Source organism: Flavisphingomonas formosensis (assembly GCF_009755815.1).
GTDB lineage: Bacteria > Pseudomonadota > Alphaproteobacteria > Sphingomonadales > Sphingomonadaceae > Flavisphingomonas > Flavisphingomonas formosensis.
Map to the genome: position 1 here is coordinate 1 of NZ_WRPK01000009.1, position 56,940 is coordinate 56,940.

The 56,940-nt window shown below is 65.7% G+C and carries 51 protein-coding genes and 2 pseudogenes (1 of these 53 only partly in view); 19 read left to right on the plus strand and 34 right to left on the minus strand.

Annotation, left to right across the window (positions count from 1 at the left end; all coding sequences use genetic code 11):
• Positions 1-122: 122 nt before the first annotated feature.
• Both GQY20_RS22095 and GQY20_RS22100 read left to right on the plus strand, forming a co-directional pair.
• A pseudogene (locus GQY20_RS22095) lies at positions 123-1,055 on the plus strand (IS481 family transposase); the annotation flags it as partial.
• 39 nt (positions 1,056-1,094) lie between these two features.
• Positions 1,095-1,403 (plus strand): hypothetical protein, encoded by a 309-nt coding sequence (locus tag GQY20_RS22100; protein WP_157219334.1) that lies wholly within the window; start codon positions 1,095-1,097, stop codon positions 1,401-1,403.
• A gap of 445 nt (positions 1,404-1,848) precedes the next feature.
• On the opposite strand, the gene GQY20_RS22105 is transcribed toward GQY20_RS22100, so the two are convergent.
• Together GQY20_RS22105 and GQY20_RS22110 are read right to left on the minus strand one after the other, a co-directional pair.
• On the minus strand, positions 1,849-2,157 hold the full coding sequence (locus GQY20_RS22105; RefSeq protein ID WP_157219335.1) for a HigA family addiction module antitoxin: 309 nt from the start codon (positions 2,155-2,157) through the stop codon (positions 1,849-1,851).
• Positions 2,158-2,181: 24 nt separating this feature from the next.
• A complete protein-coding gene (locus GQY20_RS22110) occupies positions 2,182-2,457 on the minus strand; it encodes a type II toxin-antitoxin system RelE/ParE family toxin (RefSeq protein WP_157219336.1) in 276 nt (91 codons plus the stop codon).
• A 791-nt stretch (positions 2,458-3,248) separates the two neighbouring features.
• Here GQY20_RS22110 and GQY20_RS22115 point away from each other — a divergent pair.
• A pseudogene (locus tag GQY20_RS22115) lies at positions 3,249-3,449 on the plus strand (DUF736 family protein); the annotation flags it as partial.
• A 331-nt stretch (positions 3,450-3,780) separates the two neighbouring features.
• Here GQY20_RS22115 and GQY20_RS22120 read toward each other — a convergent pair.
• A complete protein-coding gene (locus GQY20_RS22120) occupies positions 3,781-4,788 on the minus strand; it encodes an IS110 family RNA-guided transposase (RefSeq protein ID WP_157219338.1) in 1,008 nt (335 codons plus the stop codon).
• A 90-nt stretch (positions 4,789-4,878) separates the two neighbouring features.
• Here GQY20_RS22120 and GQY20_RS22125 point away from each other — a divergent pair, with 90 nt between their 5' ends.
• The 4 genes from GQY20_RS22125 to GQY20_RS22140 are packed head-to-tail and all read left to right on the plus strand — an operon-like array spanning position 4,879 to position 6,777.
• Complete coding sequence (locus tag GQY20_RS22125) at positions 4,879-6,102, plus strand: IS256 family transposase (protein ID WP_157219339.1); 1,224 nt, start codon at positions 4,879-4,881, stop codon at positions 6,100-6,102.
• 11 nt (positions 6,103-6,113) lie between these two features.
• Positions 6,114-6,341: a TrbI/VirB10 family protein gene (locus GQY20_RS22130; RefSeq protein WP_332836106.1), complete on the plus strand. Its 228-nt coding sequence runs from the start codon at positions 6,114-6,116 to the stop codon at positions 6,339-6,341.
• 9 nt (positions 6,342-6,350) lie between these two features.
• Complete coding sequence (locus tag GQY20_RS22135; protein ID WP_157219340.1) at positions 6,351-6,587, plus strand: DUF2274 domain-containing protein; 237 nt, start codon at positions 6,351-6,353, stop codon at positions 6,585-6,587.
• Entirely contained in the window at positions 6,577-6,777 is a 201-nt protein-coding gene (locus GQY20_RS22140) for a helix-turn-helix domain-containing protein (RefSeq protein WP_157219341.1), read from the plus strand. The genes GQY20_RS22135 and GQY20_RS22140 overlap by 11 nt, the downstream gene beginning before the upstream one ends.
• Before the next feature lie 66 nt (positions 6,778-6,843).
• Here GQY20_RS22140 and GQY20_RS32955 read toward each other — a convergent pair whose 3' ends face one another.
• The 18 genes from GQY20_RS32955 to GQY20_RS22220 all read right to left on the minus strand — a co-directional run bounded on the left by GQY20_RS32955 (position 6,844) and on the right by GQY20_RS22220 (position 26,976).
• Positions 6,844-7,236, minus strand: a complete 393-nt coding sequence (locus GQY20_RS32955; protein ID WP_332836107.1) for a tyrosine-type recombinase/integrase — start codon at positions 7,234-7,236, stop codon at positions 6,844-6,846.
• Between the two features lie 9 nt (positions 7,237-7,245).
• A complete protein-coding gene (locus GQY20_RS32960) occupies positions 7,246-7,749 on the minus strand; it encodes a tyrosine-type recombinase/integrase (RefSeq protein ID WP_408641135.1) in 504 nt (167 codons plus the stop codon).
• A gap of 231 nt (positions 7,750-7,980) precedes the next feature.
• Positions 7,981-8,109 (minus strand): hypothetical protein, encoded by a 129-nt coding sequence (locus GQY20_RS32855; protein ID WP_269769773.1) that lies wholly within the window; start codon positions 8,107-8,109, stop codon positions 7,981-7,983.
• A gap of 264 nt (positions 8,110-8,373) precedes the next feature.
• On the minus strand, positions 8,374-9,543 hold the full coding sequence (locus GQY20_RS22150) for an acyl-CoA dehydrogenase family protein (protein WP_157219342.1): 1,170 nt from the start codon (positions 9,541-9,543) through the stop codon (positions 8,374-8,376).
• A 378-nt stretch (positions 9,544-9,921) separates the two neighbouring features.
• Positions 9,922-10,680 (minus strand): tyrosine-protein phosphatase, encoded by a 759-nt coding sequence (locus tag GQY20_RS22155; RefSeq protein WP_157219343.1) that lies wholly within the window; start codon positions 10,678-10,680, stop codon positions 9,922-9,924.
• A gap of 46 nt (positions 10,681-10,726) precedes the next feature.
• A complete protein-coding gene (locus GQY20_RS22160) occupies positions 10,727-12,838 on the minus strand; it encodes a PQQ-dependent dehydrogenase, methanol/ethanol family (protein ID WP_157219344.1) in 2,112 nt (703 codons plus the stop codon).
• A 178-nt stretch (positions 12,839-13,016) separates the two neighbouring features.
• Positions 13,017-14,174, minus strand: a complete 1,158-nt coding sequence (locus tag GQY20_RS22165; RefSeq protein ID WP_232476193.1) for an NADH:flavin oxidoreductase — start codon at positions 14,172-14,174, stop codon at positions 13,017-13,019.
• Between the two features lie 168 nt (positions 14,175-14,342).
• Positions 14,343-14,849 (minus strand): hypothetical protein, encoded by a 507-nt coding sequence (locus tag GQY20_RS22170; RefSeq protein WP_157219346.1) that lies wholly within the window; start codon positions 14,847-14,849, stop codon positions 14,343-14,345.
• Positions 14,846-15,910, minus strand: coding sequence for a phosphotransferase family protein (locus tag GQY20_RS22175; protein WP_157219347.1), 1,065 nt, complete (start codon positions 15,908-15,910; stop codon positions 14,846-14,848). The genes GQY20_RS22170 and GQY20_RS22175 overlap by 4 nt, the downstream gene beginning before the upstream one ends.
• Positions 15,911-15,971: 61 nt before the next feature.
• A complete protein-coding gene (locus GQY20_RS22180; protein WP_198351122.1) occupies positions 15,972-17,204 on the minus strand; it encodes a hypothetical protein in 1,233 nt (410 codons plus the stop codon).
• Positions 17,205-17,229: 25 nt separating this feature from the next.
• The gene (locus tag GQY20_RS22185) at positions 17,230-19,506 is read right to left on the minus strand and encodes a TonB-dependent receptor (RefSeq protein WP_157219348.1); all 2,277 of its coding nucleotides are present in this window, start codon (positions 19,504-19,506) and stop codon (positions 17,230-17,232) included.
• A gap of 230 nt (positions 19,507-19,736) precedes the next feature.
• The gene (locus GQY20_RS22190; protein ID WP_157219349.1) at positions 19,737-21,092 is read right to left on the minus strand and encodes a spinster family MFS transporter; all 1,356 of its coding nucleotides are present in this window, start codon (positions 21,090-21,092) and stop codon (positions 19,737-19,739) included.
• Entirely contained in the window at positions 21,082-21,318 is a 237-nt protein-coding gene (locus GQY20_RS22195) for a hypothetical protein (protein ID WP_157219350.1), read from the minus strand. Before GQY20_RS22195 ends, GQY20_RS22190 begins: the two co-directional genes overlap by 11 nt.
• Positions 21,315-22,709 (minus strand): FAD-binding oxidoreductase, encoded by a 1,395-nt coding sequence (locus GQY20_RS22200; RefSeq protein WP_157219351.1) that lies wholly within the window; start codon positions 22,707-22,709, stop codon positions 21,315-21,317. Before GQY20_RS22200 ends, GQY20_RS22195 begins: the two co-directional genes overlap by 4 nt.
• Complete coding sequence (gene gloA / locus GQY20_RS22205; protein ID WP_232476194.1) at positions 22,709-23,182, minus strand: lactoylglutathione lyase; 474 nt, start codon at positions 23,180-23,182, stop codon at positions 22,709-22,711. Before gloA ends, GQY20_RS22200 begins: the two co-directional genes overlap by 1 nt.
• A 111-nt stretch (positions 23,183-23,293) precedes the next feature.
• The gene (locus tag GQY20_RS22210; protein WP_157219352.1) at positions 23,294-24,319 is read right to left on the minus strand and encodes a helix-turn-helix transcriptional regulator; all 1,026 of its coding nucleotides are present in this window, start codon (positions 24,317-24,319) and stop codon (positions 23,294-23,296) included.
• A 510-nt stretch (positions 24,320-24,829) separates the two neighbouring features.
• On the minus strand, positions 24,830-25,813 hold the full coding sequence (locus GQY20_RS22215) for an acyl-CoA dehydrogenase family protein (protein ID WP_157219353.1): 984 nt from the start codon (positions 25,811-25,813) through the stop codon (positions 24,830-24,832).
• A gap of 5 nt (positions 25,814-25,818) precedes the next feature.
• On the minus strand, positions 25,819-26,976 hold the full coding sequence (locus GQY20_RS22220) for an acyl-CoA dehydrogenase family protein (protein ID WP_157219354.1): 1,158 nt from the start codon (positions 26,974-26,976) through the stop codon (positions 25,819-25,821).
• A gap of 268 nt (positions 26,977-27,244) precedes the next feature.
• On the opposite strand from GQY20_RS22220, the gene GQY20_RS22225 reads away from it, so the two are divergent.
• Entirely contained in the window at positions 27,245-28,051 is an 807-nt protein-coding gene (locus GQY20_RS22225) for an IclR family transcriptional regulator (protein ID WP_157219355.1), read from the plus strand.
• Complete coding sequence (locus GQY20_RS22230; RefSeq protein ID WP_157219356.1) at positions 28,048-28,491, plus strand: nuclear transport factor 2 family protein; 444 nt, start codon at positions 28,048-28,050, stop codon at positions 28,489-28,491. The genes GQY20_RS22225 and GQY20_RS22230 overlap by 4 nt, the downstream gene beginning before the upstream one ends.
• 162 nt (positions 28,492-28,653) lie before the next feature.
• On the opposite strand, the gene GQY20_RS22235 is transcribed toward GQY20_RS22230, so the two are convergent.
• Together GQY20_RS22235 and GQY20_RS22240 are read right to left on the minus strand one after the other, a co-directional pair.
• Complete coding sequence (locus GQY20_RS22235) at positions 28,654-29,745, minus strand: CaiB/BaiF CoA transferase family protein (RefSeq protein WP_157219357.1); 1,092 nt, start codon at positions 29,743-29,745, stop codon at positions 28,654-28,656.
• 26 nt (positions 29,746-29,771) lie between these two features.
• On the minus strand, positions 29,772-30,563 hold the full coding sequence (locus GQY20_RS22240; protein ID WP_157219358.1) for an enoyl-CoA hydratase-related protein: 792 nt from the start codon (positions 30,561-30,563) through the stop codon (positions 29,772-29,774).
• A 234-nt stretch (positions 30,564-30,797) separates the two neighbouring features.
• Between GQY20_RS22240 and GQY20_RS22245 the strand changes: the two genes are divergently transcribed.
• Positions 30,798-34,277, plus strand: a complete 3,480-nt coding sequence (locus tag GQY20_RS22245) for an indolepyruvate ferredoxin oxidoreductase family protein (protein ID WP_157219359.1) — start codon at positions 30,798-30,800, stop codon at positions 34,275-34,277.
• Between the two features lie 284 nt (positions 34,278-34,561).
• Here the strand turns inward: GQY20_RS22245 and GQY20_RS22250 are convergent, their stop codons facing one another.
• Complete coding sequence (locus tag GQY20_RS22250; protein WP_232476195.1) at positions 34,562-35,299, minus strand: nitroreductase; 738 nt, start codon at positions 35,297-35,299, stop codon at positions 34,562-34,564.
• 159 nt (positions 35,300-35,458) lie between these two features.
• Between GQY20_RS22250 and GQY20_RS22255 the strand changes: the two genes are divergently transcribed.
• The 5 genes from GQY20_RS22255 to GQY20_RS22275 are packed head-to-tail and all read left to right on the plus strand — an operon-like array spanning position 35,459 to position 40,777.
• Complete coding sequence (locus GQY20_RS22255) at positions 35,459-36,694, plus strand: MFS transporter (RefSeq protein ID WP_157219360.1); 1,236 nt, start codon at positions 35,459-35,461, stop codon at positions 36,692-36,694.
• Between the two features lie 27 nt (positions 36,695-36,721).
• Positions 36,722-38,134, plus strand: a complete 1,413-nt coding sequence (locus GQY20_RS22260; protein WP_157219361.1) for a phosphotransferase family protein — start codon at positions 36,722-36,724, stop codon at positions 38,132-38,134.
• Positions 38,135-38,141: 7 nt separating this feature from the next.
• Positions 38,142-39,155 carry a DUF7064 domain-containing protein gene (locus tag GQY20_RS22265; protein ID WP_157219362.1) on the plus strand — a complete coding sequence of 338 codons (1,014 nt, stop codon included), beginning with the start codon at positions 38,142-38,144 and terminating at the stop codon, positions 39,153-39,155.
• 10 nt (positions 39,156-39,165) lie between these two features.
• The gene (locus GQY20_RS22270; RefSeq protein ID WP_198351123.1) at positions 39,166-39,597 is read left to right on the plus strand and encodes a Zn-ribbon domain-containing OB-fold protein; all 432 of its coding nucleotides are present in this window, start codon (positions 39,166-39,168) and stop codon (positions 39,595-39,597) included.
• Positions 39,598-39,607: 10 nt separating this feature from the next.
• Positions 39,608-40,777: a lipid-transfer protein gene (locus tag GQY20_RS22275; protein ID WP_157219364.1), complete on the plus strand. Its 1,170-nt coding sequence runs from the start codon at positions 39,608-39,610 to the stop codon at positions 40,775-40,777.
• A gap of 177 nt (positions 40,778-40,954) precedes the next feature.
• On the opposite strand, the gene GQY20_RS22280 is transcribed toward GQY20_RS22275, so the two are convergent.
• Entirely contained in the window at positions 40,955-41,761 is an 807-nt protein-coding gene (locus GQY20_RS22280) for an enoyl-CoA hydratase/isomerase family protein (RefSeq protein ID WP_157219365.1), read from the minus strand.
• Positions 41,762-41,864: 103 nt separating this feature from the next.
• On the opposite strand from GQY20_RS22280, the gene GQY20_RS22285 reads away from it, so the two are divergent.
• From GQY20_RS22285 to GQY20_RS22295, 3 genes are all read left to right on the plus strand, one after another.
• Positions 41,865-42,959 carry a phosphotransferase family protein gene (locus tag GQY20_RS22285; protein ID WP_232476196.1) on the plus strand — a complete coding sequence of 365 codons (1,095 nt, stop codon included), beginning with the start codon at positions 41,865-41,867 and terminating at the stop codon, positions 42,957-42,959.
• A gap of 18 nt (positions 42,960-42,977) precedes the next feature.
• A complete protein-coding gene (locus GQY20_RS22290) occupies positions 42,978-44,204 on the plus strand; it encodes an acyl-CoA dehydrogenase family protein (protein WP_157219366.1) in 1,227 nt (408 codons plus the stop codon).
• Positions 44,205-44,344: 140 nt separating this feature from the next.
• Positions 44,345-46,777, plus strand: a complete 2,433-nt coding sequence (locus tag GQY20_RS22295) for a TonB-dependent receptor (protein ID WP_157219367.1) — start codon at positions 44,345-44,347, stop codon at positions 46,775-46,777.
• Positions 46,778-46,916: 139 nt separating this feature from the next.
• On the opposite strand, the gene GQY20_RS22300 is transcribed toward GQY20_RS22295, so the two are convergent.
• The 5 genes from GQY20_RS22300 to GQY20_RS22320 are packed head-to-tail and all read right to left on the minus strand — an operon-like array spanning position 46,917 to position 52,426.
• Positions 46,917-47,663, minus strand: coding sequence for an SDR family NAD(P)-dependent oxidoreductase (locus GQY20_RS22300; RefSeq protein ID WP_157219368.1), 747 nt, complete (start codon positions 47,661-47,663; stop codon positions 46,917-46,919).
• On the minus strand, positions 47,663-48,763 hold the full coding sequence (locus GQY20_RS22305; protein ID WP_157219369.1) for a Gfo/Idh/MocA family protein: 1,101 nt from the start codon (positions 48,761-48,763) through the stop codon (positions 47,663-47,665). The genes GQY20_RS22300 and GQY20_RS22305 overlap by 1 nt, the downstream gene beginning before the upstream one ends.
• Positions 48,764-48,773: 10 nt before the next feature.
• The gene (locus GQY20_RS22310; protein ID WP_232476197.1) at positions 48,774-49,562 is read right to left on the minus strand and encodes an SDR family NAD(P)-dependent oxidoreductase; all 789 of its coding nucleotides are present in this window, start codon (positions 49,560-49,562) and stop codon (positions 48,774-48,776) included.
• 13 nt (positions 49,563-49,575) lie between these two features.
• Positions 49,576-51,552, minus strand: coding sequence for an oxidoreductase (locus GQY20_RS22315; RefSeq protein ID WP_157219370.1), 1,977 nt, complete (start codon positions 51,550-51,552; stop codon positions 49,576-49,578).
• Between the two features lie 25 nt (positions 51,553-51,577).
• Entirely contained in the window at positions 51,578-52,426 is an 849-nt protein-coding gene (locus GQY20_RS22320) for an enoyl-CoA hydratase/isomerase family protein (protein ID WP_157219371.1), read from the minus strand.
• A gap of 90 nt (positions 52,427-52,516) precedes the next feature.
• Here GQY20_RS22320 and GQY20_RS22325 point away from each other — a divergent pair, with 90 nt between their 5' ends.
• A complete protein-coding gene (locus tag GQY20_RS22325; RefSeq protein WP_157219372.1) occupies positions 52,517-53,287 on the plus strand; it encodes an SDR family NAD(P)-dependent oxidoreductase in 771 nt (256 codons plus the stop codon).
• Positions 53,288-53,461: 174 nt separating this feature from the next.
• Here the strand turns inward: GQY20_RS22325 and GQY20_RS22330 are convergent, their stop codons facing one another.
• The 4 genes from GQY20_RS22330 to GQY20_RS22345 all read right to left on the minus strand — a co-directional run.
• The gene (locus tag GQY20_RS22330) at positions 53,462-55,192 is read right to left on the minus strand and encodes an FAD-dependent oxidoreductase (RefSeq protein WP_157219373.1); all 1,731 of its coding nucleotides are present in this window, start codon (positions 55,190-55,192) and stop codon (positions 53,462-53,464) included.
• 145 nt (positions 55,193-55,337) lie between these two features.
• Positions 55,338-56,099 (minus strand): SDR family NAD(P)-dependent oxidoreductase, encoded by a 762-nt coding sequence (locus tag GQY20_RS22335; RefSeq protein WP_157219374.1) that lies wholly within the window; start codon positions 56,097-56,099, stop codon positions 55,338-55,340.
• Between the two features lie 4 nt (positions 56,100-56,103).
• Positions 56,104-56,619: a nuclear transport factor 2 family protein gene (locus GQY20_RS22340; RefSeq protein ID WP_157219375.1), complete on the minus strand. Its 516-nt coding sequence runs from the start codon at positions 56,617-56,619 to the stop codon at positions 56,104-56,106.
• 30 nt (positions 56,620-56,649) lie between these two features.
• A protein-coding gene (locus GQY20_RS22345) for an LLM class F420-dependent oxidoreductase (RefSeq protein ID WP_157219376.1) crosses the window boundary here: on the minus strand, positions 56,650-56,940 show its end. 606 nt of this gene lie beyond the right edge of the window; 291 of the gene's 897 nt are visible here — the last part of the coding sequence; the start codon falls outside the window, past its right edge — the gene reads right to left on this strand; it ends in the stop codon at positions 56,650-56,652.

The window sequence follows — 56,940 nt, forward strand, 5'->3', positions numbered from 1 at the left end:
CCTATCCGAAGATCACCGATGACCACCCGCGAAGCTGACCGGCCGCTACAGCGCCTGCGATGAGCGCGCGACCGGTTAGCTTCGCTACCGTCGAGCTACACCATCACCGGGGACACGACCCCACAGAACCGGCCAATGTCGTGGCCAAGCGCTATGGCATCAGCGACGAGACAGTCCGCAAGTGGCGCAAGCGTGGCGAGCAGGCGGTCCTGGATCGCTCAAGCCGACCCCGCCGTCTTGCGTGGGCGAGGAGCGAGGAAGAACGCGCGATCATCTGCGCCGTACGCAGGGCGACCGGCTTCGCCCTGGATGATCTCGCCTTTGTCCTCCGGCACTTCCTGCCACGCCTCAATCGCGACAGCATCTACCGGGTACTCAAGGCTGAAGGGCTCAATCGACAGCCGCCCAAACCCACGGTGCAGCCCCGCAAAGGGCAAGGTCGCTTCAACGACTATGATCTGGGCTTCGTCCACATCGACGTGAAGCATCTGCCCAAATTGCGGACGGTCGACGGTGAGACTCGCAAGCGCTTACTCTATGTCGCCATCGATCGCTGCTCCCGGTTCGTCCATTTGGACGTTTATGACGCCGAGAATGCCACCAACGCGATGGCCTTCCTCAAGGCCGCCAGCAAGGCTTTCCCCTTCCGCATCACCCATGTGCTGACGGACAGGGGATCCTGCTTCGCCGCTGAGGATTTTGAACACGCCTGCGCGAAGATCAAAGTCATTCACCGCATGACGCGGCCCTATACGCCTCAAACAAATGGCATGGTCGAACGCTTCAACGGCCGCATCGCCAGTGAGGTACTCGGCATCAATGTCGCCGGCCATGCTGACCTTGAAATCCTGCTGACTGGCTTCAACCGCGCTTACAACCAACGAAGGCAGCGTGCGCTTCAGGGCAGTTCACCATCTCAGAAGGTAGAGGAGCGGATCGGGCTCATCCCCTCTCTCGCCAATCCTCTTTACAAGCCGATCGCATCAGACGATCTCATGATCCAAATCGACGACGTGCTCTATTACGCCAATGATGTGTCGCAACCAGACAAATAGATCGCTTCACTATCCTGGATTTGGATACAGCGACGCAAGTTGCATCGTAAGACGATATATGCGTCGTACCGCATTTATACTGTATTGCTGATCGTTCGTACTCCGGTAATCCTGATCGTCCGCTTTTTGGACCGGCGAGATCATATGCAAATATGGATGCCCTCCGATAAAAATCTCCAAGAATGGACGCTGGCGGAGCTTTATGCCGCGCTGGACCTGATTGATGATCTGATCGGTCCACAGGCAATGAGCATTGCTGGAGAAATTGACCGTCGCGCTCGTCCGAAAAGCCGTCGCAGCTTATCGTCGAAGCTCACCTCCCGTCCGTGGCATCCAGATTGGACCTAACGGGGATTGCGGACCCGATTAGGTTAGGGAATTACAGGCGGAACTGATGACCGCGGCTGAGCCCGGATCGCTTGTTCCGAAGAGTATAGCCGGCGTCTAGCTGAGCTAGATCGGCGGCTCTCTCGAGAGATCGAGATTCGCAAAACGATTCAGCTATCGCCGGAGGATCTGGAGCTGCTGGTGCTAACCGGCGCGCATGAGGTATTCTCAAGACCGGTGACCGAAGACCTGCGTCAGCGAGCGCTGCAACGGATGGCTGAGAAGGACCGGAACGCCGATTCCGGCTCGTAACGGCGTCCACAATGCCAAGCTGGATACGAAAGAGCGTAGCGGCATGAATTATAGAGCAGCCCTGCTCATCCCACGTGTTGAGTATGCCAAGGCCAGCGCCGAGCACAGCAATTGCGAGAGTTACGTAGGCCATCCAGCCACCAGGGTCAGCCATCTATGCCGCCTCAAGGTGCGGGATCTTCTCCAACTCGTCCGCCATCTCGGCAGCATCAATCCGGAGGTCATGAGCCTGCTGCATGCGCAGCCACAGTTCCGGGGTGGTGCCGAACATCTTTGCGAGGCGAAGCGCCATCTGCGAGGTAATGGGCTTCCTCTCGCCGAGGATGTCATAGAGGTGCTGGCGCGACACGCCGAGCAGCCGAGCAATCTCGGCCTTGGGCTTGCCGACTGCGGGCAGGATGTCCTCACGCAGAATTTCGCCCGGGTGCGTCGGTGGCAGTCCGGCCGTCATGGGGTTGATCATGTTAGTCTCCTCGGCGGGTTTGGTTTAGTGGTAGTCTTCTAGGTCAACGTCGATCGCGTCCATGTCGTCCCACGCGAAGGTGAGGCGCCAGTTTCCCGTGACTCTGCATGACCATCGCTTCGGGTCCGTAGCGAGACCGTGGAAGTGATAGCCCGGCAGGTTCATGTCCTCCGGGATCGGGGCTGCATCGAGGGCGGCGAGCATGCGCCGCAACCGGTCCACGTTTTGGATAGGCAGCTTCGATGCGTCGCCCTTCTCGGCGAACAGCCTTAGCGGCTTGGAGCGATAGGAACGGATCATGTGTAAGCATATGGCTTACATCGTGCAAAATGTCAACACATTGCTTACACTTAAAGCGCTGTCGGGGTGTCAGCCTCAACCCAGCCCGCAACGGGCAGCATCTTTGCTGGATTGCTATCAACAAGATGAGAGCGTTCACTATGTATTCGGCCCCGCACTCAAAGCACGAGGTTCTGACGGTCTCCCGTAGGGGGCCTGGGCGGATCACGCCTATGCCCTCGTCGAGGAGATCCGGCGCCGCATAAAGCACGAGCATAGATTTCTTGAGTAGTGCTTGCAGGCCGTGCGCCACAGCAGACCCGTTTCGATCTCGCCGGACGAATGGACGGCTCCGTGATGTCGCGCGGCTGTCTTCGCGGCGGCGAGGGAGGAGAGGCGCAAGGCGGCTGCCCGCTTGCGCGGGCACCGTTGCTCTATCTCCGCGCCGCTTGGGCGGCGCTCCGACCGAGCTTCGGCTCCGCCGAATCTCGTCTCTGTGGGTGACGATCAACTGCCGGAAGAAAAGCACAGTGAGACCGGCCCGCATTCGTCGCCATGATTGTCGTTGCGCGGAGCAAGGGTTGTTTGGTCGATCGCAAGATCAGCGGTGAATGTCCGCGTCGAAGGGCAGTGGGCGGAGCGGTGCACCTGGGTTTTGCGAAGAGGTAGAGCGCCGGGCTCTGCTGGTCGGCGGTGGCGGGAAATCCCTCTGGCGCAGCGTGGACGGGCAGGGCGGGACATAGAGGAGAGACGGTTTTTGGCGGGTGTCGCTTCGGGATTGGCCGGAGCGATGAACGTCAAAGGACTGTGTCATGAACATTGGTGAATTCAAGCTGAGCAACGGCCGTCTGCTGGGTTCGATCGCAACCCGTACGATCGACCTTCCCCGTCTGGGCCTGCGTCCGGTCGAGAGCGCCAATGACAAGGCGCCGCTCTACGAGATCGTCGCGCTCAACGTCGGCAATCGCTGGGTCCAGGTCGGCGCGCTGTGGGAAGCGGTCGTCAAGAATACCACGGGAGCGCCGAGATCGCCTGGGGCTGAGGGTGTCAGATAATTTGTGTAAGAGGGTTTGCGGGTCCCATTGTTGATAGGAAGGGATCTGTAATTTGGAGAAGCTCGGCGGTTGTCCCTTGAGGGTTTCAAGGATCTGTCCGCACTCGCCGGCCCGGAGGTCGGTGGTGCTGTATCGGGTCTCACAAGGCCGGACGTTGCATTGACTCGAAGCGGGCTTGGAAGCCCATCCGGTAACCTTCGCAGATCGTCCGTCCCTGCGTTCCCTCGCGGGACACCGCCATCAGGTCAGCTCGAGAGCATCACCGCTGGCATCTGGATACTATCTCATCTCAGGCCTCGAACAAGGTCCCGTCGCGCAGCATAGCGTGCATGATGACGGCGAGGCGACGGGCGAGTGCGACGCGGGCCTTTCGCAGGCCGCGCCGCTTGGCGATCTTTAGCGCCCAGCTCTTCAGCGCGAAGGTCTGGCGCGTACGTGTCAGAATGGAGTTGGCCGCCTCGTAGAGGAGCTTTCGCACCGTGCTGTCGCCCTGCTTGGTAATGCGACCGGTCCAGTCGAGCTCGCCAGACTGATGCCGACGCGGAACGAGGCCGAAGTAGGCGCCCGCCGTTCGTGATCGCTTGAACCGATTGGCATCATCAACGGCGGCAGCAAACGCGGCCGAAGTCTGCACTCCCACACCCGGGATGCTCATCAGGGTCTGGCAAGCGGGAGAGACAACACTGATCGTCTTGAGCTGGCGATCCAGCTGCCGGATCTCATCAACCAAGCGTTCGCGTGCGCGGAGTAGCGACGCCACCGCCTCGCCAAGGCCGGGGATCGAGGCGGTCACTCGCATCCGCGCGAGGAACCTCTCGCCCTGGCCAACCCCGAGCCTGATACCGAAGGTGGCGCAGAGCCCGCGGATCGTGTTGTCAAGCCGGACGCGCGCTTCGACCAAATGTCCGCGTGCAGTGATCACCGACCGGACGCCATGCGCCGCCGGCGATTTGACGTGCACCTCCTTATAGAAGCCGGTGCGCGCCAGCTGGGCAAGCCCAGCGGCATCGTGCAGATCGGTCTTGTTGGCCTTCATCGCCTTCAGGCTCTGGTGAGCCTGGCGGGCATCGATGCAGACGATGGCGACGCCCAATTCGCGCAGGCCCAACGCGATTGACGGCGTCATCCGACCTGTCTCGATCACTGCGCGATCAACAGGTCCATAGCGTTCCAACGCAGCGGCGATCGCTTCTGGCGTGCTGTCCACGCAAGCCGCGCCAAGCTTGCATCCATCGGCGTCGACGACGCAGATGTGCGATGTTTCCATCGACAGATCGATTCCGGCATAGTGCTTCATGGCTGCTTCCTTCCTTCAGGTCCGACAACCAGAAGGTGCGCCGCTCAGCCGGCCTGAGGAAGCAGCCACAAATTACACGATGACTCGAAGATGACACGAGAGATCAAGCCCGAGCTGTTGGACGAGTTGCTATCCGGACTGTCGAAGCCGGATGATCTGCTGGGCGACGATGGGCTGTTCCGTCAGCTGAAGAAGGCGCTGATGGAGCGCGCACTTGGCGGCGAGCTGACGCATCACCTAGGCTACGAGAAGGGCGATCCCGGTGGCCGGGGGAGCGGGAACAGCCGCAATGGCCATTCGAGCAAGACGGTACTGACGGAGGAAGGCGAGATCGACCTGTCGATCCCGCGCGATCGGGCGGGCACGTTCGAGCCGCAGCTGGTGCCGAAGGGGGTGACGCGGCTGGACGGTTTCGATGCGAAGATCATCAGCCTGTACGCGCGTGGTCTGACGGTGCGCGAGATCCAGGGTCATCTGAAGGAGATATACGGGACGGAGGTCTCGCCGGACCTGATCAGCCGGGTGACCGACGCGGTGCTCGAGGAGGTCAGGGAGTGGCAGTCGCGGCCGCTGGACACCTGCTATCCGATCGTCTTCTTCGACGCGTTGCGCGTGAAGATCCGGGACGAGGGACTGGTCCGCAACAAGGCGGTCTATGTCGCGCTGGCGCTGGACATGGAGGGTCACAAGCACGTCCTCGGGCTGTGGATCGAGCAGAGCGAGGGCGCGAAGTTCTGGCTGAAGGTGATGAACGACCTGAAGACGCGCGGCCTGGCCGATATCCTGATCGCCGTGGTCGACGGGCTCAGAGGCTTCCCCGAGGCGATCGGTGCGACTTTCCCGGAGACGACTGTCCAGACGTGCATCGTCCACCTGATCCGCAACTCGCTGGCGTTCGTGTCGTGGAAAGATCGCAAGCAGATCATGCCCGATCTGAAGGCGATCTACCGCGCCGAAAGCGCCGAGGCGGCGCTCGACCGGCTGGCCGATTTGGAGGCCGCCTGGGGCACCCGCTATCCGGCGATCGGCGACGGCTGGCGCCGCGCCTGGGAGCATGTGATCCCGCTGTTCGCCTTCCCGCCGGACATCCGCAAGATGATCTACACGACGAATGCGCTCGAGAGCCTCAACCGGTCGCTCCGCAAGATCATCAAGACCCGCGGCAGCTTTCCGAACGACGAGGCGGCGATGAAGCTGCTCTATCTGGCGATCCAGAACGCCGGCATCCATTGGCGAAGGCCGATTGAATGGACCGCTGCCATGGGGCAGTTTGCAATCCTGTTCGGCGACCGCTTCGCGCTCTCAGCTCGCTGAGAGCGCGATCAATGACCCGCCAACACACTTACACAGAATTTCGGACACTCCCCGCGCTTTCCGGGCAGAGCGACCTCGTCCAGGCGATCCGTCTCTCCACCCAGGACACTATCTCGCGCGCGGGCGACCAGATCACCTCGCGCAACCTCGCCGTGCAGCCGACGATCACCATCCGGCCCGGCGCGCGCGTGCTGCTCACCGTCCACAAGGATCTCATCCTCGCGCCGTGGCGCGGATAGGAGGCATTTATGCCCGACCTCAAATTGCCTCGCCTGCCGAAGCGGACGCCGGTCAAGCTGACGATCCATCTCCCGCCCGATCTTCATCAGACATTGGAGGACTATGCTGCGGCCTATGCCGAGGCATATAGACAAAGGGAAGCGGTGGCTGAGCTGATCCCGGCCATCGTCGCATCCTTCCTCGCATCGGATCGGGCCTTCTCGGCCGTCCGCAAGGGAAAGGGAGCTGGCCGCCATGGCAGCTGAGCACGACCGCGCTCAATCGCCCGAACCGGTCACGGTGCGGATTCCCGAGGCGATGCGTATGCTCGGACTGGGCCGTTCCAAGCTCTATGAGCTGATCGGTGACGGTCAGATTGCCACGATCAAGGTCGGCCGATCCAGGCTGGTAGTGATGCGCAGCATCCACGACTTTGTAGAGCAGCAGACCCCCTGAAGCCTCAAGGTGCTTGGGGGCCGCTTCGTCGCTTCGATGTTCGCGCGCGCGGGAAGCGCTCGACGGTCAGTCCGCGGAAGTCGCTTGTTTGAGCGCCTCCAGATGGTCGGACCACCACTGGGCCATTTCGACGCGTTCTTGCCAATGGGCTCCACGATGATAGGCGGCTCGGACCTTGTCGCCCATCCCGTGCGCGAGCGCCCTCTCGATAGCGTCCGATGACCATTTGCCCGATCCATTGAGGAGGGTGCTCGCCATTGCACGAAAGCCGTGGGCGGTCATCTCTTGGCTTGAGTAGCCGAGCCGCCTCAGCGCCGCGTTCAGCGTGTTTTCCGACAGCGGGCGGCGGCGCGTCCTCAGGGATGGGAACACAAATCCGTTTGGACCGGTGATAGCCCGTGCTTCTCGCAGGATCGCGACCGACTGGCGCGACAGCGGCACGTGATGTTCCTTGCCCATTTTCATTTTTCATGCCGGGATCGTCCAAAGGCCAGTTTCGATGTCGATTTCGGCCCATGTTGCGTGGCGAAGTTCTCCGGGACGGACGAAGACGTGCGGCGCCAGAAGCAACGCAAGTCGCGTCATGCCCTGGCCTTCATAGCCGTCGATGGCACGGAGCAGACTACCGACGCGCGTGGCATCCGTAATGGCGCCATAATGCGTGACACGAGGCGAGGAGAGCGCTCCCTTGAGATCGCGGGTAGGGTCGGAGGTAAGACGGGCTGTTGCGACCGCGTAACGGAAAACCGCGCTGGCAAGCTGCAATGTGCGCCGAGCGCTCTCGAGATTGCCCGCGCTCTCGATCTTTCGGACCGCGGCGAGCACATCCGCAGGCGTAATGTCCGCGATCGGCATGCTACCGAGCGGGCGAGTGAGCTGGCCGAGAAGATATTCCGAGCGTTTCGCAGTTGCCGGTGCCCATGCCTTGGTGCCGTCCCGTTTGCGTTTCGCGCAATATTCTGCAGCGATAATGGCAAAGCTGTTCGCCGCTGCCGAGCGGGAACGGTAGCGGGAATCGAAGTAAGGTTACTATCCATCTTTTATAATTGGATTTTTATCCCCTATATTTCGAGAGTGGCCCCAAGATGGCCCCATACCCGAATAAGCTTGTCATTAGTCTACGCATATCCAAGAATGTCCGAGGTGTTTGAACCCCCTACGAACGAAGCACCCGTCTGTAGTCTCATATGGACCTGCCATGCTTCAGCTGTGCGGCACATCCTCCATCACTGTGGCGGCATAGGCACCCGCTTCCATATTGGGGGCAGCCGCGAGCTTGATAGCCTCATCGAGGCTGCCGAACTGGGCAGGATGCACGTGCCTCGTCGGCACATCGAACGGCCGCGGAGGTGCCGAGCCCGATCAGTATGACCCTGCGGCGAAGCCGGACGAGTTCGGCGAGCCCACCATCCAATCCGTTCAAAACCCATGCCTTCGCATAGGCGGGGGCTGGCCCAGAATGCTGCGAGATGGATCGTACGTAGCCGCGGATTCGCCCGTATGCTGGGCGTGGCGTCGCGATTGGCGCGAATACCATGCGGATCGGTGTCTGGATCATAGTCCAGAGCAACGGAGGAAGAATACGGGACGCCTCCCTCAGTCCCCGGCGATCAGCTCCGCCCCCAGCATCGTCGTCGCGATTGTCGGATCATTGCCGATATGCGCGCGCGCGGCGCTGAGATCGAGCCAAGCACGCGCGACCGGGGAGTCGAGCTCGATGGCGCGCGCGCCCTGCAGCAGCATCAGCGCATCGACCTTGGCCGCGAGATTGCGCAGCGCCGCGGTGAGCTGAGACCGACAAAGCCAAGCCTCGCGCAGCGGAACGATCGTGTCGGCCGAGACGTGGCGCTGGAGCATCGTGATATGCCGATCGTACATCGCCTCGACCGTGTCGATCTCCGCAAGCAGCCGCGCGGCCGCCTGCTGCGCGGCCGGATCCTCCTTTGCCACCTTGCCCGACAGTGGCGAGACACGCGCCCGGGTGACGTCGAGAAAGCTGGCAAGCGCGCCGCGCGCAGCGCCCACCGCCCAGTTGGAGATAGAGCTGGCGAACAGATAGAGCCAGGGCATGCGATAGAGCGGCGAACCCGGGCGATCCTCGCTTCGCCGGTTCTGGATGCCGGGATCGAGCGTGAAGCTGCGGTGGACGGGGACGAAGATGTCCTGGGCGACGATGTCGTTGCTGCCCGTGCCGCGCAGGCCGAAGGTGTGCCAGACGTCGCGTATCTCGAAATCCTCGCGCGGCACCAGGAAGAGGGTGAGGCCGGGCGGGCTGGCCGGCGACGAGAGCTTCGCGCCGAGCATCGTCCAGCGCGCATGGCTGCTGCCGCTGGAGAAGCTCCAACGCCCGCTCAACCGATAGCCGCCTTCGGCCGGCACCGCGGAGCCCACCGGCGCGAAGGAGGAGCAGACCAGCGCCCGCGGATCCTCGCCCCACACATCGGCCTGCGCGCGCTCGTCGAATAGCGCCAGGACGAAGGCCTGGACGCAGAGCACGCCATAGACCCACGCCGTCGACCCGCAGACCTCGGCGATGCGGTTCTGCAGCGCGTAGAAGCAGCGAGGATCGGCCTCGAAGCCACCCCAGCGGCGCGGCTGGAACAGGCGGATCAGATCGGCCCGGCGTAGTGCCTCGATCGTTGCGGCCGGAAGATCGCGTTGCGCATATGCATCCGGGATGAGGCGCGCAACCGTGGGGAGGATGGGGGACAGTCGTTCTGCAAGGTCGATGGAACTGCTCGGCGGCTTGTCTTCGGTCATCAACATGGCGTCGTCCCGTGCCTCCGATCGCTGAGGGCACGATAGCATCGGTGGGCGGCAATGCCCGTGCCCCGGCGGGAAAGCGTGGATGTCTCGGGTGGTAAGGCTGGGGTGAGCCAGCTGGCGCGCGCCGCCCTCATCCTCGCCGCCCAAGGACGAACAGAACGCCCTACCGTCCCCGCCACAGCGGCTTGCGCTTCTCCAGGAATGCGCTTGCATCCTCGGTTGCAAAGACCTCGTCGGCGACGCGGACCTCGATCGCGAAAGCCTGGGCCACTGAGTCAGCCTTGAAGCCAGGAGCCATCAAAGGCGTTGCGGCGCTCGTAGCGATCGAGCGTGATCAGGACGATATGGTCCTGCTTCTCATAATGGACGGCCATGGCGTCACTGCTCCAGCAGGCGATCGCGCAGACGCTCGCGGCCCGCGGCGTCGAGGCCGGTCGCGTCGAGATAGGCGTCGAGCGAGCCGGCGCGATCCTCGATCTCGTCGAGGAAGGCGGTGAGATAGGAGGGGCGGACATCGAGCAGATGCTCGGCGAGCGGCAGCGGGAGCGCCCAGCCATGATGCGTGCGCACCGTCTCGACCAAGGCCGGGGCCATCGCCATCAGGCCTGGCTCGCGGCTGGAGCGCATGAAGTCCGCGATGATGGCGTCGCGCGGCACCCCCAGCGCATGCTGGATCAGCGCCACGACCATGCCGGTCCGGTCCTTGCCGGCAGTGCAGTGGACCAGCACGCGCCCGTCTGCGTCGGGCAGGCGCGTCAGGAGGCGCCTGAGCAGCGGCTGATAATGCGGGTCGAAGGGTAGCTCGCGATAGAGCTGCTCGTAAAGGCGGTCGCTGATCGCCTCGTTGAGCGTGCCGGCGCGCAGCGGTGCCATGTGCGGTGCCTCCAGATCGGGGCCGCCGTCATGGACGAGGACGTTCACCGCATGGTCGGCGGGCCAGGGCGAGGGCTCCTGATCGCGCTCGCCGCGGTAGCGCAGGTCGCCGATCAATGCGAAGGAGAAGCCGAGCAGCCGATCGAGTTCGGCCGGGCTGGCGCGGTGCGGCGCGCCCGAGCGGTAGAGCCGGTCGTGGCGGACGCGGCCGCCGAAACGGGACGGCATGCCCCCGAAGTCGCGGAAGTTCACGATGTCCTGCACTGCGGGCTCTCCTTTCTCAGAAGCGGTGTGGCCGGCCGTGCGCCGATCATCGGCTGGTGCACAAGGCCGCTGCGCGGGCGCGGACGAACTGGCGCAGGCCGGCCAATTCCGCGTCGCTCAGCTCGCCGAAGCGCGGCATGCCGTTCTCGACGAGCGCACCGTCGCGCACGATCGCCGCGAACGCTTCGGCCGAGTGCGGCACGTCCGAGCTGCGCAGGTCGGGCGCGGTGCCGCCAGCCTGGGCATCGATGCCGTGACAAGCTACGCAGCGCAGGTTGAACAGTGCGCCGCCGCGCGTCGCCAGCGCAGGATCGGGGCGATAGTCCGGATCGGCCGGCGCGGCGAGCGGCGGCGTCTCGGGCGGCGGGGGCAAGGCGGCGGTGCCGCCGATGCGAAAGCTGAGGATGCGCTTCATCTGGGTGCGCGCATCGATCCGGACGCCGCCCAGCGCGCGGGCGTCGACGCCCGCTGTCGTGCCCATGCCGACGAGCACGGTGACATATTGGACGCCGCCGGCGCGATAGGTGATCGGCGCCGCGACGACCGCGGCCTGCGCGGCGAACTGCCAGAGTCGGCGGCCACTGTCCGCCGCATAGGCGCTGAGCCGGCCGTCGATCTCTCCCTGGAAGACGAGATTGCCGCCGGTGGCGAGGATGCCGCCGTTGAAGCCGCCGAGAGTGGGAACCGACCAGGCTTTGCGTTGCGTGACTGGATCCCAAGCGAGCAGCGCACTTGTGTTCTGGAGCGGATCCTTCAGCGCAAGGTCGAACGTTTCGCCGAGGCCGGGCGCATTGTGGTCGGGCCGCTTCCAGTTCTTCAGGTCGACATTGCGATCGGAGTAGATCGCGCCGGCTTCCAGCTTGGGAATATAGACGAGGCCGGTCTTCGGGCTGAACGCGCTCGGCATCCAGCTGTGGGCGCCGCGCTCGCTCGGCCAGAGCTCGAAGCTCTTCCCGTCGGGGAAGCGCGCGCCCGGCGTCTCGATCGGCCGGCCGGTGGCAAGGTCGATGCGGCTCGCCCAGGTGACCTTGGCGATCTTCTCGGCCGAGATCAGCTTTCCGTCGGTACGGTCGATCACATAGAGGAAGCCGTTCTTCGGCGCCTGGATCAGCACCTTGCGCATCCGACCGGCGATGCGGAGGTCGGCGAGATGCATGTCCATCGCCGCGTTGAAATCCCAGGTCTCGCCGGGATTGACCTGATAATGCCATCTGTAGCGCCCGGTCTTCGCGTCGAGCGCAACGATCGAGCAGAGGAAGAGATTGTCGCCGCCGCCGGGGCTGCGAATCTTCTGGTTCCACGGCGCGCCATTGCCGGTGCCGACGAAGACGGTGTCGGTTTCGGCATCATAGGCGAAGGCGTTCCACGCGGTGCCGCCGCCGCCATGCTCCCACCAGCGGCCGGTCCAGGTCTTGGCGGCCATCGCCTGTGCCTCGTCCTCGAAGCCGTCCGCCGGGTTGCCGGGCACGATGTAGAAGCGCCAGAGCTGCTTGCCCGTCGCGGCGTCATAGGTGGTGACATAGCCGCGCGTGTCGGCGCTGTCGGCGCCGCCCTGGCCGATGATCACCTTGCCGTCGAAGACGCGCGGCGCGCCGGTGATGAAGCGGCCGTCGCCCGGCAGGGTGGTCTGCGCGCTCCAGATCTCGGTGCCGGTCTTCGCATCGAGCGCGACGAGGCGGCCGTCCTGAGTTCCGGTGTAAAGTTTCCCGTCCCACCAGGCGATGCCGCGTATCCCCCAGGCTACGCGCAGCTTGTCGCCGGCGACATCGGCGACGCGCGTGTCATGCTCCCAGAGCAGCTTGCCAGTGGCGGCATCGAGCGCGCGGACCACGCTGAGCCCGCTCGAGACGTACAGCACGCCGTCCACCGCGACGGGAATGGATGCGGGGTTGCCGGGACCGAGGTCATAGGACCAGGCGAGCGAGAGCCGCGCGACATTGCCGGCGTTGATCGCGTCGAGCGGGTTGTAATGCTGCTCGCCATAGGTGCGGCCATAGCCGGGCCAGTCGGTGCCGTCGGATGTGTCGCGAAGCTGCGCGTCGGGGGCAGGAGGGGAGGCGGGCCCAGGCTGCTGGGAAAGCGCTAAGCCGCCGAGTAGGATCGCCGAGGTGACGGCGAGGCGCGCCAGGCCCCCTATTCTTGAGCCGCGCGGTCGCATCGTTCTTTCTCCACGCATCCCCGCCCATCCGGTCCTCTTGTCTGCGGCGATCCTGCGTGCGGGGCACGGGCGTGATCAACCGACGTCGTGGTAGGCGTGCCGCTCACTATTATGCGGAGCGACCACGATGCTGCGGCATTTCTCTCCTCGCGCGAGCGGGAAAGGAACCGCGAAGCCATCACGCCAGCGTGGCCAGCGCCGCGGGTGAATAGGGCAGCAGCGCGTCCTCCGCCCCGGCGCGAATCTTGGCGGGCCAGTCGGGATCGACGATCAGCGCGCGGCCGACCGCGACAAGATCGAAATCGCCACGGTCGAGCAGGGTCAGCAGCTGTGCGAGATTGGGCTCGGTGGCGCTCGGCTCACCGCGCAGTGTGACCAGCATCTCCTGCTGGAGCGTCACCGAGCCGACCGTGATTGTCGGCGTGCCGGACAGCTTCTTCACCCATCCCGCAAGGTTCAGGTCGGTGCCGAACTCGCCCTCCCAGAAGCGACGCTGCGAGCAGTGGAAGATGTCGACTCCGGCATCGACCAGCGGCGCGAGGAAGCGTTCGAGATCGGCGGGCGTCTCGGCCAGCTTGGCTGCATAATCGTGCATCTTCCATTGCGAGATGCGCAGCACGATCGGAAAGCCGGGTGCGGTCGCGGCGCGGATGCCGCGCACGATGTCCGCCGCGAAACGGGTGCGCGCCGCGAGATCCCCGCCATAATGATCCTCGCGCAAATTGGTCGCGTGCCAGAAGAACTGGTCGAACAGATAGCCATGCGCGGCGTGGAGCTCGACCCCGTCGAAGCCCAGCCGATAGGCGGAAGCAGCGGCCTCCACATAGGCGGCGCCGACCGCCTCGATCTCCTCGATCGTCGCCGGCCTGTCCAGCGGCCGTGGCATCACGCCGAGCGCGCCGACCATGCCCGAAGGGCCGACCTGCCGGTCCACGCCGCTGTCGGTGTCGGTGAAGAGTCCTTCCAGCTCGGTCTTGGCGGTCTGGCCGATGTGCCAGAGCTGCGGCATGATCTTGCCGCCTGCGGCATGGACCTCGTCCACCACGCGCTGCCAGCCGGCGAGCGCGTCCATGCCGTAGAAGCGCGGCACGTCGGGCTCGTTCGAAGCGCTGGGATGCGGGATCCAGGTGCCTTCGGTGATGATCAGGCCGACGCCGCCTTCCGCGCGCCGCCGATAATAGGCCGCGACGTCTGCGCCGGGCACGCCGCCCGGCGAGAGGCAGCGGGTCATCGGCGCCATGACGATGCGGTTGGGCAGGGAAAGGCCGCCGGCTTCGAACGGCCGGAACAGCGTCTCGGCCATGCGAGCGAGGTCGGCGCGGGTTGGCTTGGCCACGTCTTGAGCTCCTGCAGTCGGGGCGACCGGCATCTGCCTTAGGTCGCGGTCCCGGCACGACAAATATCCCGACGCAATCGCCTTCTAGCCTGCAGCCGCACTTCTTTCCTTGCAGCAGCCGTCTTTGACGCGGTCTCTTAACCCCCGTTCCGGGGAAGAACAGAAAGACTAGCGTCTTGGCCCGCGGCCGAAGAAAGCGGGGCCGACGAGTTCGCCCTCCGCCTCGATCTCACGGACGATATGGGCGCGGATCTGCGCGCGGATTGCCTGATAGGCCGGATCATCGCCGCGTTCGGCGCGTAGTCCTTGCAGGCGTGCCAAAGCAAGGTGCAGCGCCTCGCGCAACGCTCTTGCCTCAAGGGTCAGATCATCGAGCGAGGCTGTGGCGTCGCACGTCGGAGCGGTCTCGAGCGCGGCAGTCACCACGGCCGCGGCCTCGCTATCCCCGGCAGAACGGTGATACTCCGCCATCTGGCCGAGCAGCCTCCGCAACGCCGCATCGTCCGCGATCAGCATCGCGCCCTCCCGCTCGATCCGCACGCGGACGAAGTTGAGCAGATGGCGGACCGTAGCGAGCGCGCTGCGCCCGTTCACATCGCCGAGCGAGGGCTCGACCTTCGAGACCAGGGTCGCGTCGATCACGCGCAGTAAGTCGGTCGCGGAAACGGTGATCATAAAGGTGCCTCGATCGTCTCATGGAGCTCTGCCAGCGCGGAGGCGGGCGGAGGATCGGACAGCCCCATCGCAGCGATCAGGCCGCGGCGGCAGATATAGCCGACCTCGGTGCCGGTCCACGCCTGACGGATCTCGGCAAGGCCGGGATGGGTGCGCGTCGCCGTGCCCGCCTTCTCGCTCATCGCGATCAGCCGCATCGAGCGCAGCACGCCGTAGAAGCGCACCGCCTCGATCGTCACGGCGATGCCGCTGACCGATCGATAATGGTCCAGCGCCTGCGCCATGCCCCAGATCTTGCGGCCGTCGCGCTCCAATTCGGGCGCGAGATATTGCATGAAGGCGAAATCGGCCGCGGGATCGCCGATCGAGGCTTCCTCCCAGTCGCTCATCGCGACCAGCGTCGTGCCCTTGAAGACCTCCTCGCCGAAACCGTTAGTGCCCTTGCACAGCGAGATGCGGGGGGCGACCGGCGCGTGATCGTGCAGCCATTCGGCGACCTCGAGCATCACCGGCATGCCGCTGCCGCGCACCGCCTCGAACTGTTTCATCGTGAGGTCGATATAATGATGTGCGCAGTCCGCCTCGTCGCGCGGCGCGGACAGGCGGCGATCGAAGCCGAGGCCCTTCCAGTCGACCTGATGGACGAGGGCGAGCTTGGCGATATGCTCCTTCGAGATAGCGATGCGCAGATCGTCGTATCTGGGGTCCGGATCGAGGAAGCCGGGGATGTTCCAGCTCCCCTCCACCTTGCGCCGGACATAGAAGGGCGTGTCGGTCCAGGCCGGATCCTCTTCCCAGAACAGCGCCTTGGCGACGGGGACATCGGTATGGCCCAGCCGCTCATACATGAAATATTCCTGGTCGAGCGAGGTCGGCTCGATACTGCCAGCAGCGAGGTCGGTGCGGAAGACCAGCGTCTCTGCGGTGCCCCGGTGTTCGACGTCGACGAACCAGGTCTGGCGCGACGTTCCGCGCGAGAAACGCTCCACCGCGGTGATCGCCAGGGGCTCGCCGAGCTTATGAGTGAGGTAGCGCTGAAGATGGTCGGGGCTGAAATCCATCGCGGTCTCGTTTCATGTCTTGCGTTTAAGACCCTCCCCTTCAGAGGAGGGGCTTATGGTCTCACCCGAACCCATAGGGTCGGTAGGCTCCGTTGATGAACAGCTCGATCTGCCCCGACCCGGTGCTGATGCTGCCGTCGGGTGCATAGGTGGTAATCCTCGAGAGATATTCGACGCCGTAGATCTTGCCCGAATAGACCGCGCCCTGCTTCATGCTGTCGGGCTGGTTCTTGCCGGCCTCGCCATAGGGCGTGAAATCGAAGGGCTGCTCGCGGAAGTCGAAATGATCCCATTCGGTCGCGAGCTCCTCGGAGCCGTGATAGGTGTGGAAGCTGCCGCCATCCTTCCAGCTGCCCGGCGTATAGCCCATGGTCTGCGTCACCCAGGGCGGCGCGGCGGTCTCGAACGTCTGTTTCCATTCGCGCCCTTCGGCATCCGTGAGCAAGAGGGTGGCCGTCTTGAGCACCTTGGAGGGGCTGCCGTCGGGCAGCGTCTCGAACGTCATCTCATGCCGGCCGGCGACGAGATCGACGGTCTCCTCGCTCCAGCCCCTAAACAGCTTGCCGGCAAACGGCGTGCCGAACACGTCGTTGAACTTGCGCTGCTCGCCCTCCGCATCCTCATGGAGATGATAGAAGCCGGACCAGTCGCCGGTCTTGAACACCGCCCAGAAGCGCAGCGCACGCTGGGGGCCGCTGTCCTCGCGGGGCGGCAGCCATTTGGGATCGGGCGCGACGGGAGGACGCTCGACATAGAGGCCCCAGCTATGGTCGCGCACCGCGACCCAGCCGGGCTGGCCGACGTCCCAGCGCCGGCCGGGCCATTCGAGCCAACCCTCCGGCACGCCGGGCTGCGAGTAGCGGCGCTGGTCGGTCGTCCGGCGGCCGCGATTGGTGGCGGTGTGATGCTCTTCGAGGAAGGCGGGGGAGGTGCCCTTCCACAGGAAATCGAAGGCGATGCCGCTGTCATTCTCCTCCAGCACGAGGCGGATGACCTTCAAGGGCTCGATCACTTCCATCCGGAACGGGCCGACCCGGATGGTGAAATCGCGCCGCCAGCAGCGGCTGAAGCGGAAGGTGCGTTGCACGCCTGCGACGTTGATCAGCGCATAGCCGCCGATCATGTCGGTGTTGGGATTGATCCGGAAGCCGGTGCAGAACATCACCTGCTCATCCGGGTTCATGATGCCGAAATAATAGCCCTCGTCCCAATTGAGGTCGGTCGACGGGACATGGCTGAACGGCTGCGGCACCTGGTGACAGGGGAATTCGTCATAGGGCGTCAGGATGTCCATGGTGGCTCCTTGCGGGTCAGCGAGATCAGTAGGAGAAGCTCGCCCGCACGCCATAGGTGCGGGGCCGTGCCGGCGCGGTGTAGGCGCCGAACGGCGCGGAGGTCTGGCGGCCTAGTGAGTAGCGCTCGTTGAACAGATTATCGACGTAGAAGCCGAGCCGGTAATGATCGTCGCCCGGCCCGATGCTGCCGCTCAGATTGGCGACGGTATAGGCCGGCTCACGATCGAGCCGCAGCGGGCCGCCGGCGCCGGGGACATGGTCGAACTTCGCCGAATAGCGGACCACGCCCGACAGGTCGGCGCGCCAGTCGTTCCACACTGGCAGCCTCATGGTGAAGCCGGCGAAGCCGGTCCATTTCGGCGCGCGATTGAGCGGGAAGCCCGACAGATCCTCGACGACGCTGCCGAGGCCGACAGCGTTGGGACTGCCGACCGGCACGGGGTTGCCCGCCGCGTCGACCGGGCCTGCCAGCGAGGCATTCTCGAACTTGCGGTAGCGCGCGCGCAGATAGCTGCCGCCGCCGAAGATCTGCAGCCAGGGTGTCGCCTGGAACGATGAGTCGAGCTCCACGCCCTTGCCGCGCGCGGCGGCAGCGTTGCGGATCACGCCGCCGCCCGAGCGCACGACGTCGACGATCGTCACCTGGATGTTGCTGTAGCGATAGTAGAAGGCGGCCAGATTGACGCGAAGCTTTCGATCGGGAGAGACGAATTTCGCGCCGACCTCGTAATTCTTGATGTTCTCGGGAAGCACCGGATCCAGCGTGGTGAAGGCCGGCGCGGTGAAGCCGCCCGCCTTGAAGCCTTCGCTGTAGCTTGCATAGAGGTTGAGGATGTCGGCGTCATAGGCGATGACGAAGCGCGGCGTGAAGCTGCGGAAGGATGAATCCGCGCCGAAATTGAGCACGCCCGAGCCACCGGCGAAGACGAGGTTGCCGGCGACGTTGGTTCGCCCGTCCAGCTTCTTGTGATCATAGGTATAGCGGCCGCCGGCGGTGAGCTTCAGGCGGCGGATCGGCGATACGCTGAGCTCGGCGAAGGCGGAGACGGAGGTAGTCTTCACCCCATTGAAGGCGGTCGGCAGTATGCCGGGGATGACGGTGCGGAAAGCCGCGCCGTCGGCGATCAGGCTGTAATAGCCGTCGTCATAGAGATAGGAGGCACCCATCAATATGTCCCACCAGCTTCCCGACTGGGTGGAGACGGTGAGATCCTGCGAATAGGTCTTGCCGCCCGTCGGCGCGGTATAGGCGAAGAAGTCGCCGCGCGAATAATCCTGGTCGGACCGGGCTACCTCCTTCTGGTTGCGATAATTGGTGACGCTCTCGACATTCACCATGCCGGAATTATACTTGATTCGTAGATTCGCGCTCGTCGCCTTGACGGTCGGCTGGCCGATGAAATCGAGATCGGTCTGGAAATAGCCGAGCGAGCTGCCGCCGCGCGCTCCGGGCACGACCGCGCAGGCGAGGCAATAGGGTGCGTCGAGCACCTGATGCTCGGGCAGGATCGGCGTTCGGACATTGCTATGCTCGACGGTGAGGACGGCGGTGAGATCGTCGGCCGGCTGCCATTTCAGCTTGCCGCGCACGTCCCACGACCGCGTCTTACCGATCTTGCTGTCGGTCGCGACGTTATAGACATAGGCACCGTCGCGCTTGTAGCGGCCCGCGAAGCGCGCCGAAAGCGTGTCGGTCAGCGGCACGTTCACGACCAGGTCGGTGAGGACATGGTTGAATCGGCCATATTCGGCCGTACCCTGGATCTTGAACTTGTCCGTCGGATCGGCGGTGTTGATCAGGATCGCGCCGCCGGTGGCGTTGCGGCCGTAGAGCGTGCCCTGCGGACCTTTCAGGACCTGGACGCTCCCGACGTCGAGCAGATCGAAGATCACGCCTGAGGCGCGCTCGAGATATGCGCCGTCGACATAGGTGGCGACTGCGTTCTCGAGGCCGGCAGTGGTGAAGTTCGATCCCACGCCGCGAATGAAGAGCTGGGCAAAGCCATAGCCGGTATTGAAGGTCAGGTTCGGCGTGACCGACTGGATATTCTCGATCGTCCGGAGGTTGAGCTGCTGCACTTGCTGCGGGCCGACCGCGGTGATCGCGATCGGCACCTTCTGAGCGCTTTCCGAGCGGCGCTGCGCGGTGACGACGATCTCGCCCGTGTCGCGCACGGGCGCGTTCGCGACGTCGGGTGACGGCGCTGCGGGGGTGCCCTGCGCGGCAGCGATGCCGGGTGTGGCGATCAGGCCGGCGGTGGCAAGCCAGCGGATGAGGTGACGGTTGGTCCGCGTCGACATGGAATTCTCCCCTTCGCTCCGGCCTTCTCTTTGATCTTGGCGCTGGCCGGCGCACGCCAGGTTTGCATGAGGCGGTGTCGCGGCACCCTGCGGCGCGCGAAGCCCTGCTGCTTTAGGCGCAGCCGGGGCGCCTCGACATGTCCGTGGCGGCTAGGGTTCTTTAATGGCGCGGAAGGATTTGGGGTGTTGTGTGATCACCAGTCCAAGCCCCTCCCCGGAAGGGGAAGGGCTTATGCCTTCGATGAATCGATGTCCCCGTCACGGCCAACCGCCTTGCCGGCAAGCCAGAAGAGCAGTGCTGACACCGGCAGCAGCGGGCAGAGCGAGAGCATCCCTGCGGTGATCCCCGCTGCTGCCGCTTCGTGGCAGCCGCTATCGGCCATGTCCTTGCAGAGAGCGGCGAAGCGGGCGGGCGCTGCCCCATCGAAGCTGTTCGCCGCCACATAGTCGCTCACCGATCCGATGATCGGCGGGCCGAGGCCGAGTCCGATGAGGTTGATGATGAGGAAGAGTACCGCCGCCGCCGTCGCCCGCATGCGCGGACCTGCGATGGCGTGGACCTGTGCGAAGGTGGGGGCGATATAGGTGTAGAGGCAGGCGGTGCCGAGCATCAGCAGCGCCGTCGCGAGCCACAATTGCCCGACCAGGAAGCCGGCGGTGAAACAGGGCGCCGCGATGGCCATCGTCACGGCCGGCATCCAGCCATAATGACGCCGGTCACGCTGGGCGAAATGATCCGCGGCGAAGCCGCCGAACAGGGTGCCGGCCCCGGCCGCCGCGCCGTTGATCAGGCCGGATATCAGCCCGACCTCGCCGAGATCGAGGCGATGGACACGGATCAGGAAGGGCGCCACGAAGGCGGCGGCACCGTAGCCGACCAGCACCACCAGTGCCGCGCCGCCCGCGAACCGGCGGAACACCGCGCTTGCGCCCAGCGTGCGGAGCACCGTCCAGACATCTGGTGGATCGGGATCGGCTGGCGCCTCGTCGAATCGCCCGCGCGGCACATTGGGGATCAGCCGCAGCACGGCGAGGACGAGCAGGAAGCCCGCCGGGCCAAGGATCAGGAAAGCCGCGCGCCAGCCCCATTGCGCCGCGAGCCAGCCGGACAGCGCCGCGCCCAGGAAGGCGCCGACCGGCACACCGAAGGTGTAGACCGAGATGGCGCGCCCGCGGCGCGACGGCGGGAACAGGTCAGCGATCAGCGAATGGGACGCGGGATTTCCGCCGGCCTCGCCGATGCTGACGCCGATCCGGGCGACGAGGAGCTGCGCATAGCTTTGGCAAAGGCCGCAGACCATCGTCATCAGCGACCAGAAGAAGAGGCATAGCGCGATCAGGCGGGATCGGCTGTAGCGCTCGGCAAGCCGCGCAATCGGCAGGCTCATCAGCGCATAGAGCACCGCGAACACCGGCCCGCTCAGAAGGCCAAGCTGCCAGTCGGACAGCGCCAGCTCGCGCTTGATCGGTTCCTGCAGCACGCCAAGCGCGGTGCGGTCGATATAGCTCATCATATAGGTGAGCAGCAGGACGAAGAGCGCGGCGTTCGCCTGCCGTGCGGTGATCGACGTGGCCCTAGTCTCCATCGCGGCCGTCGATCCGATCCAGCGAGGCCAGCACCTGCTTGCCGAGCGCGGTCGGCACCATCAGGAAATCGCCTGCGCTGGTCGAGAGGCCGGCATCGAGGATCGCATAATAGGCCCACCACAATTCGTCGGGCATATGCCCGCGGTCGCGTGCGGGCAGCGAACGGAGCGCGGCCCGCTCGCCCGCGGTGAGCGCAACGGCGATGGCGGCCGGATCGGCGGTCAAAACAGCACCTCATGGTTGAGCAACGCGGAAGGATCGAGCGCGGAGCGGACGCGCCGCATCACGTCCAGGGCGCCGGGAGAGACATGCTCGGGCAGGAATTCGCGCTTGAACCGGCCTACGCCATGCTCCGCGCTCAGCGCGCCGCCATGCTCCTTGACCACCGCATAGACGCAGCGCTCGACCTCCGTCTCGCGGGTGAACGTATCGGGGCCGACATGCACGCCGACATGGAGGTTGTTGTCGCCGAGATGGCCGAAGGTCACGGTCCGGACCGTCTCGAAGCGCGACGTCAGCGCGGCACGCGCGGCTTCGACGAAACTCTCGGCGGCACGCTCTTCGATCGAGACGTCGAAGGAGACGAAGGAGCCCAGCGTGCGCACCAGCACCTCGGAGGCTTCGCGCACGCGCCACAGCTCGGCGATCTGCTGGCCGGAACCGGCGACCACCGCGTCGGCGATCAGCCCGGCGTCATGCGCTTCGCCGAGAAACGCGTCGAATTGTACCCGATCGACCTCCTCGGCGTGGCCCATCACCTCGACAAGGACATAATATGGATGAGCGGGGGGCAGCGGATCGCGGCCCGTGCCGCTAGTGGCGACCAGACGGTAATAGTCGCTCCACATCACCTCGAAGGCGGAGAGCGTGGCAAGGCGCCGCGCGCGCCCGAGGAGATCGAGCACCGATGCAAAATCGGGCAGCGCAAGCAGGGCCGCCGATTGGCTGGACGGTGCCGGCACCAACTTCAGCACCGCGCGGGTGACGACGCCGAGCGTGCCTTCCGATCCGATGAAGAGCTGTTTCACGTCATAGCCGCTATTGTTCTTCACCAGCCGGTTCATCGCCGAGACGATCGTCCCGTCCGCGAGCACCGCCTCCAGCCCCAGCACATTGGCGCGGGTCATTCCCCAGCGCACGACGCGGTTGCCGCCGGCATTGGTAGCGATGGTGCCGCCAATGGTGGCGCTGCCCTTCGCGCCCAGGTCGATCGGATAGAGCAGCCCATCGGCAGCCACCGCATCCTGCACCGCCTCCAGCGTGGCGCCAGCCTGCACGACGACGCTCATGCCGATCGCGTCGATCTCCTCGATCTGTGCGAAGCGCTCGAGCGAGAGGATGATCTCGTCGAGCCCGGCATAAGCGCCGCCGGCAACGCCGGTGCGGCCACCATGCGTCACCACCCGCTGGCCGCGTGCATGGCAGAAGGCGAGCACGCGCGACACCTCTCCGGTGGAGGCTGGCCGGACGATCACACCGCCTTCCGGTGGCACGTCGCGGAACGGATCGCAGGAGCGGGTGGCGACATCCGCGCCGAGCAGCAGGCCGCGCTGCCCGACGATCCCCCGCAGGCCGGCAACGAGATCGTCCGTGACCGGGCGGGCGGCAGCTGCCATCAGCGGTGTTCCGTGTCCCGCCGGATCTGAATCAGCTCGATCGCATAGCCATCCGGATCCTTGACGAAGGCGAGCTCGGGCGCACCGGCCATCATCGTCTTGGGCGCGGTCACCGGCTCGCCGCCGTGGTCGCCTAGCCGCGCATACATAGCGGCCACGTCCGGCACGCCGATCGCGATATGGCCATAGCCGGAGCCGTGCGTATAGGGCGTCTCGGTGTCCCAATTATAGGTGAGCTCGATCGCCGCAGGGCCGTCGCGATAGCCGGCGAAGGAGAGGAACAGGATCGAGAAGCGCCCCTGCTCGAAATCATAACGATCGAGCAAGGTCATGCCGAGCCCGTCGCAATAGAAGCGCAGGGATTTCTCTACATCGCGCACACGCAGCATGCTGTGCAGCAGGCGCGGCCGATCGGCCGTCTCGCCCCACACCCAGAGCGGATCGATCTTGTCGGTTTCGGCGGCAGTCGCCACGGCAGGCCTCTCAGAGATGAACGCGCCCGCGAGTGTAGTCGCGGGCGCGCTCGAGGAGTTTACCGGTTCCGCATCGCCGTTTGACCGACGCCGCAAAGCGCCGCCCGGCGATCAGGCGGCAATACGCCGATCCTGATCCTGCCAGCTGCCGTCGCTCGCCTCCATCGCCGCATCGCCTTCGAGATGCGCGGCGCGATATTCGCGCGGCGGGCAGCCATAGGTGGACTTGAACATGCGGCTGAAATGCGCCGCGCTCTTGAAGCCGGACATATAGGCGATCTCATGGATCGGATAATCGCGAGTGCTCGGCGCCACCAGCCAGTCGCGGGCCTTCGGCAGCCGGTTCTTCCAGAGCAGCTCCGAGAAGGAGGTGTTGTTTGCCTTCAGCAGATAGCAGAGATAGCGCGGAGAGATGCCACAGCTCGACGCGACCTTATCATAGCACAGGTCCGGATCGGTCAGGTTCATGAGGATATAGTTCTCGATATCCTGGAGCCTGCGGTCGACGACGCGCTGGCGGCGAGGCATGTCGATGTTGCGGGCGCGCAGATTGTCCGCGATCGCCTCCAGCAGGCTTTCTACCATCGGCTTGCAGGCCTGGCGGCTCAGCCGCTCGCCATTCTCGACGAGCAACTCGAGCAGGCGGTGGACCACCTTGCCCTCGGGGGTGTCGAGGCTGAATGCATCGGTGAACTTGTCCGCCTCCTGGAGATGCGCCAGGAACAGGTCCGGCGGCACGATCGCCTGATAGGATTCGTGCAGTCCGTCGCCCTCCGGATGGAGCGAGGCGGAGAAGGGCACGTTGGAATCGAGGATGCCGGCTTCGCCCGCGCGGATCACGCAGACGCCCTGGGTGCGCACGATCTTCAGCGAGCCCTGACGAACGAACCAGATAACGCGGAAGCCGACGCGGTTGTTGCGGATATGTTGCGACGTGCGACGGTAGGAAAGCGTCGTACGCGATGTGAGATGGGTAAGCGAAATCGGATAGTGCAGTGCCTTCTCGAACAAGAGGTCGGACATGTCTCCGCCTGCCATGTCGAGGTCGCCGTCATAGAATTCGCGACGGGAGATATCGGCCCATGCGTTGCGCGCATTTTGCGCCGCTCTGCCGAAGTTCGAAAACAAGCGTTCCATCGCTTCCTCTCCTCATCCGGCGACTTGTCCTGCCCCGGGTCTGTTTCTCAACGACGCGATTGACGGCCGATGGCCATTTCATATCTGCTGTTGCATTGCAGCAGGAGACAAGAGCGGAAGCGTCAATATTCCACTTTTGCCCCGGCTCAGGCCATGAGCAGACAAGAACCGCGTTGACAGGAATGATTATTCACACAGGGGAATGGTCCGTCAAGAGGCGCAACGGGGCTAGGATCGAAGGAGATTGCGCGGCGTGTCATCAAAGGCACAGGCCGATTCCGCAGCGGAACGATTTCCCCGCATTTTTCCGTCAGTAGTCGTCGTTTCCGATCCGTAACCTTGCGCAAGTCGGAACTCGTAAAAATCGCGAGCCGCAATTTTCGTAGCGGCGCAGCCGCGGCCTTTGGCTAGCCCGATGCCGAATCAAAACTGCATTCCGGTACCGAGACGGCCGACTCGTTCGGTCGGGCCGGGTGCCCGGGACGGTATGGCTCGACGGGTGCGGTGGGTTCAGCCGTGCTGCAGTGCGCGAATGAAGTCGACGCTCGTGCCGCCGGCTTGCGCCAGCCTCGCCCGACCGAGCGCCTTTGCCCAGGGCTGCGCGCCGCCGAAGGCGAGCAGACCGCGCTTCAGCCGCCGGGTGAATAGCGACAGATCATGCTCTGCCGTGATACCGATCGCGCCGAACGCGGCATGGCCTGCCGCGCATACGATCGACGCGCCGGCATCGATCACCGGCTTGGCCACGGCGACATCGAGAGCGGCCGGGCCGGGCAGAGGCCGGGCGAGGACGCCTTGTGCCGCGACGCTGGCCATCGCCACGCGCTCGGCCATCACGCTGATCTGCTGCTGGATCGCCTGGAACTTGCCGAGCGGGCGGCCGAATTGCTGGCGTTCATTGACATAGGCGATGCTCATGTCGAGCACGCCCGCCATCGCCCCCGCCATCGCCGCGACGGTCAGCGCGGCTGCCCAATACAGGAGACTATCCTCGGCTAGCTCGAAGCTGGCGATGGGGGCCGATCCGGTGTCGAGCGCGGCGGTGACGAAACCGAAGCCGTCTCGCCCCCCGGCCACTACCCGTCGCAGGGTTGCGCGGCCCGCCTGCTGCACCAGCGCCAGATCGGCGCCGCCACGGATCGGCGGCACGATCGACCGCGCACGGCCCTCCCGATCGAGCGGCCAGAGCAGCACCGGGCCGGCATCCTCCAGCCTGTGGCCTGCGCCTGCCGCGATCGCCCGCGCAGCCATCGTCTCGCCGAACGGGAGGGGCAGCAGATGCCGGCCCGCGGCGATCAGCAGCGGTGCCATTTCGGCAGGCGACAGCCCCGCGCCCCCATGTTCTTCGGAGACGAGCGCATCGACGAAGCCCGAATCGCGCAGCGCCGCCCAGATGGCGGGCGCGCCGTCCTCGTTCTCGGTACGGCGGACTGCCTCCGGGGGCGAGACATCGTCGAGAAGCCTCTGAAAGGGTTCGAGAAGGTCGTTGCTCATGTCGCTCACCGAAGGCCCAGGCCGCGCGCGATCATCCCGCGCAGGATTTCGCGCGTGCCGCCGCGCAATGAAAAGGCAGGATTGACCTGGGAGACGAAGGCCAGCGTGCGCAGCAGTTCCTCGTCCGGTGGTGCGGACGGGTCGGCGGCCAGCGCCTCGCCGATCTCGCGCGGAATATCCTGCTCCAGCTCGGTGCCGAGATCCTTGATCAGGGCTGCTTCGGTGGCGGGCGATTCGCCTGCCGCCAGCCGTGCCGTGACGGCGATCGACATGTCGCGCAGCACCGCCATGCGCGCCAGCAGCAGGCCGAGCCGTGCCTCATGCTCGGCCGCGTTGGGCAGATTGGCGAGATGGCGCACCCAGGCGTCGAGCAGCACGATGCTGGAATAGATGCGCTCCGGCCCGCTCCGCTCGAAGGCGAGCTCGGCATTGACCTGCGCCCAGCCTGCACCCTCGGTTCCGACCAGCGCGTCGGCCGGGAGCCGCACCTCGTCGAAGAACACCTCGTTGAAATGCGCATCGCCGGTGAGGTCGGCGATCGGGCGGATGTCGATGCCCGGCAGGCTGAGGTCGACGAGGAATTGTGAAAGCCCGGCCTGGCGGTCCTGCGGCCCGCCCGAGGTGCGCACGAGGGCGATCATGTAATGGGATTTGTGCGCGTAGGTGGTCCAGATCTTCTGGCCGGAGAGCAGCCAATCGTCGCCGTCGCGCACCGCCCGGGTGCGCACGCTCGCAAGGTCCGACCCGGCATTCGGCTCGCTCATGCCTATGCAGAAATACATCTCGCCCTTGCAGATGCGCGGCAGGAAATGCTCGCGCTGCGCTTCGGTGCCGTAATGGAGAATCAGCGGCGCCGACTGGCGGTCGGCAATCCAGTGCGCCGCCACCGGCGCGCCAGCCGCCAGCAGCTCCTCGACCAGCACGAAGCGGGTGAAGGCGTCCGCGCCGCCGCCGCCATGGTCGCGCGGCAAGGTGAGGCCGATCCAACCGCGCTCGCCGAGCGCCCGGCTGAACGCGGCGTCGAAGCCCGACCAGCTGCGCGCTCGCACATGGGCAGGCCGATCGGCCATCCAGGATCGCAGAAAGGCCTTCACCTCGCCGCGCAGCGCCTCGGCGCTGGAAGGGATATGCGATCGCACGAAGCTGTCGAGCAGGGTGGTCATTCCATCTCCTCTAGGCGATTCGCCGAGATAAGGGCGACTTAGCCGCTGCGGGTAGCCTCGCATGCTCCGCCGCTGAATCGCCATTAGCCCAGAGCGGCAAGCCTCTGTATTAAGCGAGCGATGTTCGAAAAGACGGCCCCGTTTCCGAACGGCCTCACGTTGACACGCGCCCTCGGTTGGCAACAGGCTTGCAATCAGGTCGCAGCCGATCCCGGCCCTGGCGCCTGAAAGACTGCGCGCGACGACGGGCGACGATGGATGTTGGAGCATGCTGGCAATTCCTGAAGACACTTCGGCGGAGGATGGCAACGGCAAGCCTGCCAAGGCAGGCATGGTCGCGCCGGTGCTCGCCATCCTGCGCCTGATCGCGGCAGCCGAGCAGCCGATGGGGGTCAATGCCATCGCGCGCGAGCTGGCGATCGCCCCCAGCAGCTGCTTCAAGATACTGAAGCAGCTGCAGACCGAGAATTTCGTCGAGTTCAACGAGCAGACCAAGGCCTATTCGATCGGCTATGGCGCCATCCAGCTGGCCCGGCGCGCGCTCGATCCGCTGCATGCCTTCCCGACGCTCCGGCCGCGCCTTGCCGAGATCGGCGAGAAATTCTCGGTGGCGATCGGCTTCTGGCGCCGCACCTCGCGCTCGCGCATCGTGCTCGCCGGCTTCGTCGAGGACAGCAGCCCGATGCGCATCCACATGTCGCTCGGGCAGCGCGTGCCGATGCTGGTCGGCGGCGTGGGGCGGGCCTTCGCCGCCAAGCTTGGCCTGAGCGAAGCGGAGCTGCGCGAGGAGTTCGCCTCGCTGCGCTGGCAGTCGCCGATCAGCTTCGAAGAATATGTGGCGCAGATCGAGGAGGCGCGCCGCCGCGGCTATGCCATCGATCGCAACAATTTCGCCTCCGGCGTGACGGTGGTCGCCTCGGTGCTCTGCGATGCGCGCAGCAGCGTCGGTTATGGCGTGTCGGCGATCATGTTCAGCGGACAGCATGATTCCGCCACAGAGACGGCGATCGGCGAGATGCTGACCAGCGCGACCGATTGGGCCGCGCCGCTGCTCGTGGCGTCGCCGCTGCTATGACCGTCTCGGCCCGGAACCACGCGCTGATCGAGGCGCTGCAGGCGAGTTGGGCCGATCCCGATCCCGAAAGCTTTGTGGCGCTGTTCACGCCGGACGGCATTTTCGAGGATATTCCCTACGCCATCCGCCTCGTCGGCCATGACGCGCTGCGTACCCATGCGCGGCGGATGAAGAAGCACAGCGTGGGCCTCAGCGTGGCGCTCGATCGCTATGATGCGACCGCATCGACGGGCGTCGCAGAATGGCGGCTGTCCCATGTCTATGCCGGGAATTTCGATGGTGTCGATTGCACCGGCCGGCCGGTCGCGATCCGCGGGCTGTCGATCTATTTCTTCTCCGGCGGGTTGATCACGCGGGCTGCGGATTATTGGAATTATATGGAGCTCGTCCGGACGATGGAGGTGATCCCGCGTGAGGTGCGCGGGATGCGGGTGCAGTAGGGTCCCTTCTCCGATCAGGGAGTGAAAATCACCCGTTCGTCCCGAGCGAAGCCCAGGCTTGCGACGGGGCAGTTCTCGACTGCGCTCCAACAGATCCCTCGACTTCGCTCGGGACGAACGGTGTAGGGTCGCTCTTGAACGACACTCCCCCAGGGACAAACCTCAGACTCCCCACGCCGCCAGCGCATCGCCCCGATCGCGCTCGATCGGCCGCGGCGCGGCCGGCGCCGTGCTCGGCGTCGCCGAGAAGCGTGGGGCGGGGGCGGGCAGGGTCACGCCGCCGACATCGACGAAGGTCCCGCGCGCGACATTGTGCGGATGCTTCGGCGCCTCGTCGAGCGACAGCACCGGCGCGAAGCAGATATCGGTGCCCTCCATGATCGCGCACCATTCGTCGCGCGTCTTGCGCGCGAAGGCTGCGCGCAGGATCTCCTTGCGCTCGGGCCAGCGCGTCTTGTCCATCTGCACGCCGGCGAGCTGATCCTCGGTGCCGGTCGCCTTCAGCAGCAGCGCATAGAATTGCGGCTCGATCGAGCCGATCGCGACGAAGCGGCCGTCGGCGCAGCGATAGGTGTCGTAGAAAGGGGCGCCGCCGTCGAGCAGGTTGGCGCTGCGCGCGTCCGCCCAGTCGCCCGCCGCGCGCATCCCGTAGAAGAGCGACATGAGATAGGAGGCGCAGTCGGTCATGCCGACATCGACCACCTGACCTTGCCCTGTCGTTCGCGCATGGACCAGCGCTGCGAGCAGCCCCGCGACCAGGAACATCGCGCCGCCGCCATAGTCTGCGGCGAGGTTCAGCGGCGGGATCGGCCGTTCCTCGGGGCCGATGGCGTGCAGCGCGCCGGTGAGCGCAAGATAGTTGATGTCGTGTCCGGCGGTGTGGGCATAGGGGCCGCTCTGGCCCCAGCCGGTCATGCGTCCGTAAACCAGCGCGGAATTGTGCGCGAGCACCGTCTCGGGTCCGAGGCCGAGCCGTTCCATCACGCCCGGCCGATTGCCTTCGAACAGCAGGTCGGCCTTCTCCGACAGCGCCAATGCGGTGGCGACATCGGCGGGGTCCTTGAGGTCGAGCTCGATTGCGCGGCGGCCGCGCGCATCGGACCGGGTCGCTGCCGCGTCGGGCGCGCCCGGCCGTTCGATCCGCAGAACCTGCGCACCAAGATCCGCGAAGAATGTGCCCGCGAAGGGGCCCGGCCCGAGACCCGCAAATTCCAGCACCTTGACGCCCGTCAGCGGGCCGCTGCGCTCGTTCATCCCGATATCCCCGTTTTTCCTGTTGATCATCGCCCGGTGAAGACGGGCTTGCGCTTCTCGCGGAAGGCGGCGAGTCCTTCGCGGAAATCGGCGCTGTCGCCGGCCTCCTTCTGCGCGCGCCGTTCCAGCGCCAATGCATCGGTCAGCGGCAGCTCCAGCGCCTCGCGCACGCCGCGGCGGATCAGCGCATAGGCGCGCGTCGGGCCGCCCGCGAGCTTGCGCGCAATCGCTTCCGCCCGGTCTGGCAGCGCTTCGTCATCGACCACCTCGTAGATCATGCCCCAGTCCTGCGCGGTCTCGGCAGGGATGCGCTCGGCGAGCAGCATCATCGCCTGAGCGCGGGCGCGACCGACGAGGCGCGGCAGGAGCCACAGGCTGCCCGCATCGGGAATCAGTCCGGCATTGGCGAAGGCCTGCAGGAAGAAGGCGGACCGCGCCGCAACGGTAATATCCGCGGCGAGCGCCAGCATGCAGCCCGCGCCGGCGACGGCGCCCTGCACGCCCGCGACGATCGGAACGGGCAGCGCGAACATGCGCTCGATCAGCGGATTGTAGAATGTCTCGAGCACGTCGCCGGCATCGAAGCCCGCGGCGCCGGCCGGCGATCCGCCGCTGCTGAGGTCCGCGCCGCTCGAAAAGCCGCGCCCCTCGCCGGTCAGCAGCAGCGCGCGTGCCTTGCCTTCGTCGCGGATCCGGTCGAGCGCGTCGATCACCTCGCCGAGCAGCACGCGGTTCAGCGCATTGAGCGCCTGTGGCCGCGCCAGGGTCAGCCGGGCCAGCCCGTCGTCCATTTCCAGCCTGATCGTCTCGTAGCCCATCGGGATCCTCTCGGTTTCGTCGCGGACGCTAAACCGAAGCGGGCCCGCCGGCTTGTCCGGGATCGGCAGAAAGGCTGTACCTCAGGCGCACTCCCCGAAGCGCGGGCGGCGTCATATCCATCAGGTGCAATTTTGCGATCAGCGGCAGACAAGGTGCTGTACCGGGCCGTGCTATCTCCGTGGTGAAGACGATGCCGCGCCGGTTCGCGCAGGGCATGCTGAGAAGGCGCCGCGATGACCAAATCCGTGACCACCCTCGACGACAAATATGTCCAGTCGGAGGGGCGGGTCTTTATCTCCTCGAATCAGGCGCTTGTCCGTCTGCCGCTCGATCAGGCGCGGCGGGATCGCGCCGCCGGACTCAAGACGGCCGGCTATATATCGGGCTATCGCGGCTCGCCGCTCGGCGTGTACGACGCGGCGCTGTGGGGCGCGCAAAAGCTGCTCGACGAGCATGAGGTGCGCTTCGTGCCCGGCCTCAACGAGGAACTGGCGGCGACCGCGATCCGCGGCACGCAAGAGCTCGCGTGGTTCGGAGCCTCCCAATATCAGGGCGTGTTCGGCCTGTGGTACGGCAAGGGCCTCGGCGTGGATCGCGCGATCGAGGGGCTGAAGCTCGGCAATCTCGAGGGGACGTCGGCGCTGGGCGGCTATCTTGCGGTGGCGGGCGACGATCATGGCGGCAAGTCTTCCGCCAGTGCCCACCAGTCCGAGCATACGCTAATCGCCGGTTTTCTGCCGGTGCTCTATCCGGCGAATACCCGGGAGATCCTCGAATACGGTCTCTACGGCTGGGCGATGTCGCGCTACACAGGCCTCTATATCGGCCTCAAATGCATCACCGACACGCTCGATCTCAGCGCTTCGGTCGAGCTGCCCGACGCCTATCGGCCGTTCGTGACGCCCGACTGGGCGCTGCCGCCCGAGGGGCTGAACCTGCGCCGCAACCTGCCGCCGCTCGTCCAGGAGGACTGGACGGTCAACAAGCGACTGCCCGCGGCGGCGGCCTGGGCGCGGGCCAATCCGATCGACCGGGTGGCGATCGACGGCGAGCGGCGCACGCTGGGTATCGTCGCGGCGGGCAAGGCCTATCTCGACGTGCGCCAGGCGCTGGCCGATCTCGGCCTCGACGAGGCGAAATGCCGAGCGCTCGGCATTCGCGTCTACAAGCCGGGCCTGATCTGGCCGATCGAGGGCGAGAGCGCGGCGCGTTTCGCCGAGGGTCATCGCGCGCTGCTGATGGTCGAGGAGAAGCGCCCCGTGCTGGAGGAGCAGTTCGCCAGCCTGCTCTACGGCATGGCGGCCGACCGTCGGCCCGCGCTCATCGGCAAGCGCGATCTTCAGGGCGAGATGTTGCTGCCGCAGACCGGCGAGCTCAATGCGGCGCAAGTGCGCAAGGCGATCCGAACCGCCCTCACCCAGATCGACCTCGCAGACGAGGAGGTGGAGCGCCGTTATGCCTGGTTCCACGATCTCGAAGGCCGCGCGCTCGCCGTCGGCGGCTCGCGTTACCGGCCGGCCTTCTACTGCTCGGGCTGCCCGCACAACACCAGCACCAAGATCCCCGACGGCAGCATCGCCATGGCGGCGGTCGGCTGTCAGGGGCTCGCCGCTTATGTGATGCCCGAACGGCGGACGATGCAGCCGGTGAGCATGGGCCATGACGGCATGCCGTGGACCTCGGTCGCGCCGCTGGTCGACCGCGAGCATATCTTCCAGAATATGGGCGACGGCACCTATTCCCACTCCGGCATCCTCTCGATCCGGGCGGCGGTGGCGTCCAAGGTCAACATGACCTTCAAGATCCTCTACAATGACGCGGTGGCGATGACCGGCGGCCAGCCGGTCGAGATGCAGATGAGCCCGGTGGACATGGTCAACCAGCTCGTCGCCGAGAATGTGAAGCCGGTGTTGTTCGTCTCCGACCAGCCCGAGAAGTGGAGGGATCTCGTGCCCGGCGGCGTCGAGGTGCATCATCGCGACGAGATGGATGCGCTCCAACGCCGTCTGCGCGAGCTGCCCGGCGTCTCCGCGATCGTCTATGAGCAGACCTGCGCGACCGAGAAGCGCCGCCGCCGCAAGCGCGGCGCCTTTCCCGATCCGGACAAGCGGGTGTTCATCAACCCGGCGGTCTGCGAGGGTTGCGGCGACTGCTCGGTCCAGTCCAACTGCGTCTCGATCCAGCCGCTGGAGACCGAGTTCGGGCGTAAGCGCCAGATCGACCAATCGACCTGCAACAAGGATTATAGCTGCGTCAAAGGGTTCTGCCCGTCCTTCGTGACTGTCACCGGCGCGAAGATCGCCACTCACACGGCGGGCGATCCGGCGCTGATCGACGCGCTGATCGCGGCCTTGCCGGACGCCGGGACCCTGCCGATCGGTGAAGAGGGGCATAATCTGCTCGTCGCCGGCATCGGCGGCACGGGCGTGCTGACCGTCGGCGCGCTGCTCGGCATGGCCGCGCATCTCGAGGGCAAGGGCTGCACCGTGCTCGACCTCACCGGCATGGCGCAGAAGGGCGGGGCGGTGACCAGCCACATCCGCACCGGGCCAACGCCCGATACGATCTACACCTCGCGGCTGGGCGTCGCGACGTCGGACCTCATCCTCGCCTGCGACATGATCGTCGGCAGCGGCGCCGAGGTATTGCGAACGGTGAAGCCGGGGGCGACCGCGGCGGTGGTCAACAGCGACGTGACGCCGACTGGCGAGTTCCAGACCAACCGCAAGCTCGATCTTGGCGGCGAGGCGCTGGAAGCGACGATCCGCGAGGCATTAGGGAACGGCGCGTTCCTGCCCTTCCACGCCACGCGCCTCGCGACCGATCTGACCGGCGACAGCATCGCCACCAATATCCTGATGCTGGGCTATGCCGCGCAGAAGGGGCTGTTGCCGGTCTCGACCGCGTCGATCGAGGAGGCGATCCGGCTGAACGGCAGCTTCGTGAAGGGCAATCTGCGCACCTTCGCGCTAGGCCGTGTCGCTGCACACGCGCCCGATGCGCTCGCCCGGCTGCTCGCCGGCAAGCCCGAGGCGGCGCCGCTCGACACGCTCGATGCGCTGCTCGACAGCCGGGTGCGGCTGCTGACCAACTATCAGAATGCGGCCTATGCCGATCGCTATCTCGGCTTCGTGCGCGAGGTGGAGCAGACGATCGCGGCGAAGCGGCTCGACGGCGGCGAGCTGCTGGTGCGCGAGGTGGCGCTGACGCTTGCCCGGCTGATGGCCTATAAGGACGAATATGAGGTGGCGCGCCTCCATGCCGATCCCGAATTCATGGAACGGCTGCGCACGCAGTTCAGCGGCGATTTCAAGATCCGCTTCCACCTCGCGCCACCGATGCTGCCTGGCCGCGATGCGACAGGACGACCGAAGAAGCGCGAGTTCGGCGCCTGGATGCTGCCCGTGTTCCGCATATTGCAGCGTTTCAAAGGGCTGCGCGGCACGCCGTTCGATCCGTTCGGCCACACTGCCGAGCGGCGCATGGAACGGCGACTGATCGAGGACTATCGCGCGATGATCCGCGACGTGGTGGCGCGGGTCGAGCAAGGTAATCTTGCGGCGGCGATCGAGCTGGCCGGCGCGGCCTATGACGTGCGCGGCTATGGGCCGGTCAAGGACGCGTCGGTCGAGGAATATGAGCTGCAGCGCCGCGCGTTGCTGGCGGCGTTCGAGGTGCCCTCTGATTTGCGGGAGTCGGTGGGGGTCTCGTAATTCTCCACCGTTCGTCCCGAGCGAAGTCGAGGGAACCCCTTCGAGCTTAGTCGAGAATTCCACCGTTGCAGGCCTCGACTTCGCTCGGCCTAGCCCCTCGACTTCGCTCGGGATGAACGGATTGTGATCGTCGCGAAAAGGCCGAAAGCTCTCAAAACGCGTCATCCCAGCGAAAGCTGGGGTCACTCTCCACCGCGAACCGCATGCGATTTGAGAGCGATGCCAGCTTGCGCTGGCATGACGTGGGTTTTTGCAAATCCCCTGAAGGGGAGGGGCTTATAGCGTCACGCATCCACCCACCGCACCGCATCCGCGATCGAGGCCCGGCGTGAGCGGAAGCCGTTCGCCGGGTGGGTGTCGTCGGCGAAGCCGAACGAGGCGCCGAGTACGATCATGCGGTTCGCGGGGATGCCGAAATGCTCGCGCATCAGCGGCGCATAGGTGGCGAGCGCGGCCTGGGGGATCATGCCGAGGCCGAGGCTCTGCGCGGCGAGCAGGATGCTGCCCACATAGAGGCCGGAATCGATCGCGCCATAGGCGCCGAGGTCGCGCTCCGATGTCACGATCAGGGCATGCGGCGCGCCGAACAGGCGGAAATTCTCGAGCGCCTGCTTCCCCGATGCGACGCGGTCACCATATTGCACGCCTACGCTCTCATAGAGCTGCCAGCCTACCTCGCGCTGACGTTCCTTGTAGATGCCGCGATAGGCCTCGGGAAAGGGGAAGTCGGGCTCCATCGCCGGAAAGCCCTGCGCTGCGGTGTCGGCCTGCGCGCGCGCGAACAGCTTGGTGCGGAAGCGCTCGGTGCCCTCGCCCTCGGTGACGATCACCTGCCAGGGCTGCGAATTGCACCATGAGGCCGACATCTGCGCGATCTCGAGCATCCGCTCGATCACCGTGCGCGGCACCGGATCGGGGCGGAAGCCGCGGCAGCTGTACCGCTCCGCCAGCAGACGCGAGAGCATGACCGACTCCTCCGGCCAGTCGCCATCGTCCAATGTCCTGCGCTCCTGCTGTGCCAAGTCCGTCGCCCTCCAAATCTGTCGCTGCCATGCAACGATAGTGTCGCCTGCCGCGCGGTGAAGCCGGTTGCGCGGAGAAGCATGATCGATTGCCGCGCCCGCGCTGCCCGATCGCGCATCGCCGCTTATGCTCGCGCAAAAGGACGGGAGAGGCACCGCATGGCGAGGACAGGAAGGACGGATCCGGACGGCACGGCGCGGCTGACGTCCGTCGCGGGCTGCTTCCTCGCCCAGAATTTCGTCATGGGCACCGCTTATGGCTCGTTTGGGCCGCTGCTGACCACGATGCAGGCCGATCTCGGCATTGGCCGCGCCGTTGCCTCGATGGGGATGAGCGTCGTGACGCTCGCCCTCGCGCTCGTCGCGGCCGCGGCGGGCGGGGTGATGCAGCGCTTCCGTACCCGCGACGTGATGATCGTCGGCGTGGCGGTGAGTGCCATTGCCTATCTCGGCCTCGCCCTGACCCCGAGCTTCGTCGTCGCGCTGGTCTCCTATGCACTGGTTGGAATCGGGATTGCACTGGGGGCGATCCTTGCGCCGCTCGCGTTGACGACGCGCTGGGTCAGCGACGGTCGGGGCAAGGCACTGGCGATCGTCAACCTGCCGGTGGTGCTGTTCACCTGTCCCTTCGTCATCGGCGAGGTGCTGCCGGAGATCGGCCGGCGGGCGGTGCTGCTTGCGCTGAGCGCCGCCTTGCTCATGCTGATTCCCGTGTTGCTTGCACTCGTCCGCGAACGGCCGAGCGGGGAGAGCGGCTTTGGAGGGCAGGGTGCGGCGGGAACGCCGGCCGAACCGGTGCCTGCCGGCGCGATCGTCGCCAACTCCGGCTTCTGGTTCGTTTCGCTTGGCATCGGTCTGATGGCGGGCTGCGGCATTATATTCGTCGTCCATATCGTGCCGTTCGGCACCAGCGCGGGGCTGTCGCTCGGCAGCGCGACGGCGCTGCTTTCCATCTATGCGGGCGCGGGCCTGCTCGGCACGCCGTTGTTCGGCTGGTTGGCGGACCGGCTGGGGCCGCCGATTGCCTTGATCCTGAGCGGGGGCGTGCAGGCGCTGGGCTGGGCACTGCTGCTGGTGGTCAAGGGGCCTGCGCTGCTGCTGGTCGCGGCTACACTCGGCGTCTGCTGTACGCCGCTCGTCACGCTCCACGGAGCGGCGCTGACCGCGCTGTTCGGTCATGCGACGGTCGCGCGCGCCATGGGGTACAGCTATCTCTGCAAGTTGCCCTTCATCTTCGGCTTCGGCCCAATGGCGGGAGCGATGTTCGATGCGACGGGCGATTATCGTATGCCGTTCCTGCTTTGCTCAGCGTTGATGGCATGCGCAACGCTCTGCTTCCTCGCGCTGTCGGTCGTCTCCCGCCAGCCCGGGGATGCGCGGACGGCGACGGCCTGACGCGGGGATCGGATAGAAGGAAGGGTGATGGACGAGATTGGGAGGAAGGTCGTCGCGGCGGCGCACGGCGTGCTGAAGCGGCTGGTGGAATCGGGGACGCTGCACGACGATCATGTCACCGAGGTGCATATGGCGGTGACCGCGCTCGGCTATGAGCTCAACCGCAGCGGCTATGATCCGGTGAAGCTCGCGGAGGTGCGCGCAGACGAGGCCGCGCTCGTTCAAGCGCTGCGTCCAGTGATGGCGGCGTCCGGCGCCGTGCCGGCACGCACCTGGGCGGACGCCTGGCAAAGCGGCGTCGGCTCGCATCTCGCCGGATTGATCGAGACCGCGCCCGCATCGGTTGCCGACGACGTGGCGGTCGTGCAGCAGCTCCGCGACTTCCTGGTCGGCTATCACGAGCCGATGGACCCGGTGGTCGGCGCCGGCACGCGCAGCACCTATCAGGGCGGGCGCGGCGACAAGGCTGAGGCGGCCGAGGGCATCGTGATCTACATCACCGCGCCCGGGCTGCAATCCTATCTGCGCCGCCGCTTTCCCGACCGGTCGACTGAGGTGTTTTCGGTCGAGCGGCTGATGGGCGGCTATTCCAAGGAGACCTATATCGTCCGGCTGGACGAGGGGGACGGACCGAAGACGATCGTCATCCGCAAGGACGGCTATGGCCTGCCGACCGGATCGAGCGTCGCCAACGAGTTCGCCGTGCTGCAGGAAGTGCATGCGCTCGGCATGCCGGTGCCCGAGCCTTTGTGGCTGGAGACGGATACGGCGCCCTTCGCCACGGCGTTCATGGCGGTCGGCCATGTCTCTGGGAAGCCTGCGAACCAGGCGGTACTCGCCGATACGGCCGAGCGCGAGGCGTGGGCCGACGCTTTCGCCCATGCGCTGGCGCTGCTCCACCGCAGCACCGCACAGCCCGACGCCGACGTGCGCGATGTGCTGCGCGCCGAGATCGCGGATCTCAGGCGCCGCATGCGGGAGCGCGAGCGCGCGCCGCATCCCGGCCTCAGCCTCGGCCTCGCCTGGCTGGAGACGCATCTCGACGATCTCGCCGGCCGCCCCGCCTGCCGTGTGCATGGTGATTTCGGCTTCCACAACATGCTCATGGCCGGGCCCAAGCTGGTCGCGGTGCTCGACTGGGAGTTCAGCCACATCGGCGATCCGGTCGAGGACCTGGTCATGTTCCGGCCGTTCATGGAACAGATCGGCTGCTGGGACCGGTTCATCGGTACCTATGGGGCGGAGTGCGGCTTCAGTTTCGACGAAGGCGGCGCGCGTTATTTCGGGGTATGGACCGAGGTGCGCAACCTCGTCGCCTGCCTCGGCTCGCTCAATTCGCTGCTGATGCCGCAGGTGACCGACGTCGCCCTGTCGGTCGCCGGCACCATCTACATCCCCAAATATGAGATCGCCGTGCTCGACGCGATCATCGGAGGCTGAGACCAGGATGAGCGAGACGATCGAGTGGACCAAGAGCAGCCTGGATTTCGGCAAGACGACTGACCAGGACGATTTCTATCACGGGCGGAATCAGCCCGAGAAGCATTTCGAGATGACGGAGACCTGGTACTGGAACTTCTACGAGCCCGAAGCGAAACTGCACGGGTTCATCCACATCTGGACGCATCCCAATCTCAATCTCTGCACCGGCGGCCTCTTCGCCCATTTCGGGCACAAGCGCGAGCATCTCGCCGCCGAGCTGTTCGATTTCCGCAACTTCACGCCGGACACGATCTTCGACAAGGACGGCAATATCCGCCTCGATAACGGTCTTACCGTAACGTTCGAAGAACCGATGCGCCGGGCGCGGATCACATATGACAATGTCGATCGCGGCTTCAGCCTCGATATGGTGCAGACCGCGGTGCAGCCGCCGGTCGTGCGCGGCAACGACCGCCATTTCGAGCAAACGATGCGCGCCGTCGGCAAGGTGGTCTATGAGGGGCGCGACTATGCCTTTGACAATCTTGCGATCCGCGACCGCAGCTGGGGCGAGCGCCGGCCCGAGGGCGGCCATAAGATCCCGCCCTACACCTGGATGAACGGCGCCTTCTCGGAACAATTCTCCTTCTGCATCTCGGGCATGGACGATCCCGAACTCAAGCCGGACTGGGTCGGCCTCTACGATGTCCCGCGCGACAAGCTGATGAGCGACGCGTGGATCTACGATCATGGCACGATGCTGCGGCTGCATAGCCTGTCGAAGATCACCCATCGCGCCGAAGACGGGCTCCGGCCGCTGCGCAACATCATCGACTGCGTCGCGGACGATGGCCGCAGCTTCCGCTTCGAGGGCGAGGTGATCGCCAGCAATCCCTGGCATAGCTGGCAGAATGCGCTCTGCCATTGCGGGCTCACCCGCTGGACCTCGCCCCAATTTCCGGGCGTGACCGGCTGGGGCGAGACCCAGGAAGTACAGTGGAACGATTATGTCGCCCGGCGCTGCAAGCCGGTCGAGTGAAGGAGGGACTATGGCTTACGGGGGTGATGCAGGCGGCGAGGCCGTCGCGGGGCGAGGGCATAACGCGCCCTGCTCGAACCGGGATTTCGATTTCTTCTATCGCGGGCTGGAGGCAGAGCAGCTGCTGATCCAGAAATGCGGCGGTTGCGGTGCGTTGCGCAGCTTGCCGACGCCGGCCTGCGCCGAATGCCGTTCGTTCGATTGGCAAGCGGTGCCGGTATCGGGCGAAGGTCGGATCCACAGCTTCGTGATCCACCATTATCCACCGCTGCCTGGCTTCGAGACGCCGCATCCGATCGCGGTGGTCGACCTTGCGGAGGGCGTGCGCCTGGTCGCCGCGATGGACGGCACCGCGCCGGATGACTTGCAGGTCGGTGCGCCCGTCACCGCCGAATTCCTCCGCCGCGGCGACGTTGCCGCCTATCGTTTCCGCCTGAGCTGAAAGGCCGCCCATGGCAGATTTTGCAAACAAGACCGCCATTGCCGGCATCGGCGCGACCGAATTCTCGAAGAATTCGGGGCGGAGCGAATTGCGCCTCGCCGTCGAGGCGACGCTTACAGCACTCGCCGACGCCGGGATCGATCCGTCGGAGGTGGACGGCATGTCCTCCTTCACCATGGACAATAATTCGGAGCAGGAGATTTTCCGCGCGATCGGCGGGAGGGATCTTAAATTCTTCACCCGTATCCCGCAGGGTGGCGGCGGCACCTGCGGGCCTCTGCAGCAGGCGGCGATGGCGATCAGCACCGGTGTCGCCAATATCGTCGTCTGCTACCGGGCGATGAACGAACGCTCCGAATATCGCTTCGGCACGCCGATGTCGGGGCTGCCGCCGACCAGCGACAATGTCGTCTTCGCCTATCATGGCTTTGCCGGGCTGATGACGCCTGCCGCGATGATCGGCATGATGATGCGCCGTTACATGCACGAGACCGGGGCCACCAGCCGCGACTTCGCCAACTATTCGGTGGTGGCGCGCAAGCATGCCGCGACCAATCCCAACGCCTTCTTCTACGGCAAGCCGATCACCGTCGAGGATCACCAGGCGTCGCGGATGATCGCCGATCCGCTGCGTCTGCTCGACTGCTGCCAGGAAAGCGACGGCGGTGTCGCGGTCGTCGTCGTCAGCGCCGAGCGGGCACGCGCGCTGCGGCAGAAGCCGGTGCTGATCCGCGCGGCCGCGCAGGGCTCCCCCGCGGGCACGCTCGGCCTCGCGAGCTTCTATCGCGCGGATATTTCTCCGCGTGACGAATGCGCGGCTGCCGCAAGACAGCTCTACGAGACCGCGCGGATGACACCGAAGGATATCCAGGTCGCGATCCTCTACGATCATTTCGGACCGACCGTGCTCACCTCGCTCGAAGGCTATGGCTTCTGTGCGCGGGGCGAGGCGAAGGACTTCATCAAGGGCGGAAATATCGAAGTGGACGGCACGCTGCCGGTCAACACCCATGGGGGGCAGCTCGGCGAGGCCTATATCCACGGCATGAACGGTGTAGCCGAGGCGGTGCGGCAGCTGCGCGGACAGGCGGTCAACCAGGTCGCCGGCGTGCATAATGTGCTGGTTTCGGCGGGGAGCGGAGTGCCGACCAGCGCGGCGATATTGGGGATCGACGGGTAGCGCGCAGGCGTTTTCCCTCCGTTATCCCGACGAAAGTCGGGATAACGGATGAAATCGCAACCCTTGCCCCGTTCGCGCTGAGCTTGTCGAAGCACTCTCCCTCTTTCTGTTTACCTCGGAATCAAGGACGAAGGGAGGGCCTCGACAGGCTCGGCCCAAACGGGTGGGCTCTGTTCCTCACTTCCCCTGAAAGCGCGGCGGTCTTTTCTCCGTGAATGCCGCCGTCGCTTCCTTATAGTCGTCGGTCAGCGACGCGAGCATCTGCGTCCGATTCTCCATCTCGACCGCTGCCGCATAGGGCGCGTCGAGATTGTCCCACATAAGCCGCTTGGTATGAGCGATCGAGAAGGGGCTATTCGCCATTACGTCCGCGGCGAAGGCGATTGCCGCATCGACCGCGGCGCCATCCTCGACCAGCCGTGCGCACAACCCGATTCGTTCAGCCTCCTCGGCGCCGACCGGCCGGCCGGTCAGCATGATCTCGAAGGCGCGCGAGGCGCCGATCAGCCGCGGCAGGAAATAGCTCATCCCGCTCTCGCCCGCCGAGAGGCCGAGCCGCACCGAGGCGATCATGAAGCGCGCGGAACGGGCGGCGATGCGCACGTCGCTGGCGAGCGCGATGGCGAAGCCGGCGCCCGCGCAGGGCCCGTTCACTGCCGCGATCACCACCTGCGGCATGGCGCGCAGCCGCCGGCCCATGCCGGTGAACTGCTCCTGCCAGAACAGCCGTTCGACCACGCCGCTCGGCGCGACGCGGTTGCGCGCGTCGGCGGCGGCGACGTCCTGGCCCGAGCAGAAGCCGCGGCCCGATCCGGTGATGATCAGCACACGCACCGAAGCATCCTTGGCGATGGCGTCGATCGTCTCGTTGAACAGTGCCACGCTCTCGCGGGTGAAGGCGTTGAGCCGCGCCGGCGCGTTGAGCCGCAGCACGGTCACTCCCTCCGCGACGGTTTCGGTCAGGATGGGATCGTCTTCGCGCATGGCCACCTCCGCTGATCCTTGAAGCCATAGGCTCCGTCGCGTCGCTCGTCTTGCCCCGAGCCGGCGCACGCATTGGCTGTAGCGGCAGGATTCGCACCTTGCGTTGCGCGAAGGCACGGGCGTGCGAAACGGCGGCGAGCATCTGGAGGGGGCCGCCATCACCGATTTTCCCGCATCGATCGATTCCGTCGCCCTGACCGCGTGGATGGATGCCCATGGCCTCGGCTCCGGCGCGATCGAGGCGCCGCGGCAGCTTGCCGGCGGCACGCAGAACATCCTGCTGCGCTTCCGTCGGGCGGGGCGCGATTATGTGCTGCGCCGGCCGCCCGCCAATCCGCGTCCGACCAGCAATCGCGTGATGGGCCGCGAGATCCGGCTGCTCGGTGCGTTGCAGGGCAGCGCGGTGCCGCATCCTGGCCTGATTGCGGCGTGCGAGAACGAAAGCGTGCTCGGCGCGGTCTTTTACCTGATGGAGCCGGTCGACGGCTTCAACCCGACGGCGGAGATGCCGGCCCGAGCGCAGGACGACCCTGCGATGCGCCACCGCATGGGGATCGAGCTGATCGACGGCCTCGCCCTGCTTGCGACCGTCGATCACGAGGCTGCCGGTCTCGGCGATTTCGGGCGGCTCGACGGATTCCTCGAGCGCCAGGTGGGCCGCTGGGCCGACGAGCTCGCCGGCTATGCGCGCTTCGAAGGCTGGAGCGGCCCTGCGGCGCTCGGCGACGTGGCGGCGGTAGGGGCCTGGCTGGAGGCGCATCTGCCCGCGCGGTGCCAGCCCGGCATCATCCATGGCGACTATCATATCGGCAACCTGATCTACGGCCCGGACGGCGGGCTGCTGGCGATCGTCGACTGGGAAATGGCGACGCTCGGTGATCCCCTGGTCGATCTCGGCCGGCTGCTGCTGAGTTGGCCGGAGGATGGGGTGCGTACCCCTTATACGATGCGCGTCGAGCCCTTGGACGGCTTTCCGACGCGCGCCGAGCTGATCGCACGCTATGCCGAGCGCTCTGGGCGGGATCTCGCCGAGCTGCCGTGGTTCATGGTGCTTTCCGCCTACAAGCTCGGCCTCATCTTCGAAGGCAGCCACGCCCGAGCGCAGGCCGGCCTCGCCGATCCTGCGACGGGCGAGCGGCTGCACCGCGCTGCCGTCGCGCTGCTCGACGAAGCGCGCCGCATCATCGCAACTTCCTGAACGGGACGCATCACAGTCATGGATTTCGACCTTTCTCCCCGCCAGCGCGATCTCCAGCGCCAAGTGCGCGCTTTCATGGCGGATCATGTCGTATCGGCGGTGCCTGCCTATCAGGTCGCGCTGGCCGAGGAGCGCTGGCGGCAGCCGGACGTCCTGCAGACGCTGAAGGCCAAGGCGCGCGCGGCGGGCCTCTGGAACCTGTTCCTGCCGCCTTCGCCCGAGCATGATCATGGCGACTTCAGGGGCGCGGGGCTCTCCAATCTCGACTATGCGCCGCTCGCCGAGGAGATGGGGCGGATCACCTGGGCGTCGGAGGTGTTCAACTGTTCCGCGCCCGACACCGGCAACATGGAAGTGCTGCACCGCTACGGCACGCCCGAGCAGCAGGAGCGGTGGCTGCGGCCCTTGCTGGCCGGCGAGATCCGATCGGCCTTTGCGATGACCGAGCCCGACGTCGCTTCGTCCGACGCGACCAATATCGAGACGCGCATCACCCGCGACGGCGGCGACTATGTCGTGAACGGCCGCAAATGGTGGATCTCCGGCGTCGGCGATCCGCATTGCAAGCTGATCATCCTGATGGGCCGCAGCAATCCTGATGCGCCGCGCCATCAGCAGATGTCGCAACTCCTGATCCCGATCGACACGCCCGGCGTGCGAATCGGCCGGATGCTGACCAACTTCAACTATGACGATGCGCCGCATGGGCATTTCGAGCTGGCGCTGGACGATGTGCGCGTACCCGCGGCGAACATGATCCTGGGCGAGGGGCGCGGCTTCGAGATTTCGCAGGGCAGGTTGGGGCCGGGACGCATCCATCACTGCATGCGCATCATTGGCATGGCGGAAGTCGCGCTGGAGAAGATGGTGCGCCGGCTGATCGGCCGCTCCACCTTCGGCCGCCGGCTGATCGACCAGAGCGTGTGGGAACAGCGTATCGCACAGGCGCGGATCGATATCGAGATGGCGCGGCTTTTGACGCTGAAGGCCGCCGACATGATGGACAAAGTCGGCAACAAGGTGGCGCGGCTGGAGATCGGGATGATCAAGGTGGCGGCGCCGCGCATGGCGCTCAGGATCATCGACGACGCGATCCAAGCCTATGGCGCGGGCGGGCTCGACAGCGACGCCGGCACCGCCGCCCTGTTCGCGCGGGTTCGCGCGCTACGCATCGCCGACGGGCCGGACGAAGTGCACGCCCGCACCATCGCGCGGCTGGAGCGCGCAAAATATGAGGAGAGATAGAGAGGCGGAAATCACCGGTGCCGATCTGCAAAGTCAAGCTCGCATGCAAGATCAGTCAACGCCCTGCGGACTCCGCACCGTTATGATGTCCGGCAACAATAATCGTGGTCTATCTGGATAGAAAGAGAGGGGGAGGTCAAATGAACATCAGGCAATTGCGCGTCGCTTTGCTCGCCACCGCTGCGGGCGGGACATTTTTCGCAGCCGCGCCCGTTCTGGCGCAGGAGCAAGCCACGCAGGCCCAAGACGCGTCGAGGGGCGTGGACGACATCATCGTCACGGCGCGCAAGCGTGACGAGACCTCGATTGCGGTGCCGGTGAGCATCACCGCGGTAGGCGCGGCCGAGCTGCAGCGCCGCGCCATCAACAATGTCGACGCCATCGCTCGCCTGGTCCCGACGCTGATCGTGGGTGAAGGCGGCGGTACCGTGCAGGGCGGCATCATTGCCATTCGCGGTCTGGCGGGTGCCGACAATAACCCGCTCAACGATCAGGCCGTCTCGTTCAATGTCGACGGCGTCGGTATCGGCCGTGCCACGGTGCGCCGCATGTCCGAACTTGATGTCGAGCAGGTCGAAGTCCTGAAGGGGCCACAGGCGCTCTTCTTCGGAAAGAACAGCCCGGCGGGTATCATCTCGATCCGTTCGGCGGACCCGACGCCGAACTTCCAGGCGAAGCTGACGACCGGCTACGAATTCGTGGCCCGTGAAATCCGGACGGAAGGCTATGTCTCGGGACCGCTGACCGACAGCCTTGGCTTTCGCATCGCCGGCTCGCTATCCGACATGAAGGGTTGGGCGAAGAATTATGCGCCGCAGACGGGAACCGCGAATATTTTTCCGCCCGAGCATTCCCGCTCGCCCAACAAGACCGACTGGGCGGTACGCGGTACGCTGAAGTTCGACAATGGCGGCCCGTTCAAGGCGCGCGCAAAGCTCAACTACAGCAGGCTCCGCGGTACGGCATCGACGGCGAACACCCAATATGTCTCCTGTCCATTGGGCCATCCGCAGGGATCGCCGCCGGCTGCGCTCGGCCTGCCGATCGACGACTGCAAGGCCGACAACAAGGTGGGCGTCGGCGATTTCAGCCCCAATATCGCGGGCTATGATCCGGTCTTTCCGGCCGATGGGCACAGCTATCTGCATCAATATCAGATTCTGGGCAGCCTGGAGCTGAATTACGATCTCAACGACAATCTGAAGCTGACGTCAGTCACAGGATATTATAAGGTCAAGTTGCGCAATCTCGGCAATTTTACGCAGAATTACTATGATTCCGCTACGCCCCCAGCGCAAATACTCGCCAGCCTTAACGAGTTGGATCTGCGGGAGACGAGCGAGGAGCTCCGGCTCGCTAGCAGCTTCGATGGTCCGGTCAATTTCATGTTGGGTGGCTTGTATCAGGATTCCTATGCCCGGAGCGCGTCTACGACGTTGCGGAACACGGTGAACCCGATATTCGTGAACAAATATAATTATGTGCAGAATGGGACTGCCTATTCCATCTTTGGCCAGGCAATGGTCGATATCATCCCGACGCTGGAACTATCGGTCGGTGCGCGCTATTCTTACGAGAAGAAGACACTGCCGACTTTGCAGACAGCTTTTGCTACTGCCCCGACGGTGCTGGTGGATCTCACCAATCCGAATCTCGTGCGACGGGTGAGCTTCAATAACCTATCGCCGGAGGCGACCCTGTCCTGGCGTCCCACCAAGGATCTGACGCTCTACGGATCCTATAAGGAGGGTTTCCTCTCGGGTGGCTTCAGCGCCCTGACGCCGACTGCGGGCGTGATCGCGGGCACCCAGCAGGTGACCTATGATCAGCAGATCACCCGCGGCTATGAAGGCGGCATCAAGGCGTCTCTGTTCGATCATGCTCTGCGGCTGAACCTGTCCGCCTATAATTACCGAACGACCGGTCTGCAGGTCGGTGTCACGACGATGGGCGTTCAGCAGGAATTGCGCAACGCAGGCAGCGTCCGTACGAAGGGCGTCGAATTCGATGCGACCTACCGCACGCCGCTGAGGGGCCTCTCGCTCAACGCCGCGGTCAGCTACAACAAGGGCTATTATCTCGACTATCAGGCGAGCTGCTATCGCGGCCAATCGTCGACGACCTGTTTCAACCAGGTCAGTCGCGTTACTCATCAGGTCGCCTTGCTGCAGGATCTGAGCGGCCAACCGCTCGTCCGTGCGCCAAAATGGTCCGGTAATGCCGGGTTCAACTATGAAACGCCGATCAGCACCGGGATGAAGATCGGTATTTCGGGTAATATCAGCCACACCGACAAATATTTTACCGATACGACCAATACGCCCGGGGGTATCCAGAAGGGCTATGAGCTGGTCGACGCGACGGTCCGGCTCGCGGAGACGAATGACCGCTGGGAGGTCGCCTTCATCGGCCGCAATCTCACCAACGAATATTATTTCGTGCGCAGCAGCGACACGCCTTTTACCGGTTCCGCGCCGGGCGCCGCGGTGGTGGGCACGCTGGCCGATACCGCCGCTTCCGTGGGCCGGGGACGCGAACTGATGATGCGCCTGAGCTATCGCTTCGGCCGTTGAGCCGGATTTCGCGACGAGGGGCCCGCCGACCGATGCGGTCGGCGGGCTTTCTTTGACAATCGACGTGACGAATTTGGCGAGCGGGCACGCCTCCGCGCGTTACACGCGGCCTCTCTTCCCGTGAGGGCGGATTCTGACGTTACAAGCTCCGCCCACCGTCAACGATCAGCGTCTGGCCGGTCGTATAGCTGGCAAGCGGGGAGACCAGGTAGAGCGCGGCGCGGGCGACATCCTCGGGCAGGCCGAGCCGGCCGAGCGAGATGGTCGCCAGGGCGGCCTTGAGTCGGTCGGGATGCTCGGTGGTCACGGCGGTCATCTTCGTCGCGATCATGCCCGGTGCGATGCCGTTGACGCGCACGCCCTCATGCCCCCAGGCGTCGCCCAGCGTTCGCGTCAGTCCGACCACGCCCGCCTTGGACGCCGCATAGCCGGGATTGCCGATCACCGACTTGTAGGCGCCGATCGAACTGATGATGATGATCGTGCCGCCCACGGCCTTGAGCAGGGGATAGAATTTGGTGCAGATATGCATCACGCTGTTGAGGTTGACGTCGATCATGCGGCGGAAGGTCTCGATCTCGAACTCCTTGCGCCGATATTCGACCGCGCCCTGTGCGAGAACGACAATGTCGAGCCGGTCGAAACCTGGATTCCAGGCATCGATCGCAGCGGCGTCGGCGACGTCGAGCTGCGAATAGTCGAGCCCGTCGAGATCGGAGCCTGACGTCGCAGCATAGTCCGCGGGGGTGGCCCGCGTGCCGCAGACATGGACCGAGGCGCCCTGTGCGCGAAAGAGCTGGGCTATGCCGTTGCCGATCCCGCTCGATCCGCCGATGACCAGCGCACGCTTGCCGTCGAGGCGCAGCACGCTCTCCTCGATCGCCATCACAGTGCCACGGTCCGGGCTTCCGCCGCCGAACGCTCGATCGCATCGATCAGCCGGTGCCGGCGGACGGCATCGTCGAAATCGGGATAAGCGCGCGGGGCTCCGCGCAAATGCTCGGCGAAGCGCGCATAGAGCTGCGCCACGTTGACGGACGGGCCGGAAAGCGATCCGGGAACCCAGCGATGCGGCGCGGCAATCGCAATCGGCTCGAGCCGCCGCGCCTCGCCCTGCGCCCCGGCGAGGCTGAGATCGAAGATCTGGCCGTGGCCGCCCTCGGCGGTGATCTGCAAGTCGCCGTGGGTGCCGTTGATCTCCCATGAGAGGCGCGTGCCCCGCGCGATGCCGCCGCGATAATGGATGGCGGCGACGGCTCCGCTCTCCAGCGTGCCGCCGACCACGATCTGATCCGCAGCCGTCTTGGTCAGCATTTCGCCCGTGTCGACTCGGCGGACTTCGGGCTGGCGGATCGCCAGCGTGGCGGAGAGCGAGCGGAACTCGCCCAGCGCGAAGCAGAGCGCGTCGACCGTGTGGCCGAACGGTATGGTCAGCAGGGTCGCGCCATTGGCGCGATCGACGATATAGGCGTTGGGCCGGTCGACCGCGCCGCCCCATTGCATCCCGGATCCGATCAGGGTGGTCGACAGCACCTCGCCGACATAACCTTCGGCGATCATCGCGCGTACCTGCTGGACGGCAGGCGCCATACAGGCCTGCAGGCCGACCATGTGGGCGACGCCGGCTTTTCGCGCATCTGCGGCGATCGCCTCCGCCTCGGCAAGACCGTTGCCGAGCGGCCATTCGCAGAAGACATGCTTGCCGGCAGCGAGCGCGGCCGCGATCAGCTCGCGATGATGGGGCACCTTGACCGTCACCACCACGAGATCGACGCGCGGATCGCGGGCGAGCGCGGCGGCGTCGGTGAAGGCCGCATCCATCGGCAGACCGATGTCGCGCGCCGCCGCCGCGGCCGAGGCCGGCCGCGTCGTCGCGACCGCGGCGATCGCATAGCCGTCGAGGGCGCGCAGAGCGGGAACATGCGCGAGCGCTGCCCAGCTTCGCCCCGGCTCATATCCGATCAGGCCGACGCCGATCTTTGTCATATCGATCCCCTCAGGCGCCGCTGGTCGGATCGACACCGGCCAGCGCCGGGCGTTCGGCGGTGGTCGGGAAGCGGGCGATCTGGTTGCCGCCGCTTATCTGGAGGTTGAGGCCGGTGACGAAGGAGGGGCCGGCGAGCCACAAAGCCGCATCGGCAAAATCGGCAGGCATGCCGATCCGGCCGAGCGGCACCTCCTTGGCCCAGCTCTGCTCCATTCCATCGACTGCCCACAGCGGCCCGGACATCTCCGATCGGATCGCGCCGGGCAGGATCGAATTCACCTTGATCCCGCGCGGGCCGAATTCCTGGGCGGCATAGCGCACCAGGCAGTCGGCCGCCGCCTTGGCGCAGGCATAGCCATAGACATGTTCGAGCGGGTGGGTCGCCGCCATCGACGAGAAGAGAATGATCGAGCCTCCGTTCGGCATCGCCTTCGCCATCTGCCGGACGAAGTGGAGGCTGCCGAAGAAATTGACCTGCATCGAGGTCTCGACGTCGCCGAGCGGCGTGTTGGCGATTGTGCCGCCGACCGGCAAGCCGCCGGCATTGACCGCGATGTCGAGACTGCCGAACTCGGCGAAGGCGCGCTCAGCGAGCGCGGTGATGTCCGCCTCGCTGGCAAGGTCGCAGCGCTGCGCGATGCCGCCGATCTTGCCGGCGAGCTTCCTGAGCGGCTCCTCGCGCCGCGCGGCGACGATCACCCTGGCGCCCTCGGCCGCGAAGCGCTCCGCGATCGCCCAGCCGGTGCCTGCCTCCGCGGAGGCGCCCAGCACGACGGCCGTCTTTCCTTCAAGCTGCATGATCATCCCCACTTCAGATTGTCGCGCCCGCAATATGCCCTTCCCGGATCGCGGTTTCGAGGAAGCGCGGCGAGTTGGCGTCGCCGACGACCCTGATGTCGCTGTTGCGCTCCGACAGTGCATCGAAGATCTGGCGGTTGCTGCGGTTGGCGGTAACGATCACCACCGTGTCGGCCTCCAGTCGCTCGATGTCGGTCGTCTCGTCGGTCAGCACCACGGGGCCGATCACGACATGGCCCGGCTCGATCGCGATCGGGCGCATGCGGGTAATCTGGCGGAACGGCTTGCCGGCCATACGTGTCAGAAACGGCTCGACCATCAGCGCGCCCTGGATCAGCTGGCCGAACATCCGCTGGCGGGTGACATAGGTGACGGAAAGGCCTTTCTGGATCAGATGCTCGGCCGCAGCCATGCCCTCATAATGGCCGACATCGTCGATCACCGCTGCGGAGCGCCCAAGATCCTCCGGCGGATACATGAACAGCTCCAGCGGTGAGATCACGCCCTTGCGATCGATGTTCTTGACGGGTTGGCCAGGATGCGAACCGATCACGCCATCCATCCGCGGCAGCGATCCCGTCGCCACGATCACCGCGTCGGCGCCAGTATCGATCACGTCATTCTCGTCCATATAGCTCGACAGGCGAACCTCGACGCCGAGGCGATAGACCTCCTCCTCGAGCCAGGTGAGGATATCGCCCATCTGGTGCCGGGTCGGCGCCCTCGCCGCAGCGCGCAGCGTGCCTCCGAGATGCGAATCCGCCTCGGCGAGGATCACCTTGTGCCCGCGCAGCGCGGCCACGCGCGCCGCCTCCAGCCCGGCGGGGCCGCCGCCGACGACGAGCACGGTCTTCGGCTCGGCGGCAGGAACCAGCCGGTGATCGCCCAATGTCTGCTCGTTGCCTGCGCCGACATTGACGGTGCATTGCAGGCCGGATTGCCAGAGATAGACGACATTGGCGACGCATGCCTGGTTGCAGGCGATGCAGGGGCGCACGCGGTCCGCCTTGCCGGCAAGGCTCTTGTTGACCAGATCCGGGTCGGCGATCATCGCACGTACCAGTCCGACCATGTCGGCATCGCCGTCGCGGATCAGCTGATCGCACTCCTCCAGCGTGCGATAGCGGCCGACGACCATCGTCGGCAGCTTGACCGCGCGGGTGATCGGCACGCTCGTCGGCATCTCATAGCCCATCGGCTCATGCATGCCGCCGACCATCTTGGTGTAGCTGTTGTAGTTGCCGATCGAGACGTTGACATAGTCGATCAGCCCGCGTGCCTCCAGCAATTGGGCGATACGGATATTGTCGTCGACATCGTTACCGCCGACAGTGAGATCGGGCGCGACGCGCACGCCGACGACGAAGTCGGCCGAGACGGCGCTGCGGATCGCGGCGAGCAGTTCCAGGATGAAGCGGGCGCGGTTGTCGAACGGGCCGCCATACTCATCCTCGCGCCTGTTGGTGTTGGCCGAGAGGAATTGCGAGGGCAGGTAGCCATGCGCGCAGTGGACGTCCACGCCATCGAGGCCATAGCGCTCCATGCGCACGGCGCAGTCCACATAGGCGCCGATGATCGTGTCGATCATCGTCTTGGTCATCGCGACCGGCACGATGCCGGTCTCGACGCCGGGGTTGTCGGAGGGTGCCCAGGGCGGCGAGCCGTCCGCCGGCACGATGTGCTGGCCGGCATGCCAGAGCTGCTGGAAGATCCGCATGCCGTGCGGTGCGCAGCGATCGACCAGCTCGCGCATGCCGCCCTCGATCGCAGGATCAAAGATGTTGAGGCAGAATGCGGAGGTCGGGTGGACCGAGCCTACCTCCAGGATCGACAGCGCCGCGCCGCCGCGCGCCCGTGCCTCATGATAGGCGATCAGCCGTTCGTTCATCGTCCCCTGGCCGAGCACGGTGCCGTGCGCCGGGCGGAAGATGCGGTTCTTGAGCTCGATCGCGCCGATCCGGATCGGCTTGTCGACATGCGTATAGGCCACGGTCTCTCCTGCCCGTAGGGGCCGCTCAGCGTTGGCGCAGGCGGGCCACAGTTTCCGCGAGATCGGGATGGGCCATCGACTGCATCTCGAGGGCGATGCCCAGTTCGAAAGCTTCGCCCATGCGCGCGCGCGTCATCGTCGCAAAGGCGCGCTTGGTGCCGTTCACGCCTTCCGCCGGAAGCGCCTTGATCCGCCCGGCTATGGCGCGTGCCGCGGGAAGGACATCTTCAGGCGTCTCGGCCAGCTCGGTAACGAGGCCAAACGCATAGGCCTGCTCACCGGTGATGATGTCGCCGGTCAGCAGATAGCGTTTGGCCCGGTTGAGTCCGATCGATTGCGCCCAGGCGATCACGCCGCCGTCTCCCGCCACGAGGCCGACCGCGACATGGGTGTCGGCAATCTTCGCGCCGCGCCAGGCGACGACGATGTCGGCCATGCTGGCGATCGTCGCGCCGAGCCCGATCGCGGCGCCCTGCACCGCGGAGATCACTGGCAACGGCAGGTCGATCAGGCCGTTGAGCACATTGCGCGCATCGCGCATCATCTGGTCGCGGATGCTGGCGGAGCGATGCGCGTCCAGCATCTCGTCGAAATCGCCACCGGCCGAGAAGGCACGACCGTCCGCCGCCACGATCAGCACGCGGACGCCCTCGGTCGCGGCGATCCGGCGGAGCGCAGCGACGAACTCGACATGCGCGACCGCGTCGAAGCGGTTGAGCAACTCCGGCCGGGCCAGATGGATTTCGGCAATCCCCTCATCGATGGTGAGCCGAAGCGTGGTGAAGTCGGCGATGATGACTGTTCTCCTCGGTCGTGCCTCTGGCGATACCTTGCGGGGCCAGCGCCGGCTTTGTCTGGTCTCGCACTGGCTCATGCGCCGCCGCGCAGAGCGTCGGAGCCGCTGGAATGCGGTGCGCGGCCACGCCAAATCCGGTGAACCGATCGACGGAGAGAAGGAGAGGTTATGTCTGCGCTGGCGGGCAAGATCGCGCTGATTACGGGCGCGACGCGCGGCATGGGGCGGGCGATCGCGCTGCGCTTCGCACGTGAAGGCGCACGGGTCGCGGTCGCGGCGCGGCGGATTGCGGCGGCGGAAGCGCTGGCTGGCGAGATCGGCGATGCCGCGCTCGCGCTCACGCTGGAGGTGACCGATACTGCTGCATGGGACGCGGCGGTCGCCGCTGTCGACGCGCGCTGGGGACAGCTCGACATCCTCGTCAACTGCGCTGGCATCACCGAGCAGGGGACGACCGAGGAGACGTCGCTCGAATCCTGGCGTCGACTATTTGCGGTCAATCTCGACGGGCCGTTCCACGGCTGCCGCGCGGCGCTGCCGCTCATGAAGCGGAGCGGGCAGCCGGGCAGCATCGTCAATGTCTCCTCGGTGTTCGCCCAGCGCCCGATGCCGGGCTTCGCCGGCTATTCGACGTCGAAGGCGGCGCTGACCAGCTTCACCAAGGTGCTCGCCCTCGAATGCGCTGCGGCGGGCTTGCCGATCCGTGTGAACAGCCTTCATCCCGGTGGCACCGAGACGGAGATGCTCGAGCAGGCGCTGGCGGACACAGGCCTGCCGCGCGAGGAAGCCTATGCGCATTTTTCCGCGATTCATCCGATGGGACGGATGGGCAAGGTGGAGGAGGTGGCCGAGGCCTGCCTGTGGCTGGCGTCCGATGCGTCGAGCTTCACGACTGGGCAGGAGCTCAATGTGGACGGGGCGAGCGCGATCCGGCCGTGAGGGGGAAGGGGTAATTGGACGATGTGCTAAGCTCGGAGCCTTTTTCCATCATACTGGCAAAAGTCAGGATCCATTAGCCGCAGCGCGGCGCTTCATTGGCAACGCGGCGGCAAATGGATCCCGGATCAAGTCCGGGATGACGAAAGAAGAAGAGCGCAAGCGAGTGAAGTGCCGTCACTCCGCAGCAGCGGCCTGATTATGCATATAGCCCCCAAGCGACGCAGCCCGCGCCTGCTCGGCAATGTCGTTCGCCGCAATGAAACCGAACACCATCGCCGGCCCGATCGTGCCGCCCGCACCGGGATAGCAGTTGCCGAACGGCGATCCCGACGCATTGCCTGCGGCATAAAGGCCCGGGATCGGCTGCCCCTCCCGATCGAGCACGCGGGCGCGGGCGTCCGCCTTGAGGCCGCCCTTGGTGCCGAGGTCGCCGAGATTGACCGGGATGGCGTAGAAGGGCGCCTTGCCGATCGTGCCCAGGCAGGGATTGGGTATGAGCGTGGGATCGCCGAAATTGCGATCATAGGCGGTGTCGCCGCGGCCGAATTCGGGATCCTTGCCGGTGCGGGCATAGTCGTTCATTCGCGCGACCACCTGCTTCAGTTTCTCGCCGTCGAGCGCGATCTTGTCGGCCAGCGCGTCGAGCGTGTCGGCCTTGAAGATATAATGATCCCACCAGTCGGGTGGAATGCTGCGATCGGGCATGATCGCGTCGGGCATGATCCCGCCCGCGGGGAATTTGTAGCGGAAGGTGGCATCGAAAATCAGCCAGCAGGGCGTGTTCGCACCCGTGGCGACTTGATCGCGCAGCATCGCATCGCCGAACCGGTCATAGCCGCACGCCTCGTTCACGAACCGCTCGGTGTTGCGGTTGACGCAGACGCTGTGCGGGCGGCCGACGTCGAACACCGCCTGGTGAATCTCCTCGAAATTGGAGACGCCCTTGATCGGCGTCGGCATGGTCGGCACCCACCAGCCGGTCTCGGTGAATTCGGTGTCGGCACCGATGGCGAGCCCGGCCTCAAGCAGCTTGCCGTCGTTTGCGTCCTCGGGCGTGCTGCTCCAGCGGATGCTGCCGGGCACGGTGAAGAAGCGGTCGCGCAGCGACTGGTTCCATTCGAAGCCGCCGGCGCAGACGATCACGCCCTGGCGCGCCTGGATAGTGGCGACATTGCCGTAGCGGCGGGTGCGCACGCCGGTGACGCGACCGCCCTCGACAACCAGTTCCTCGACCGCAGTGCCGAGCCGCACCTCGACGCCCTTTTCGATCAGGCGCTGGCGCAGAGGGCCGATCAGCGCGCCGCCGAGACTCATCAGCCGATCGCGCCGGGTGAGACGGCGCGTGCCGAAGTCGGTCCAGTAGCGGCCGGTGACCTTGGCGAGGGTCAGTAGCCAGCCTTTGGCGCGAGATGCGATCGTGTTGGTTTCGACGAAGTCCATCGTGTAGCGGTTCAACAGCTTGAACCGGGTGAACTGCTCGCGCATCGTGGTGAAATGGTCGCCGAGCTTGCGGCCGTCATAGATAGGAAAGACGATCGAGCGGTCGGCCCGCGCGCCGGGCGCTTCCGCGAAATAATCGGGCCAGGGCATCACCACCGGCTCCATGCTGATGCTCTTCAGGAACGCGACCAGCTCCGATCCGGTGTCGACGAACGCTTCGACGCGGTCGCGTCGGATCGGGCCGCTCGTGACGGCATCGAGATAGCGGAAGGTTTCCTCCTTGCTGTCATCGGTCCCGAGACGATGATTGGGCACCCAGATCACCCCACCCGAGGTAGCGGAAGTGCCCCCATATTTATGCGCCTTCTCGATTACGAGCACGCTCAGACCAAGCTCGCGCGCGCGGACTGCGGCCGTCATGCCAGCCGCGCCCGATCCGGCTACGATGACGTCGTAAATCTCCATAAACCTCTCCTGGCCTGTTGCGGGCGAGACTAACGAGACGCGCCCGGAAGCGCGACGGGAGTGCGGCTGGCGACGCGCGTGGTTGCGGGTGGGGGCAAGAATGATTTCTAAAGCTTCCCCCGCTTACGGGAGAGGCTCTGGAAATTTATACCGGCAGCTCATCCATACGCGCCGCGCGCGTCAGATGCATGCCGCCGCTCACTGGTAGGTTCACTCCGCTGACATAGCGCGCCTGCTCCAGAGCGAGCACGGCTTCGGCAAAATCCTCCGGCAGGCCGACGCGGCCGAGCGGAACCTCGCGCGCCATGATTGCCTCGGCGGCCGGATTGGCGAAGAGCGGGGCGGCGAGCTCGGTCTTGATCGGACCGGGAAGGATCGAGTTCACCCGGATGCCGCGCGGGCCATATTCGAGCGCGGCGAAGCGGACCAGGCAATCGGTCGCCGCCTTGGCGCAGGCATAAGGGAAGAAAGGCAGGATCGGCTGCATCGCAGCGGAGGAGGAGATCAGCGCGATCAGCCCGCCGTCGCGCATCGCCGCCGCCATCTCGCGCACGAAGCTGACCTGGCCGAGATAGTTCACGGAGAGTGCGCGCTCGACCGATGCCTGCGGCGTTTCGCCGATCAGGCCCATGATCGGCAGGGCGGCGGAGTTCACCGCGATGTCGATTGGGCCGAAGCGATCCCGCGCCTCCTGCGCCAGCGCCGCGACCTGCTCGGGCACGCCGGCGTCGCAGACCACGGCATGGCCGTCGATTCGCTGCGCCAGCGTTTCCAGCGGACCGCGCCGCCGGGCGGCGACGACGACATGCGCGCCTTCGGCGGCAAGCGTCTCGGCGATCGTCCAGCCGGTGCCGCCCGCGGCCGACGCGCCGAGCACCACCGCGACCTTGCCCTCCAGCCGCGCCATTGCCTCAGCCCTCGATAGCGGAGAGGAAGGCGACCGTACCCCGATCGCCCTCGCGGCGTAGCGCGGTGGACTCCAGCTCGAACTTCACGCCCGGCACCGTCTCGTTGACCAGCGGATTGCCGCCCCACCAGACGATGCGGCACACCCGCTTGCCGATCCGCCAGCCTTGCGCGGTACGGACCAGCCCATCGTCATACCAGCCCTGGCCTTCCCAGAAACTGCCGCCGTCGAGGCCGCGCCGGATCAGCCGCCAGGTCGCATAGGTGAGCGCGTTGGCGCGATCGCCGTCGACATGAACGAGATGGCTCATCATCGCATGCTGGGTGGCGTCGAACGGGTCATGATAGACGGCGAAGTCCGACTTGAACGTCGCGAGATCGCGCCAATGCGCCGACGGGCTGTAATCCGCGTCGATATCGTCGGTGAAGATACGGTCGAACAGCGCCCAGCGCTGCGTGTCTACCGCGAAGCCATAGAGATTGACGACTTGCTTGATCGCTTCGATGTCGGTTTCGGCCATGTCCGCTTCCCTCCTGTGTGCCTTCACCCTTCACCAGGTCGCGACCGCTTCGACGAAACGTTCGCCGAAAGCGGCGATGCCGTTTGCGAGCCCTGCTTCGTCGAGCGGCAGCTCGCCGGCGGTGACGAGATTGAATTCGGTGACGCCTGCGTCGCGATAGCGCTTCAAATCGTCGATGTCGGTGGAACTGAAGATGCCGCAGACGATGCGCAGCGCCTCGGGATCGCGGCCTTCATCGCGGGTGAGCGCCTTCAGCTTCGCGATCCGCGCCGGCGCCTCCTCGACCGGCAGCTTGAATGCGATCCAGCCGTCGCCCGAGCG

What these genes read in the sequence shown, in the direction of transcription:
- GQY20_RS22105 (WP_157219335.1), bottom strand. Translation starts at nt 2,157, where the DNA reads ATGATCAACCCCATGACGGCCGGACTGCCACCGACGCACCCGGGCGAA.
- GQY20_RS22110 (WP_157219336.1), bottom strand. Translation starts at nt 2,457, where the DNA reads ATGATCCGTTCCTATCGCTCCAAGCCGCTAAGGCTGTTCGCCGAGAAG.
- GQY20_RS22120 (WP_157219338.1), bottom strand. Translation starts at nt 4,788, where the DNA reads ATGAAGCACTATGCCGGAATCGATCTGTCGATGGAAACATCGCACATC.
- GQY20_RS22125 (WP_157219339.1), top strand. Translation starts at nt 4,879, where the DNA reads ATGACACGAGAGATCAAGCCCGAGCTGTTGGACGAGTTGCTATCCGGA.
- GQY20_RS22130 (WP_332836106.1), top strand. Translation starts at nt 6,114, where the DNA reads ATGACCCGCCAACACACTTACACAGAATTTCGGACACTCCCCGCGCTT.
- GQY20_RS22135 (WP_157219340.1), top strand. Translation starts at nt 6,351, where the DNA reads ATGCCCGACCTCAAATTGCCTCGCCTGCCGAAGCGGACGCCGGTCAAG.
- GQY20_RS22140 (WP_157219341.1), top strand. Translation starts at nt 6,577, where the DNA reads ATGGCAGCTGAGCACGACCGCGCTCAATCGCCCGAACCGGTCACGGTG.
- GQY20_RS32955 (WP_332836107.1), bottom strand. Translation starts at nt 7,236, where the DNA reads ATGGGCAAGGAACATCACGTGCCGCTGTCGCGCCAGTCGGTCGCGATC.
- GQY20_RS22150 (WP_157219342.1), bottom strand. Translation starts at nt 9,543, where the DNA reads ATGTTGATGACCGAAGACAAGCCGCCGAGCAGTTCCATCGACCTTGCA.
- GQY20_RS22160 (WP_157219344.1), bottom strand. Translation starts at nt 12,838, where the DNA reads ATGCGACCGCGCGGCTCAAGAATAGGGGGCCTGGCGCGCCTCGCCGTC.
- GQY20_RS22170 (WP_157219346.1), bottom strand. Translation starts at nt 14,849, where the DNA reads ATGATCACCGTTTCCGCGACCGACTTACTGCGCGTGATCGACGCGACC.
- GQY20_RS22175 (WP_157219347.1), bottom strand. Translation starts at nt 15,910, where the DNA reads ATGGATTTCAGCCCCGACCATCTTCAGCGCTACCTCACTCATAAGCTC.
- GQY20_RS22180 (WP_198351122.1), bottom strand. Translation starts at nt 17,204, where the DNA reads ATGGACATCCTGACGCCCTATGACGAATTCCCCTGTCACCAGGTGCCG.
- GQY20_RS22185 (WP_157219348.1), bottom strand. Translation starts at nt 19,506, where the DNA reads ATGTCGACGCGGACCAACCGTCACCTCATCCGCTGGCTTGCCACCGCC.
- GQY20_RS22190 (WP_157219349.1), bottom strand. Translation starts at nt 21,092, where the DNA reads ATGGAGACTAGGGCCACGTCGATCACCGCACGGCAGGCGAACGCCGCG.
- GQY20_RS22200 (WP_157219351.1), bottom strand. Translation starts at nt 22,709, where the DNA reads ATGGCAGCTGCCGCCCGCCCGGTCACGGACGATCTCGTTGCCGGCCTG.
- GQY20_RS22210 (WP_157219352.1), bottom strand. Translation starts at nt 24,319, where the DNA reads ATGGAACGCTTGTTTTCGAACTTCGGCAGAGCGGCGCAAAATGCGCGC.
- GQY20_RS22215 (WP_157219353.1), bottom strand. Translation starts at nt 25,813, where the DNA reads ATGAGCAACGACCTTCTCGAACCCTTTCAGAGGCTTCTCGACGATGTC.
- GQY20_RS22220 (WP_157219354.1), bottom strand. Translation starts at nt 26,976, where the DNA reads ATGACCACCCTGCTCGACAGCTTCGTGCGATCGCATATCCCTTCCAGC.
- GQY20_RS22225 (WP_157219355.1), top strand. Translation starts at nt 27,245, where the DNA reads ATGCTGGCAATTCCTGAAGACACTTCGGCGGAGGATGGCAACGGCAAG.
- GQY20_RS22230 (WP_157219356.1), top strand. Translation starts at nt 28,048, where the DNA reads ATGACCGTCTCGGCCCGGAACCACGCGCTGATCGAGGCGCTGCAGGCG.
- GQY20_RS22235 (WP_157219357.1), bottom strand. Translation starts at nt 29,745, where the DNA reads ATGAACGAGCGCAGCGGCCCGCTGACGGGCGTCAAGGTGCTGGAATTT.
- GQY20_RS22240 (WP_157219358.1), bottom strand. Translation starts at nt 30,563, where the DNA reads ATGGGCTACGAGACGATCAGGCTGGAAATGGACGACGGGCTGGCCCGG.
- GQY20_RS22245 (WP_157219359.1), top strand. Translation starts at nt 30,798, where the DNA reads ATGACCAAATCCGTGACCACCCTCGACGACAAATATGTCCAGTCGGAG.
- GQY20_RS22255 (WP_157219360.1), top strand. Translation starts at nt 35,459, where the DNA reads ATGGCGAGGACAGGAAGGACGGATCCGGACGGCACGGCGCGGCTGACG.
- GQY20_RS22260 (WP_157219361.1), top strand. Translation starts at nt 36,722, where the DNA reads ATGGACGAGATTGGGAGGAAGGTCGTCGCGGCGGCGCACGGCGTGCTG.
- GQY20_RS22265 (WP_157219362.1), top strand. Translation starts at nt 38,142, where the DNA reads ATGAGCGAGACGATCGAGTGGACCAAGAGCAGCCTGGATTTCGGCAAG.
- GQY20_RS22270 (WP_198351123.1), top strand. Translation starts at nt 39,166, where the DNA reads ATGGCTTACGGGGGTGATGCAGGCGGCGAGGCCGTCGCGGGGCGAGGG.
- GQY20_RS22275 (WP_157219364.1), top strand. Translation starts at nt 39,608, where the DNA reads ATGGCAGATTTTGCAAACAAGACCGCCATTGCCGGCATCGGCGCGACC.
- GQY20_RS22280 (WP_157219365.1), bottom strand. Translation starts at nt 41,761, where the DNA reads ATGCGCGAAGACGATCCCATCCTGACCGAAACCGTCGCGGAGGGAGTG.
- GQY20_RS22290 (WP_157219366.1), top strand. Translation starts at nt 42,978, where the DNA reads ATGGATTTCGACCTTTCTCCCCGCCAGCGCGATCTCCAGCGCCAAGTG.
- GQY20_RS22295 (WP_157219367.1), top strand. Translation starts at nt 44,345, where the DNA reads ATGAACATCAGGCAATTGCGCGTCGCTTTGCTCGCCACCGCTGCGGGC.
- GQY20_RS22300 (WP_157219368.1), bottom strand. Translation starts at nt 47,663, where the DNA reads ATGGCGATCGAGGAGAGCGTGCTGCGCCTCGACGGCAAGCGTGCGCTG.
- GQY20_RS22305 (WP_157219369.1), bottom strand. Translation starts at nt 48,763, where the DNA reads ATGACAAAGATCGGCGTCGGCCTGATCGGATATGAGCCGGGGCGAAGC.
- GQY20_RS22310 (WP_232476197.1), bottom strand. Translation starts at nt 49,562, where the DNA reads ATGCAGCTTGAAGGAAAGACGGCCGTCGTGCTGGGCGCCTCCGCGGAG.
- GQY20_RS22320 (WP_157219371.1), bottom strand. Translation starts at nt 52,426, where the DNA reads ATGAGCCAGTGCGAGACCAGACAAAGCCGGCGCTGGCCCCGCAAGGTA.
- GQY20_RS22325 (WP_157219372.1), top strand. Translation starts at nt 52,517, where the DNA reads ATGTCTGCGCTGGCGGGCAAGATCGCGCTGATTACGGGCGCGACGCGC.
- GQY20_RS22330 (WP_157219373.1), bottom strand. Translation starts at nt 55,192, where the DNA reads ATGGAGATTTACGACGTCATCGTAGCCGGATCGGGCGCGGCTGGCATG.
- GQY20_RS22335 (WP_157219374.1), bottom strand. Translation starts at nt 56,099, where the DNA reads ATGGCGCGGCTGGAGGGCAAGGTCGCGGTGGTGCTCGGCGCGTCGGCC.
- GQY20_RS22340 (WP_157219375.1), bottom strand. Translation starts at nt 56,619, where the DNA reads ATGGCCGAAACCGACATCGAAGCGATCAAGCAAGTCGTCAATCTCTAT.